The following is a 57,033-nucleotide window of genomic DNA, read 5'->3' on the forward strand; positions in this document are numbered from 1 at the left end:
TTTGCTTGATTCTCATAAAACTTGCATGGAGCCCACTTTTTCACTATAGATAAGCAAAAAAAACAATCCATCTCCCAAACAAGGAAATGAATTGTTTTTCTAAAATCTATTAAGCTGCAATATCTCGCTTCACAAAGGTAAAGAAGCTAATCACATGTAACAATATGAAATACACAAGGAACATAACGAGTGAGAATCCAAATGTTGTTCCTGCAACTACTGGCATCCCTTCAATAAAGGAGGTAAAGTTCGTATTGGCAAAAGGAGAATATTTTGCCCATTCGTATTTCATGCTAACTAGTACTGTGATCTGCGTTCCTGTAAAGAGTAAAAATAAAGAGATTCCGATAGCAAGTGAGTTGTTTCTGAAAACACTTGAAATCATAAATGCAATGGTAGCAAACATGATGACACCTAATGAACTTAATAACGTTTTTATTAAAATATATAAAAATGGGTGAAGCGCTAATACATTTCCGTTTATGTACAATAGTTCTGTAGTGCTATCCATGCCAAACGCAATGGCACCCACGAGAAAAGATGTAACAAAAAGGATTACATAAAAAATCACCATGAAAACAAGGACTGAGATATATTTAGCGAACAAGATTTTACTTCTACTTATAGGACGAATCATCAATAGCTTGATGGTTCCCCACGTAAACTCACTAGCAATCATACCTCCAGCGATTATGACGACAAATAATGTGATAATGCTTGTTAAGCCTAAATTCGAGTCCACATATGACCAAACCGTATTATCTTGCACTGGCTCGAGGTCATTATTGATTCGGTATTCATTAATTGCGTATTGGCGTTCAAAATAGGCTTGATCTCGACTAGAATCGCTTTCCATCGTCATTTTTAGATGTTCATTCTCTTGCACTAAGGATTCCTTCCATCCAACTTGGTTTTGATTTGGATTGTCATCCATCAATGACCCCATCATGACTGTAAACACAACACCAATAATTGATAAACCAATTAAGATAACACTCATTACGTAAAAGCTTGGGCGTCTAAACCACTTGATTAATTCGTTTTGGATTAGCTTCGTCATTCTACACACCTCGTTTCTGTGACGTTTTTTCTAAGAATTTATCTTCTAGCGTTTTCGTCACTTCTTTGACTTCATAAATTGCTATATTCTCTTCTACTAACATTTGCACCACTTCTGGTACTTTATCTTTTTCCAATTCAACATGTAATGCTTCATCGACCAACTCTATAGATAAGTCCGCCTCAACCATTATTTGTTGCGCACGATCTATTGGAGAAACAGAGAATTGATACGAGGACACACCATCCTGAATAAAGTCACGAATACTTTGTATATCAATAAGTTCACCATGCTGTATGATTCCGACACGGTCACACATAAGCTCCATTTCCGATAAAAGATGACTAGAAACTACGATAGCCATCTCCTCTTCTCTTGCCAAGCTTCGTAAATAATCACGAATTTCTCTTATACCTGCTGGATCTAATCCATTAGTTGGTTCATCAAGAATTAGTACCTTTGGTTTATGTAATAAGGCTTGCGCGATACCTAAACGCTGCCTCATTCCAAGCGAATATGTCTTCACTTTCTCTTTAATTCGATCTGTTAAGCCGACTAGCTCTATTACTTCGTTTAAACGTTCTTGTGTAATTCCAGGTGTCATTCGTGCGTATTGAAGAAGATTTTGATAACCCGTTAAAAATTTGTACATCTCAGGATTCTCTACGATTGCTCCAACATGACTTACTGCTTTTTCATATTCCGTTTTAATGCTAGCTCCATCGATATGGATATCACCGGATGTAATATTCATGAGTCCTACCATCATACGAATTGTCGTCGTTTTTCCAGCTCCGTTTGGCCCGAGAAACCCAAAGACTTCACCTTTATAAACTTCAAAGGAAACATCTTTAATTATTTGCTTTCCACTTATTTCTTTACTTACATTCGTAAGCTTTACTGCTATTTCGCTCATATTCCTTCCTCCTCTTAAAACTTTTACATTTCCATTTTCTTATTCATACACCATGATGAAAATAGCATTAAAAAGAAACTCACCAAGCCAAAGAAACCAATCAATGCGAGTGAAAACTCCCCAATTTCCATCCCAAAACTAAATACTTCATTCTCAAAAGCAGAACCAACCGTAAGGAATGGAATTTTTCCAATCGACAGAAGTTTTTCATAAAGATAAGATTTGTAAAATAGCAAATGTAAATGAAAAACTGGCCAGATTAAAATCACAGTTAGAACCTGCATGGCCACACCCATTGCACTTTTGGTGGCACTTTTAAATGAAACCCAAAATAAAATAAACCATACACCTAAATAAATACTTGCAAGGAATAATCCTATTAGAAAAATAAAGATTTCGCCTACTTTCCACTCCATACCAATAGGGATCTGAAACAATAGACTCGAAATGAACACTAGTGCTATTGTTGATAGGAGCGACACGAGACAAGTAGTAATGGAAACGATTAGTTTACTAGACAACAAAGGAAAAGCAGAGTTGGGATTATGAAGCCAAAGCATCGACTTAGCTTCCTTATTTAAACTTACGAACATATCACCAACAATATAAAGTAAGTGAATGCTTATAAGAAAAACACCTATACCAACTGTAAGTTCTGGCTCTTTCCAATAGAGAGCTGCCCCTATACTGGTCATCCATATTACAAATAATATAGCTAAATTTTGCCAAAATCCTTTCCTCGATAGTTTCCACTCTTTTTGTAGTAAGCCATTCCATACCCGCATGCTTTTCCCCTCCTATCTTTCACTAAATGAGTGAATCATCCATTCTTTGATAGACAGTCCTTCTACTTCTCTAATATGTTCTACGTTTTCATGGGCTAAAAAGTTTCCATTTTTTATCAAAAGCACTTCATCGAGCAACGGTTCGATTTCATCAATCTCATGAGTAGCAATAATAATCGTTTGTTTTCCAAAATCCACATAAGTAAGCAGACCTTTTACAATAGAATCTCTCACCATCGGATCTAATCCTGAAAATGGTTCATCTAACAGAATATAATCTGCTTCACGTGCCAGTGCTAATACAAGTTTTAAGCGACCACGATTTCCCTTGGAAAGCTGTTTTATTTTCTTATGACGATCTATTTTCATAAAAATTAATAACTCTTCTGCCTTTTCTAGGCGAAAATCAGTAAATTGAGAGGCGTAAAATGTAACCATGTCATTCACAGTAAAAGCTTCATAATAAAAATCTAGCTCTGTTAGATAGGCCACAAACTTAGCAATTTTTCTTGTTACCACTTCCCCATTTACAGTTACTCGCCCTTTGTTAGGCTTTACTAATCCTGCCATCATTTTAAGACTTGTTGATTTACCGCTACCATTGGGACCAAGTAAACCAATGATCTTTCCTGTTTCAATGGTTAAATTCCCATCCTTCACCGCCGCATCCCCACCATAGCGCTTCGTCACATTCTCAAATTTAATCATGCTTCCTTTCCCCCTTTGCCAGAAAACTTTCTACACTTTTTACAATCTCCAACTCGGTGGCACCTATTTCCTTCATACTTTGAACGAAACTTTCTACTACTTTTGCTTCCATTGCCACTTTCAACTGTGCAACCATTCCTAAGCTTTCTGCTACAAATGTTCCTTGTCCTCTTCTCGTTTCCACAATCTCCATCCTTTCCATCTCACTATAGGTTCGTTGAATGGTATTGGGATTGACTCCTGCTTGGATAGCCATTTCCCGAACTGATGGTAGCTTTTCTCCAGGTTTAAGCTCGCCACGAATTATCTCCTTACTGATGCGATCCATTATTTGCAAGTAAATTGGTTTATCCGCTTCGTATTTTGTCATTTAACTTCCACTATCCTTTCAAGAAGCCATGCAGTCATAAAAAGTAAACCTGTTGACTTCACCAAAAATATGAGAATACTTCCAATTGTCAACTGATCAGTTTCAATATCAACGGAACCCCCTTGATTATCTAAGTTAAAAGAAAGAGCATTCGATGTTTCAATCGGTAAAGGTAAGAAGCTTGTTATTGTGGTAAGTAATGTCGTACTTCCTAAATAAACAATTAAAGAATGACAAATAATCAAAAAGAGGAAAAAGCATACTACTCTATATTTTCTAAGATGGTGAAAAGCACCTATCGTGTGGTAAATTCCCCAGTAAAACATTAGGTAAAGAGCTAGTTCTAACCCATTCACTAAAATAACAAGGCCACCCAAAAACAGTAAGGATGTAAGAGCAATATCACTTCCTCCTGTAAAAGGTTCAGAGACAATAACTAACACTACTGAAAAAATACTAAAGCTAATAATGGTTAGATATAAACCTGTTACAACTTTGCTTAGTAACAAAGAAAGGGTTGATTGAGGGGTATGAAGCCAGAGTTGTGTTTTCCCCTCCATCATTAATCCTCCTAGTAAATAAATCGACAGATAAAAAACGTGAAAAAATAAAATAACGCCCACAACAACCGTACTAATTGATGGTTCATTGTAATAAATTGATAAACCTAATCCAATTAACCATAGCACTCCCAAGGTAAGAGTCATCATTAGGAACGAATGTTTAGAAACTAACCATTCCTTTCTAAGTAAGCCCCAAAAAGCTTTTTGCATAATTTCATCAACCCCCTACTAAATAAAATGCGTGTTCTAGCCACCTCATACACTGTGTTCTAGCTAAATAGTACACTAACTCATCATTTTACGTCAATAGGCATTCCATACATATTTTTCTTCTGTATATATTAACTTTTGAATTATTATGCCGATAAAATATATACTCGTTCTTTGTAATGGCAAGTCTGACAAAGATGTACATAAATTTAGTTTTTTTTACAAATTTCCACTATATGCTTAATATTTTTTTGAATATTTTGTATAATAAGGATAATAATTTCTTCATTTGTTTAGGGGTGAAGTCATGGATACAAGAGGAAGAAGGATTGTTCGCAGCAAAACGGAGGGGAAGTTTCATTATTTATTAGTAGCAAAGGATTATATAAGTTCATTCATACTTCATGCACTTTCCCTTGCCATTGTTGCAACATTCTTAATATGGGTATTGAATCAAGTATAAAAGAGAAAGAGAGGATCCAGCTAACGGATCCTCTCTTTCTTACTTCTTTTTATGTAGTGCAACCACATTTCTGGTTTCCCATTTTGCCTCTAATTCTATTACTCTGTCTTCTAGTTTACGAATAGTTTGGTTCATGCGGTAGAAAATTGGGACGTAGATGATAACAATAAACACAACTGTATATATTGTATAATAAAAAATATCCATCCTCTTCCCCCTCTAAAACATCATTAATTCTTATCTTCTATTGGTTGGTATTTACTTTTATGAAAACCGATACGATTTGCGGCATAAAATACACTAATAGTAGCCAAGACAAGCACGAATAATACTTGGATCAACTTCGATTCGATTCCAAATATCGCAGTGATCATGTATACCAATATAATTGGAATCATAATCGTGTAGAGCGAAAATAAAAAGCGATACCTTTCATCTACTTCATAAACAATTCCACAAGTCTTACACGTAATAGGTCTATATCCAAAAAAGACGGACCATAATTTAGTTTTATATTTTACATTTTCGTTGCAGTTCTCACATTGATGAAATGACATACCCCTACACCTCATAATCAATTTACTATAAACATCATAACAAATTTACAAAAAAAGAAATAGGGAATAATCTGAAATTTTACTATTGCAAGAAAAGAGTAAGGTGTTTTCACGTCTTCGACAGACTTGCCTAGGAGCAAGGAGTTGTTGATAGTTTTAGAGCTTACTAAACTTACTCTATAATAGGGAGTTTATTTGTCATTACATTGATAAAATCAGCGATGAACTCTTGATAATCTAATTCCAGCGCTATTGCTACGGTTTGTTCTTCAGGTTCCTCTTCTGCCCTTGGTCGAAAATCGGCAATGCTTACCCCTCGTAACGTTTCCTCTGTTAGTCCAATAAATACTTTCTTCTCAATATATTTAAATGCTTGGGGGTTTGTAATTGCAAATAAAGTTAGGACATCGTGGAGCGGACTACCTTGTATCCCTGGTACAAGCTTTTGATATGCCTCATAATAGTAATCAAAAATTGCTTTCATTAAAGGCTGAAAAGGATTATTTTCGGTAGCAACAATTTCATCAATTATAGTTGGGGTAACAATTGCGTCATTTGTCACATTTAATGGATAAATAACCCCCCTCTCCACTTTTGTAGTGACTATTTCAGCTGCTAATGGGTCACCGTAAAAGTTCGCTTCTGCCCCTGCTGTTACATTACCAGGAACTAAAAAGGCTCCTCCCATTAAATAAAAACCCTGTACTGTATTCATAATCTCTGGCCCTGCAAGATTAAATGCTATCGCTAAAGAAGTCATCCTTCCCACATCTACAATGAGTAATTCAGGTCCGTATTCTTCAATTAAATTAAATACCGTATCGAAATTCAGTAACTCTTCTTTTATCATTTCTGGAGGTCTTATTGGTCCGAGCCCCTCTTCGCCATGGATTTCTGGATAAAAGGGGGTAAACTCCCCAGAAAGTGGACTTTTTGCTCCTCCAATTAATACTACATTGTCTCTCTTAGCCAGTTCCAACAAATAAGCAACATTTTGTGTAGCTTGTTCTTGGTTTACGTTCCCATAACTTGTAACGATCCCTACAAGCTGAATCGCTGGATTGAGTAAGGCATAAATAATAGCCAGAGAATCATCAATTCCAGGATCACAAAACAATAAAACTTTTTGAGCCATTGCTTCTCCCTCCCCTTGATGGGCTATTTCTCTAGTATATTCAGACTTCCATATTTCTTTCCTATTCCGTTATTCCAGTTCCTATAATTCTTACGTCAGTAGAAACATCTATTTTCACATTCGGATATTGTCCTTCCCATTTCTTCATATCAAATCCCCTTTTCCTCGATTTCGCTTCATAACCAAAACCAATAGGATCAATATTATTTTTTTGAAATGAATTTATTAAAGCTAGCGAACTGTTTGTAATATTGTCTTCAAAATGCTTTTGAAATTCTTCTATCTTCTTTTGATCCACTTTCTTTCCTGAGTATTCCAATATAAGACCATCCACCTTAAGTGTAAGAAAAAAATGTGGTTCCCCATTATTCCATTCAATTCTTAACTTTCTCTTCGTCTTTATACTTAGCATCGAAACATAGTCATCTTTATTTGGAATTTTAATAGCCAGTGAGCCATCAGTATGTTCATCAACTAATAACTTAAAGTAAAATAGCTGATCATTTGGAATAACCTCGGATAGTTTTCCTTCTTTGATTACTCCAACTCCTTGAATGCCCACCTTGTTATCTACTTCTTTTATTATTGGTAAGTTGGGGTCCTTTCCTTTTTGATAATAATCAGAAAGAAAGATATGCATATTGGTAGCAGGTACATCACGAAGATCCATATTATGTTTAAATAAATTTAATAAATAACTTCCTGTCCCCTCATTGCCATAATCATTTTCTAACATGCTTTTCACTTTGCCATCCACTATTGCTAAATATAAGCCAGTCCCAATACTTGAATCTCTTTCAAGCGCATCAACTAGCTTAATGATGCCTTTTTCAGCCAACTCTTTATTAAACAGGACTACCTCTAAGCTACCATTTACGATAGGAGCTGATGATTCTTTTTGCAACATCCGTAATAGATCTTTGTTTAAATTGGCTACTCCGGAGAAAGTTTCATTCGCAATGGTTTGGTCAGCACGATAAACAGGTACTAAGAGGGTACCCATTACCATATCTCCTTCAATAAAATCATACCCTTCCACACTTTCAATATTAATGTCATCCACAATTTTCTTCTCTAAACATCCTGAAAGAAGCACACAACAACTGAATATCATCATCCATTTACGAAGTAGCATCTTCTTTTTTCCCCTTTCGCCAATTTGTAAAACTAACGATTAGAAATAAAAACGGTATATACACATACCCCATATAGAATCCGATATTACCTAAATGATTATTTAATTCATTTATCAGCTTTCGGTCCTCCAAAAGTTGCATAATAATGAACACGATAATAGTAAGACCAATTAACGTCGTTTTATGTTTTACATGAACTACTCTTTTCGCTAAACGACTAGCACACCATAAAAAAATACATACATTCGGCAGAATAATAAGACACCAGTTTGCAATTCCTATATACTCCACTCGCTCTACAAACGGAAGTTCAATAATTTTCCAGATAGATAAAGTGGCCCAGATGTTCTTTTCTAACTTGCCTTCACTAAAATAAGCAAAAGTAACGATCGCTAATGAAAGATAGAGCATAGTCGTCACAAATACACCAATATGGGCCCATCTTTTTGATTTATCTGGATTATTTATAAAGGGATAGAAGATAAGTAACGTTTCAAATCCGAGCATACTTAATGTCATATCTTTGCCTGAAAGCATAATTTCCTTGACAGAATGGTCAAAGATAGGGAGTAAGTTACGGAAATTTGCGTATTCTAGCGGAATAATCATGGTAAATACTAAATAAGCAGGGAGTACTGTGCCTAAAAAAGCAATTCCAGTGATGATCCTAAAACCACCTGAAATGATATAAAAAACTAAGAGTAGAAAAAATAGCGAAAATAGCCATGTCCTGAAATCCGGAAATAACCAAACTTGAATTACTTCGATATAAGTTCTCAGTACAGTTACAGTCGTAAAAACAAAATAAATGATAAACAGCATAGTAAAAATATTACCTAGCCATTTTCCATAAGCAAATCGATGTGCATTAGCAAGATCTCCACCGCCTTTTTCACAAATCTTATACATAAAATAAATGATAATGTTAGTGAAGAAACCGAATAGAATAATTCCCATCCAAGCATCATATCCGGCAGACATTGCAATTATTCGTTGATAGCCTAATGCCCCAACACCAAATTGTGTACCATGTATTAGGAAAAATACTAAAAAAGGGGAAATTTGAAATTTCTTTGGCTCTTTTTGCAATGTACTGCCTCCTTTCTATTTGCTACTCTACATCAATATCCTTTTTCTTCCTATTGTTTTTCTTAACCATTCTATGTGGTTTCTGTGTTCGCAATTGACTAGGACGTTGTGTTTGAAAGGAAAAAGGAAAACGAAAGATTGCATCTTTCATATCCTGAACCCTTGGTGGATAAATTGGTTCTAAATACGGCCTATTTAAAGAGGTTAATCTAAGTAAATGGGCTGCTAATACACAAAAGCAAAATACAATCCCTAGTAGCCCCCAAAGCTCTGCGAATAATAGAAACGGAAATCGTAGTAAACGAATCGTATTACCCATCTTATATACTGGGGTTGTAAAGGAAGCAAGTGCTGCTAGCGCGACAATAATCAACAATACATTACTTGTTAAACCAGCCTCCACAGAAGCTGTTCCGATTACAATCCCGCCCACGATACCGATTGTTTGACCTACTTTAGTCGGAAGACGTGCTCCAGCCTCTCTAAGTAACTCAATTGTCAGTTCAAGAAAGACAGCTTCCAATATAGGCGGAAGTGGTACCTCTCTTCTCGAAGAAATTAATGTGCTTAATAAATCCTTTGGAATTAGTTCATAGTGATAGGTTAAAACCGCCACATAAACCGGTGTGACCAAGATAGAAAATGCAACCCCGAATAAACGGATTATCCGAAAAAAAGATGATAACCAATAACTTAAATAATAATCCTCAAAGGAAGAGAAAAATTCCACAAGTGTTGTGGGTCCAATGAGGCCGTGGGGAGAACCGTCAACCATGATGACGACTTTTCCCTCTGTTAAAGCAGACGCGACTCGATCGGGTCTTTCTGTATCTAAAAGTAACGGAAAGACTGTATGTTCATTATCAGAAATTAATTGTGAAATATAAGAACTATCATTGATATGATCAAATTGTACTTCGTCCAGTCTTTCCCTCACGGTAGCTACATTATCTTTATTGACAATCCCCTCCATATACAAGATTGCAATTCTTGTCCTAGAAATGGTACCCAATTCTTTTTGCTCTACGGTCAACATTGGTGTTTTTAGCCTTCTTCTTATTAAATTCATATTTGAATCGACGTTTTCTACAAAGGATTCTTTAGGACCAATAACACTGAATTCTACTTCTGGTAGAGAAACTGAACGAGTTTGAACAAATTCAGAACGTACTAGTATTCCTTTATGATCATTTCCATGAATTTGAATAAACAAGAATCCTGAAAGTAGCTTCTCTCTAATTTCATTTGGATCTGAAGAGATGGTTAACACTTCTATAGGCAGAATATCTTTTAAATCTTCTAATGTATTCCATGGCCTAGTCGAGATTGTATGTAAGATATCTCTATGCAAGAGATTCGTATCAATTAGCGTGTAATAGTAGTTCACCCAAACTTTTTTGCTACCATCATCTGTCCGATTTACAAATCTCAAAAAATCCGCTGACTTTTCCATTTGCATTAAAAGCTCAAGAACCGTTAAACTTTCTACTTTACCCGAATCAGATTTAGATTTTGAATTAGATTTAAATAAACTCTTCAAGAAATTTTTCAATCCAAATCCTCCTCCATCGATTCTGAAGATATTTCCGCTTCTTTATTTTTCCTAGAATATTGATGAATATACAATTAGTTCCTTAATACTAATCAAATAAGACAAATGTTTGAAAAAAAACATCGCCTGAACTTAATACAAAACATCATCTTCAACAAAAAAAGAGCCCTGTTAAGGACTCTTCAGAATAAAATCTATCTATATGGTCTTCTTATAATCTCCACTACATCAAAAATTCTAATATGATAAGTATTTTTATCTAAATCTTTTATCGTTAACTTATTTGCTTTATAACGGAAAGATTGAATGCGTCCGGTTATCTGAATGACATCTCCCTCAAACCAGATAGACATCTTTATAGTTTCCTTTGCCATATAAATATGACGAAGTAGTTTCTTTATGTACTGAATATCTGGAACATTCTCCGGAAAAAGTAAAAACCCTTGAACCGTTTGTTCCTGTTCATTTTTCCATAGATACATGGATTGATTAGTTAGCTTATCCTCTTTTTTATATTCCATGGTAATTACCCCTTTATTATAAATTCTTCCTGACTAGCTATAGGTAACCTCCATATGCCTCATAATCCAATTTGGAATATAATTCTTTCCATATTACAGAAACCAACCATAATGCGAAGTGACAAACAGATACAAACATTTTACATGCATACCGGGGAACTAAGAAAATCTAGTTTTTCTAAATGAAACAAATTCAAAAAAGATGTGAGACCAAATTACTCTAATAATTAATCATACCATTCATTTACTTCCTATGCATATTCCTGTGATCGTGGAAAATTACTAAACTCTTCAAAAAAGAAATAAAAAGAGAGACAAAATGTGACTTCAAATACCTTTGCATACTGATCATTGCCTTTTGCTACGATTTATATTCAAAAAAATCTTGAAGTCTATACTCAAAATCTTACAGAAAATCAAAGGAAATGGCTAGTAGAATGTTTTATAAATAACAAGAAAATAGAGGAAATCACGTGGGTTGTAGGTGTTATAGCTTGAACAGTGTTCTTGCAAGGCCTCGGTGTATAGTGCAAAGTCTAAAATATAACAAAAACAACGGGATTCTCTCAATCCCGCTGTTCTTTATTTATAGACTCTGTTAAACACTGCTGTACTTAAACCGAACCTAATTTTAAAGCAAGAGAACAAGTTTCAACTGCGTGCTTCTTTCATATATTGATAAATGACTTCTCCATTATGTCTGGCTACGCCTCGAAAGTGCTTAAAGTCATCTCTAGATACCAAAACTTTTCGAAATTCCATAAAGTCCTCTTTCGTTACTAAATATTGCTGCAGTTCACCATTCTTTAGTTTATCTAGAATTTCTGCTGCTAATGTCTCATTCATAAGTTACACCTCATTCCATTACTCGTCCATTCACTCTTATAATAATAGTATTACTTCAGAAATAAAGCCATTTGAAAAGAAAAAAACCCTCCTTTTTTAGAGAAGGGATTCCATGGGGGATAAGGAATAAAATGATTAGAGTAAATTTGCTTCTTGCAAATCTATACTCAATATAAGTTATGCCTAAGAGGTATAAGTTGTTACACAATAACTTATCTACTACAGTTTTGAATTAAAAGAAAATTTAGAAAAAACAACTTTAAACTATTTACGTTTTAATAAAAATAATGCAAAATGTATATAATTACTTTTTAAATTTCCATTCTTTGTATCCACCATAAATACCATTAGCTCTTATGCTTAATGGATCAATATCATTTAAGGAGAGAAAAGATGAAAAAAGCAGAAGTAGGGAATATAATTGAATTTAAAGAAGGTCTACAGGGTATAGTCGAAAAGGTAAATGAAAACTCAGTCATAGTGGATTTGACGTATATGAATAATTATCGTGATTTAGAATTAGAACAGAGAACTGTCGTCAACCATAAGAACTATAAAGTAGTTAAACATTATTAAACGGACTTAGATATACCAAGTAATAAAACAAGGGAAGCCTGCTTTGGATTTAAACAGCTTCCCTATTCCTGAATTCTATATTCTTTTTGCCCCACTTAACCCAATTCCTCCTCCAAAATATCAAGCACAACTGCACAACTATCTTTATCTAGCTTAACGCTAAAATGAGTTTCTTCACTAATATTTAAATTTCTTCTGATTTCAACAGGGATATTTACCTTCCCATTGTTTGATACGACAGATTCATTATAGACATGGTCATCGTCTATTGGCTTCATCACTAATCCAAGAGGTTTTTCCATTATCATTAAGACATCGCCATCGGAAATTTCTAGTTGCTCTCTAATTATTTTGGGAATGGTTAAATGTCCAGATTTTCGAATTCGCCTAAGTTCATTATAATGACACATAGTGGACACTCCTATTTTTTTAAATATATTCCCTTTAACTACAAAAAGAAAACGATATTTACCAAAACAAAAAATCACTCCTAAATACTCCCTATTTTCTGAATTAGGTTTGACTCTACAATATGGACACCAGATCTACTTTTTTTCATAAAGGCTATCATCGCCTTTGCAACTGTCTTACCTTCTATTGATTGATACTTTTCCAGTCTTCCTTTCAATAGAGGTTGTATCATTTTCCCTAGCAATTCTCCCACTTTTTCACCTGTTCGAACTTCTTCACGTTCTCCAAGTAATAAGGAAGGTCGAAATAAATATGTAGCAGATATATCGACTTCAGCAACAGCTTCTTCCATTTTCCCCTTTACTTGATTATAAAAAAACCTTGATTTCGAATTGGACCCTATTGCAGATACAACAGCTAGTTTCTTCACTCCTTGTTCCTTTGCTATGTGTGTTGCTTCTACTCCATAATCATAATCAACTTTTTTAAAATTAGCTTTTGATCCAGCTTTTTTCCTCGTCGTTCCTAAACAGATATACATTTCGTCTACTTGAAAATACTCACGAAAATTAACTAGATCATCAAAATCCACAACTACTTCCTGCAACTTTAAATGCTCCTTGTTTGTTGGTTTCCTTACCAGAACAGTTATCCTTTTGTAATCTGGATTTTTCAGAAGTTGTTCTGTTAGGTGGCTGCCTATTAATCCAGACGATCCCAAAATTAGTGCGGTTCTCCCATTATCCATCCTAGTCTCTCCTCTTCTCTTTGTTACTATCTTTATATCAAATCTTTGTCTCTTCTACAAATAATATTATTTATCTGATAAACGATTCCTGTCTGCTGTGGTAGGTGGCTTTTCCAACCAACGATGCTTAACCATTAAATCCGCACCTTCTTTTGCAAGTAATGCTGTTTCTGCTGATAATTTCTCATATTTAATTACAAGATCACTTCTTTGACTTGCTGCAGCTGATGTTGCATAGTTACCTATCCCTGCTGCTGTCATTACACTAATATGAAGCATCATTAATTTATCAGAAAAAGGAGCAATGGTGGAAGCAGAAATTGAAAAATCAGATGACATTGGAGCTTGTACATCCTCTTTTATCAACGCATTAAAAAAAGTGCCAATATGATTCTTTGCTAATTGTTTTCCTTTTTTCATGAATTCCCTAACTTCTTCATCCATTGCAGTTTGTGAAAAAGCGGTGCACAGCATCATCCCTATTTGATTTGTTTCAATATTCATACTTAAATGTGCCACTTCAATTGTATTTAACGTTCTTTTATAAACAAATGGATTGATTCCGCTAAAATATTTTGTGCTATCAATCATTTCAGTCTTATGAGATATAGCAGTGAATGGCTTTTTGATAAATAATCCTTTTTCTAACATTAGATCTGTTGCATCTTGGAAAATATCCATCGTTCTCTTTAAAAATCCATAATACATATTTCGGATATCTTTTCTAGATACAGAGGCCAAGCAACCACCGTATGTAACTAAACCAATTCTGGCCATTTGTAAAACATACGATAATTTGAATGTATCAGAAAATAGTCTAGGTGCCTGTAAATTCACATCGTTTTCTGAAAAGCCAATAGGTAATGAAACTTGTTCCTTCCAGAAAACATGTTTTAATTCTTCTTCATTATTAGATGCAATTTCATATGCTTGTACAATCAGCTTCCTTATTTCAGTATCTTCCACGTATTCTAAAAAAAATCTTAATACATATACAGACATTGAATTATTTATGTATAACGTCCAGAGCGTGCTAATTTCCGCACATGATAATTTCATCGATTCATTAGACATTAAGTCTCCTCCTTCTTTTCCCTATGTATTATTTTCAACTTCGGGATTTTTTAGTAAAAAAAAGACACAACTTTACGTTGTGTCCAAAAATTATCTATTATCAATAGTCTCGGGGTATAGGTCATGATTCATTAGACGATATTGCGCCATTTCCTCATATTTTGTTCCTGGTTTTCCATAATTCGTGTAAGGATCAATGGAAATTCCACCACGTGGCGTAAATTTACCCCAGACTTCAATATAGCGAGGGTCCATTAATTTGATTAAATCGTTCATAATGATGTTCATACAGTCTTCATGAAAATCACCATGATTACGGAAGCTAAATAAGTATAGCTTTAGCGATTTGCTTTCTACCATAAGCTCGCCCGGGATATAACTAATGTAAATGGTTGCAAAATCTGGTTGGTTTGTCTTTGGGCATAGACTTGTAAATTCTGGGCAATTGAACTTTACAAAGTAATCTCTGTTTGGATGTTTATTCTCGAATGTTTCTAACACATCTGGAGAATAATTAAATAGGTAGCTTGTACCTTGGTTGCCAAGTAAAGTTACCCCTTCTAGTTCATGATCTTTTCTTCCTGACATTTATAACACTCCTTTAAGAATAATAGGTTAAACTCCTCTTTTATTTCCCCAGACTAACGTGTGAAGTTGTGGCAAAACCCGTACATTGTTCAGCTCACAATCTTTCATTACCTCATCTATTAGCCATTCATATTGAGTAAGTAGTTTACTTACAAGGTTATCGTTGTTCGCTGTTACTGTATCCTCATTCCCAACCTGAACATAGAATGCGATATGCGGATAGCGCTGATGTACTTTTTTTGCATAGGCTAAATCTTCTTTGTTAAACACTACAACTTTCAAAGATACTTTCGATTGGTTTACTTTTTGTAAAAGATTATCTAGAATCACAAAATCTGTTTGCATTAATGAACTTGGAGGTTTTGGGGAAATAGTTAAATCATCAATATCTACTAGCCATTCCTGCCATTTGCTTCCTTGCGTTTCTAGTGCAACTTTTATGCCATTTTCGTGTAGAAGTGTTACGAGCTGTCCCATATTTTTTAATAACGCTGGATTTCCACCAGATATGGTTACATGGTTAAAAGCATTTCCACCAGTTTCCTTTAGTTGACTCCAAACCTCCTCAGGAGACAAGAGCTGTATATCATCTTTCGCACTTCCATCCCAAGTAAAAGCAGAATCACACCAAGAACATTGATAATCACATCCTGCAGTACGTACGAACATCGTTTTTTGCCCAATGACCATCCCTTCTCCTTGAATGGTTGGTCCGAAAATTTCTAACACTGGAAGTTTTGTACTCATTTTAATTCTTATTCCCCTTCTTCGGACGATACACGACATAACTAGTTGGTGTTTCTCTCACAAACAGTTGCAGACATGTCGGCTTATTAGGAAGGGTTCTTAAATGATTTTCAATGGATTCCCACATTATTCTTGCAACTACCTCAGTGGTAGGGAAAAAATTGGGATTTGTCGCATCAAATACATCCTCATGATCATTTAAAATAGTATGATCAAATTTATCATGTAAAATTGTCTTTAACACTTTAAAATTCACTAGAAAACCTGCCTCATCAAGGTCATCACCCGCAACCGTTACATTGACAAAGTACGTATGACCATGTACTTGTTTGCATTTTCCAGCAGCATCAGATGGGATATAGTGAGCAGCAGCAATATGCATATCTTTATTTAATTCATATTGATAATCATGTGAAACTTGGGGATACATTTGTTGCATCATTTTGATACAACTCCTTTTTCTTTCATTAATAAGTAGTCATCTAGTCCTCGTTTTCTTAATTTACATGCAGGGCATTCTCCACAACCATCAGCGATTATCCCGTTATAACAGGTTAACGTTTTCGTTCTCACAAAATCTAAGGCCTCTAACTTATCAGCCATCTGCCATGTTTCCGCTTTGTTTAGCCACATTAGTGGCGTATGGATAACAAAAGGATAGTCCATAGAAAGATTAAGTGTTACATTCATAGATTTAATAAATATATCTCGGCAATCTGGGTAGCCACTAAAATCAGTCTCGCATACACCTGTTACGATATGTTTTGCTCCCATTTGCTTAGCAGCCACTGCTACAAATGATAAAAACAACAAGTTTCTCCCATCTACAAAGGTGCTTGGAAGCTCTCCTTCCTTTTCTTCAATCTCAATATCTGAGCGTGTAAGAGCATTAGGAGTCAGCTGACTTAACAATGACATATCTAATATTCGATGCTTTACTCCAAGTTCTGTAGCAATATTTTTGGCACATTCGATTTCTAATTCATGGCGCTGTCCATAGTGAAAAGTCACTACTTCCACTTCTGCAAATTCACGTAACGCCCAAAGCAAACAAGTCGTGCTATCTTGACCACCGCTGAATACCACCACTGCTTTTTCTTGTTTCATCATTTCAAATCTCTCCTTACAAACTTTTCATATATAATAGAAAAAACGCCACCTTACTTACTGAGGCTAGCGCAATACGTAGAAAAATAAAAAAAACTATATCCTAAGGAATATAGTTTGCGTTTTTATCCTTAGTTTTTTATAGAGGGTATTAGCTAGAACCTCTCCTATGACCATAGTCTGGACGTAGAATTTATTAAATTTAACTTTGTTACTATATCATATTTCATAGAAACAAGCTACTATCTTTTGCTTTCAATTTAGCAGAAATTCATTTCTCGAAGCATCTTACTATTTTCATAATAGTATCACCTCTCTAATACCCCTACCCCTAATGCTAAGTTTTTCCATAGTACACTTTCAATTTTCTCCAGTTTTGTTTTAGTACAATAAATCATCAGTACAAAGTCTGCAACAGCTTCTCTTTTTCTCATGTTTTTTTCACTTTTTTTGGTTAAATAATAATCAATTAAGAAACCAGCAATCAAACCAAAAACCAAACCGAAAAGCCCCCAAAGGACAGGACCTAAGTAGAATATAAAACCATAAATTACTCCTAATAACATAAAAATGATACCAAATATCGCAGATAAATCCATTAAACTTCTTCCATCCGATCGATGCATCGAGTCAATCAATTTCGTTGGATATTTTACTTTATTTAATGGAATCACTAGAATTTGGTCCTTTTCAAGACCTAGATCTTCTAATTCACGTAATGTAAGTTCCATTTCCATATTGCATTTAAAAGTGGCGAAAATGTACATTACTTCCATCCCTTTTCTATATCGGCATTTTAAACTCCAATGCCTGATACTTTTTCTTTAACTCCCGAGTCATATATCTGTCAATTAATTTATTGATTTCTACTGCACTAATATAGGAATCATAAGCAGCAAAACAATAAACAGAAGGTATAAACAAAAGCCATTGAGGTACTAGAACATCTCTTGCCTCTTGGAAATCTCCTATTAATGTATAATGAATAGCTGGAAAAACATTTGCCTGATAGGTAATGATGAGCCAACACGTTAAAATAAAGGCAACAGATAATATCCTTGTAACATAAAGGCTCCCAAGCCCTGGGGTTAGGAGAGACCAAAAAAGCGCCAATATTGGTCTTTTCTTTTCTAGCAAGTTTATTTCAAGTGAATTAGTGTTTTTTATTAAAATGGGGAAATCCTCTCGATTTGCCATCATAAAATACTTATTCATTTCTATTGTAAGTCTGTAACTATCCCAAATTGAAAATACGTACATGCATACATAAAGTATAATCCAACGTTGGTCCAAGACTTCACTCGCCTGACTAAATTGACCAATCATGGTTAAATAAATCGCTTCATTTAAATGAGCAGCATTATTCATTACAACTTCCCAAGTAATCAATATAAAGGCGGTTATATACTTAGATAACATAAAATGACCAAATCCTGGGAAAGCAGCCGCCCACCATGCCACCACAAAGGGTTTTCGATAATGAAGAATGCTTGTAGTTATTGGACTAATAATGGCAGTATACCGCTTTTTTTCATATGGCTTTTCCAACAAGCATTCTCCTCTTTCTCTGTAATATCTTCCCATAGTATGCTTTGAAAAAGCTTTATATATGCAAAAAGCAAGGGGTTTCCTCTAAAAAGATTTATTTAAAATACATCTATAAAAAATAAGAAAAACACTTTCCTGTTTGTTGGAAAGTGCTTAATGCAAACTTATAATTCGTCATAATACCTATTCTTTATTTTTACCAGCTTCTTCAGCTAATTGATCAAAACTCTTCACTTTACCATGTTCATTTTGAGATTGTTTTCTTACTTTTCTTTGTCTTTCTTGCTGACTCTTTGATTGTGTCATCTATATACTCCTTTCAACTAAACTTATCTTTATCTTTTGTTAATCCAACAGGTATTATTCGTTTTTCCTAGTATCAATCTGCTACAATTATCATAAAGCTTTTAGTTTGAAGACTTTGTGAAAATGTCAAAAAGGAACGTGTTTAAATGAAAATGAAACAGCTAAGTAAAATGCTATGTGTATGGCTTCTTGCCAATTTGATGATTGGAGTTAGCTTTCAATTTTCTTTATATTTCTGGATACTCTTCCCCCTATCATTAAGTATCCTTATCTACATTAGTATAAAAAGTAACTGTCTAAAAGTAGCCGACCACTCCTTAAAAACAATACATATTTTTTACGGTTTACTTTCTGGTTCCTTACTTTATTGTGTATTTCTTGTTGCCTATCTTTTACTGAAGCTTTTAAACCTACCACTTCTTGAACAGGTTCAAGAGTTATATAGCATCGTTGGACCAACTCAGTGGTGGCACTACTTATTAATCCTGATCATCATCATTCCCGGTGAAGAAATATTTTGGAGAGGCTATATCCAATCTCAAATGGTGCACGTTTTTCATGGAGCAAAGGGGATCGTTCTTGCAGCTTGCTTTTACGCCATTGCTCATATTTGGACTGGAAATCTCATGTTAGTGGCGGCGGCAGCAACAGCGGGAATGGTTTGGGGGGCGTTATATGAGTGGAAGAAATCTTTACCTTTAGTAATTATTTCTCACTTAGCCTTCGATCTTTGGTTACTTATGCTATTTCCACTCAACTTTTAAACTTTATTTTGCTTCCATTAAGACTCTTTATATTTAGAGGTTCTAGTAAGATAAGGGAAGAGGAGTTATGCCCCTTCCCTTCTATTTTTACCAATTAATAAGTATAGACCTACCACAATTAAAATTAATGGCCATAGATGTTGTATTGGAAAAGCGATAAATTGTTCTATTATAAAGAATACTCCAAGTACCGTTAAGATCAATACTGGGATTAATAAACCAACTTCTCTCGTACCAAAAAACCAAAGTTCAAATAAACCAAATGCGACAGCAAACAAATAAATCGGCCATGTTGCGTGGCTATACGACCAACTAGTTGCAATTTCAAAAAAGAATAAAAGTCCAATAATAACAAGGATTCCACCAGGTACAAGTAGACCAGCCATACTTTTTTGGGCTCCACTTAAAAAGAAAGATAAATGAAAAATAATACCTGGAACTAAAATGAATAATGGCCAAAAATGGCCCCACGAAATGACAAACACACCTAATGTCTGTAACAAAAAGACAATTCCCATGAAAATTAATAACAACCCACTAAATACCTTTCCTTTTTCCATATAGCCACCTCAACTTTTTTGCTTAGCTTTTACTCGTGTTTTATTTTCTCACAATTAAGAGTATTAAGAAAGCAATACTTACATAACCAAACAATGGATATAAGTGCTCGATAAGACTACCATAGCCAATTTGGCTGATCATATAAATTATTGTGATAAGAACAATCGTAATTAGATACCGAGGTACATTCCACATGCTTTCAAGCTGTCTTTGCAACCCGAAAATATCACTAACAACGGATGTAAATATTTCTCCGTATATCACAAATACATAAATACCAAAAAAAGAGATCATACTTAGCTTTACGACCTCCGCCATTGGTATTTCAAACGACTGAAAGTTCGGAAGTGATGCGATAGAGATGTGGCATGTTAATAAAATAAAACATAAAATCAGACCACCAATAAGGCCACCTCGTTTTATGACCCAATCATCCTTTATCTCTGTAGCTAAAGGAACTAACACTGGCTGAGCCATGGCTAAATTAAATGCCACGTAAGTAATCGGAGATATCCATCCTTTCCACGCATCTTGTTGAGGAGATAAAGCTAAAAAGCTTAAACCATGATCGACTAAAGCATTCCCTGCAATAATCATACTAAAGACAACCATAACAGGGACCACTATAACATTTATACCCACCAACCCTTTAACTCCAAAAAACACTACGAGAACTGCTAATCCAATCGTTAAAATCAGACCTAGCTGAAAGGGCCATCCTAACTGTTCTTCAAAAACCGCACCTGCACCTGAAAGCATCACTGCTCCAACGCAGATTAAAATAACTAACATAAATAAATTAACAACTGTGCCTGTTGCTACTCCAAATAAATATTCATTAAACTCCTTATAAGAGGTTGCTTGAATTCGTTTAGCTACTAACATCATTTTCGTCCCAAGCCAAATAAATAAAAATCCACTAATTAGAATAGAAAAAAAACCTATCCAACCATATTGAGTAAAAAACTGGACTATTTCTTTTCCGGTTGCAAAACCTGCACCTACTATTGTTCCTACGTAAACTGCACCTATTTGACACGCCCCGAGCCAGCTCCTATTCAATCGCGCCCCACCCTTTACCCGTCTTATTAAGCGCTCATCTTCAATAAAACATAAAATGAAAAAACCTGCTTGTCACATGTATATGAGACAAGCAGGAAGGAAAGACGAGTTTTTTAGAACAAAAGCGCCAGCGCCTCGTTCAGCTTACGGCTTGCATAAGGCAGTTTCTGGTGGAGGAATGCCTAGAATGAAATCATTTTCCTATAATTCGGATAATCATACTGATACTGTAGCAACTTTGGATTCATATGGTCCTTTTAAAGCGTAATATTCTATATCTGGATAGGCAGATTGAAAGGACGCAATAACCTCATCCTTACTCTCCACAACTACCGCCTTTTTATGGATGCGATCAACAACATGGATCGTTTCTTGAAATGCAACTAACTGATACGTGTCGCAAAATAGCACCCATTTTGCAGAAGTTTCACTACTATCTGTCCATTCTTTAAAACTTGGTTCTACTATTGATGTTCGATTTAATTGAATTAAATCTTCTAGCACCGCACTTGCAGTAGGAAACATTCCTGCCCCAGGTCCTTGCAATTGGATATTTCCAAGCAAATCCGTTGCAATGGAAACACTATTCTGAACGCCTTCTACTTGATAAAAAGGATGCTCTTCAGTAACTAGAACAGGTTCAACTTTACAATGCACCTCTTCGCCCTGTTTAAAGAGAGAAACAATATGCTTGAATCTTAAACCAGCTGATTCGGCAATTTCTATTTGCATAGCAAGTATGTTTGTTATCCCCTTTCTTTTTACCTCCTCAACAGAAGGTTGCTTTTGAAAAATTAATTGGCTTAATACCATCCCTTTATAAAAAGCATCGTATCCTTGAATATCATTCGTCGGATCTGCCTCAGCATATCCGTGCTCTTTCGCTAATTGGAGTGTTTCTTCAAACGAAGTACCTTCTATCCTCATGTTAGATAAGATAAAATTGGATGTACCGTTGAGAATCGCCTCCACTTTCAAAATATGATTTACTTGAAGCAGCTGTTTTATGGTTTGAATTACAGGTACGCCACCAGCAACGGTTGCTTCAAATCCAATCGAGACGCCTTTTTTCTTTGCCTGGCTTTGAAGCTCACTACCGTGAAAAGCAAACATTTCTTTATTAGCAGTAATGACATGACAGCCCTTTTCGATCGCTATTTTCAAATAAGAGAAGCCAGGTTCTTTTCCCACAATGGCATCAATCACAATATGGAGATTAGGAATACGTGTAATCTCATCAAAATTAGTTGTGAATAATACTTCTTTACTAGGAATTATATGTTTTGTTTTATCTTGAACAAGGATTGCTACCACTTTTACTGGCTTTCCTAAGAGCTGCTGCAAACGCTCCTGATGTGATTCGATGGTTTTATATACACCTTTCCCAACTGTTCCATATCCCAAAAGGGCAATGTTTATGCTAGACATATGTTTGCTTCCTTTCTTTCATTCTTTTCTATCAAATCCTTCACCTCATGAGCCCATTTTTCAAATTCTACTAAAAACCCATCATGGCCAAATTCCGTTATGACCTCTAAGTAAGTGGCTTTTTTGCTTTTCATTCTTAATTCATTAACTGTTTCACGAATCATGTTAGGAGGATAGAGCAAATCCTTTGAAAAACCAATCATACAAATCTCTGCCTCTATTTTTTGTAATGCTTGTTGCCAGCCATCCCGCTTCCAGCCAATATCAAATTGATCCATTGCTTGTAGTAAACAAAGATAGCTGTTAGCATCAAAACGACGAGTGAACTTCTCTCCTTGATATTTCATATAAGAATCTACTTGATACTCAATTGTTGGATTAGTGGTGAGTTGCTCTTTCCTCTCTCTGCAAAACCGGCGATTAAATAGTGTTTCAGATCGGTAGGTGACCAAACCTACCATTCGCGCTATTTCAAGTCCTTTTATCTCTGTACTATCCTGATAATAGCCATTCTTCCAATGAGGATCTGATGTTATTGCTTTCCTCCCAATACAATTAAACGCAAGCGCATAGTCGGTAAAATAAGGAGTAACGGCCATAGGTACAAGCATATCAGCGAAAGAAGGATAAAGAATACCCCATTCCAATACCTGCATTCCTCCAAGTGAGCCACCGATAATCGCTTTTGCCTTATTAATTTTTAACTTCCTTAATGCTTGGTAGTGAGAATGTACGATATCTCTTATGGTTACAGTTGGAAAATCCCCACGGTATTTCTCTCCAGTTAAAGGATTAATAGTGGTGGGACCAGTTGACCCCGCACATCCACCAAGAACATTCATGGTAAAAACTTGGTATTTGTTTGTATCAATGTATAAATCAGGCCCAATAAAAGAGCTCCACCACCCCTTTAATTCCTCCGTACCTACTGCAAACTGATTACCTGTTAACGCATGACAGACGATGATGGTTTCTCCTTCTAGGTTCCCTACTCGCTCGTAAGCTATTTCAACATCTTCCAGTACTTCCCCATTTTCTAGTGGAAACCTTCCAATGGAAACTTTATCAGCTTTTCGTTTATATAAGTTTTCACTCACTAGCTTTCAGCTCTCTTCTATAAATTTCAAAGACTAAACACTTCCGACTTTCAAAGACTTCCCTGTTGCAGTAAAAAGTGCTTGATCCAGTTCATTTTTCAAATCATTTATTGATTCAATTCCAACAGATAATCGAATCAAGTCTTCCGTTACTCCTGTTTTCTTCAAAGCTTCACTCGTTAATTGTTGGTGAGTGGTTGATGCAGGGTGGATAATTAAAGACTTAGCATCTCCAACATTTGCAACATGTGACCAAAGCTTTATGTTATCAATTAGCTTTCTACCAGCATCTTTTCCACCCTTTATGCCAAAATTAACGATTGATCCATAACCGTCTCTAAGATATTTTTTCGCTAAATTGTGCGCTGGGTGACTCGGAAGACTTGGATGAGAAACCCATTCTACCGCAGGATGATCCTGTAAGAATTCTGCTAACTCGATGGCATTTTCATTATGTTTCTCCACTCTTAAATGAAGCGTTTCTAATCCTTGCAGAAGTAAGAAGGCACTTTGCGGACTTAGGCAAGCTCCAAAATCTCTAAGTAACTGTACTCTTAGCTTTATGGCATACGCAAGATTACCAAAAGTATCTGCGTAGTTAATCCCGTTATAGCTCTCATCAGGTTCGGTTAATCCCGGAAATTTCGGATTCTTCCAATTGAATGTTCCCCCATCCACGACAATCCCTCCAATCGTGGTCCCGTGTCCACCAATCCATTTTGTTGCTGAATGAACTACAATGTCTGCCCCCCACTTGATCGGATTACTTAAGTAAGGAGAAGCAAAAGTGTTATCGATAATTAAAGGAATATCGTTATCATGAGCTACCTTAGCAACAGCTTCTACATCTAATACATGTAAGCTTGGATTCCCAATAATTTCTCCAAATAATGCCTTTGTTTTTGGAGTAATTGCTGCCCTGAAATTTTCGGGATCCGTTCCATCTACAAATTTCACATTAATCCCATACTTAGGTAGAGTGACGGCAAACAGGTTATAGGTACCACCATACAACTTACTATCTGCAATAATCTCATCCCCTGCATGGGCAATATTTAGTATTGCAAAAACAATTGCTGCCATGCCAGAACTAGTAGCAACCGCTGCTACACCACCCTCCAACAGAGCTATTCTTTTTTCTAGCACATCCACCGTCGGGTTCATAATTCGAGTATAGATATTTCCAAACTCATTTAATCCAAACAAGTTTTGCGCATGCTCTGTATTGTCAAAAACATAAGAAGTAGTTTGATAAATCGGAACCGCACGACACCCAGTAGTTGGATCTGGACTCTGTCCTCCATGTAATAATAGCGTTTCTAAACCATAGGATTCATTTACATTTGTCATGTTTATTTCCTCCATTTTTTTATTTTCAACAACAAAAATCCCCCTTCATAAGAAGAGGGATATCTACCTCCTCTTATCTCCCAGGCTGCTTTCACCTGCAGGAATTAGCACCTTTTCAAGCAAAATACTTGATGGTTGCCGGACTTCATAGGGCCTGATCCCTCGGTCACTCTCGATAAGAGATATTCAATTTGTTGTGATTCATTAAACATACATTTGAAGAAGATATACTTCACCTTATTAATTCTTAAAAGCGATTATTCCTATAAAAAATAATCCTCCTTTACAAAAAGAGCAAAAATCAACTTTAACTAAGTCAAATATAAAAAGCCCCTTCGATAAGAAGAGGCGATAGAATCGTTTTCCTCTTCTTATCTCTCAGATTAAAAAATCTGCAGAAATTAGCACCTTTTCAAAACATTGAAGGTTGCCGGGCTTCTTAGGGTCTGTCCCTCCGCCACTCTAAATAAGAAGTACTGCTATTCTGTTAAAGTCAGGTTGATGCTTTTTGTCATTATGCAACACAAAATTGAAGAAGTCAATGGATATTTCGGAATATACAGAATCATTTTATCGAATTCCAAAAATTACATCTAAGCAAAGTACTTGAAAGTCAAAAAAGGTCAAAGTATACTAAAAGCAAACCTTAAAGGTCAAAGATAGTCAAAGTTGATTTTTATTAAGTTGCTCTTCCCTTTAGATTGTAGTTGAAGGTATGAGACTCCTGCAACGGAGATCATCAGGGAGTTTAACAGGCAACCTACCTATTTTCAGAGTAGCCAAAATATTAAGGAGGTAGCAAAGTATGAAATGTCAAAAATGCGAGCAAAACCAAGCGACCATTCACGTTAAATTCCAATTTAATTCTGAACAAAAACAACTTATCCTATGCTCTTCCTGTTTCGAAGAAGAAAGAGCAAAATTACAAACACCAAACAGTTTCTTCCCGAACTTTTCTAATCATATTCCTTTTGAAGGAACAGGTCATCCTTTTACAAACAATGAACAAACAAGTCCACTTCAAACTTCTCGTAAGGGCGGTGGAATCCTAGATGAGTTAGCAAAGAATGTAACAAACATTGCCAAAGCTGGCTTGATTGATCCTGTCATTGGAAGAGAAAAAGAAATTAAAAGAGTCATTGAAATTTTAAATAGACGCAACAAAAACAATCCAGTACTGATTGGCGAACCTGGAGTAGGAAAGACTGCTATTGTAGAAGGCCTTGCATTAAAGATTACAGAAGGCGATGTTCCAGCAAAATTACGCAATAAAGAAATTTACTTGCTCGATGTCGCATCGCTCGTTGCCAACACTGGAATCCGTGGGCAATTTGAAGAGAGATTAAAACAAATAATAGCAGAATTACAAGCTAGAAAAAATGTTATTTTGTTCGTAGATGAACTACATTTAATCGTCGGCGCTGGATCTGCAGAAGGCTCCATGGACGCAGGAAACATTTTAAAACCAGCTTTAGCACGAGGAGAATTACAACTTGTAGGTGCAACTACCTTAAAAGAATATCGACAAATAGAAAAAGATGCTGCTTTAGAGCGACGCTTCCAACCTGTCATGGTAAAAGAACCAACACCGGAAAAAGCACTGGAAATCATAAAAGGGATCCAATCAAAATACGAGGATTTCCATCAAGTTGCCTACACAAAGGAAGCAATCCAAGCTTGTGTTCAGTTATCTCATCGCTATATTCAAGATCGTTTCTTACCAGACAAAGCCATTGATCTTTTAGATGAAGCTGGTTCAAAAAAGAATCTACTTATCGATGCAGTCGATTTAGAGACTATTAACGTTCGATTAGCTGAGATCGAACGAGAAAAACAAACTGCACTAAAAGAAGAAAAATATGAAATTGCTGCAAAATTACGTGATGAAGAAGTAAATTTAGAAGCCAAACGCAATAATCAAACACAAGAAAAAGCTACGGTTACTTTGGAAGATATTCAAGCAATTATGGAAGAAAAAACAGGAATTCCTGTCGGAAAGCTTCAACAGGATGAACAAGAAAAGCTTCGTAACTTAGAAGAAAATTTGAATAAACAAGTTATCGGTCAAAAGGAAGCAGTTAAAAAAATAGCTAAGGCAATTCGAAGAAGTAGAGCAGGTTTAAAAAGAAAAGAACGACCTATAGGTTCCTTCTTATTTGTAGGACCGACTGGGGTTGGGAAAACCGAGCTTACTAAATCTTTAGCAGAAGAATTATTTGGTACCAAGGATTCCTTCATCCGCTTTGACATGAGTGAATATATGGAGAAGCATTCAATCTCCAAGCTTATCGGCTCCCCTCCAGGTTATGTTGGTCATGAAGAAGCAGGACAGTTAACCGAAAAAGTACGCAGAAATCCTTATAGCATCATATTACTTGATGAGATGGAGAAAGCCCATCCTGATGTTCTTCACCTCTTCCTGCAAGTGATGGAAGACGGTCGCTTGACAGATAGCCAGGGGAGAACCGTAAGCTTTAAGGACACTGTTATTATCATGACTAGTAATGCTGGAGTAACAGATAAGAAAATCACGGTAGGTTTCGAAAAACAAGAGGATCGTTCACAAAGCTCCATTCTGGAGTCTCTATCCTCATACTTCAAACCAGAATTCTTGAATCGCTTTGATACCATTATTGAATTTGAAAAACTAGAGAAGGAACATTTATTGTTAATTGTTGATAATATGCTTAATGAACTTTCTGAAATGTTACAGGATGAACGAAATCTTACGTTAAAGATAACTACAGAAGCAAAAGAAAAATTAGCAGAACTCGGCTATCATCCGGCTTTTGGAGCAAGACCTTTACGACGGGTTATCCAAGAACAGGTGGAAGATCTTATTACTGACCTATTACTTGAACACAACAATCCTATATCCATCTTGATAGATGTAGAAAAGGACGTTATTATTGTAAAAGTTCAATAATTCATTCCAAGGGTTTGGCATCTCAAAGTATGCAAAAGATAGTTCTTTTGTTTACTTTGTAGGTGACAAACCTCTATTTTTTCATCTGAATAATTCGAAATCCACGGCTCTTAAACTCTGGCACACGGACCTTTATACTTTTTACTGGTTTTCGATAGGAATGCTGTTGATGTAGAATAATTACAGCTCCTGCTTTTGAATGTAGTAAGGTTTCTCTAATATATTGATGCATTTCCACTGTTTTTAGCCGAGTTTGTAAGAATAAATTCCCCTTTTTCTCTTCCATCACTTTATTTATTTTCTTATCTTTTTTTAAAGAAATTTTAAGTTCAGGATTTTTTTCTGAAAGTTTGTCTATCTTTTGTTGTTGTACTATTGCTTTATTTATGTTTTCTGCTGCTTCCTTTCCGTTCACCGCAAGTGATAGTTCATGAAGATTATTACTACTTGCTTGCTTCTTTGTTTCTTTAGTGAACAAATTGGAGGTTATTGACATGTACGAACCTTCACTTCGCCATACACCTTTTGAGTTTATTGAGAAAGGAAAATTCTCTTGATTTTCTTTCATGTAAATAATTCGATTTTGCTCCTCCTCCTTTTTCGTTCTTGCCTCTTCCCCATCTAATGTAATCGCAATCACACGATTTTTTTTATCGGAACGAGCAGTTACTTGGGTGATCTTTTTTTCCCAATTGTGAGGAAGTTTATATGTTTCAATGAGATACTTCCTTAATTCATATTCAGATTCAATCTGCTGCCGATTATTGAGATCCAATAGATGATCTAGCTTAATTGGTTTTGTTAACGGCTCGCTGACAATAGGGTCTGTCATATTCACTTTTGCTTTTTCTATTTTAGTTTTTGCCTGACAAGCGGAAACGTTAAATAATAATACAATCGAAAATAAAAGATGAAAAAAACAGGTCACGATACATCCCTCCCACAGTTATCGTGACCTGCATTAATACAAATATGTATATGTAACTAAACTGTAATGTAAGAATCCTATTCCAATTCGTATTCGTGTAAATGAACAAAACTGAATCCTTGTTCCAATAGAGTTAAGATGGCTGACTTAACTCCTTCTGCAGTCTCGCTGTTAGGCTGATTCATATGAAGAATAATAATGGATCCTGCGGTTGCTAGAAGCATCGATTCCTCCACTTGTTCTTTAGTGAAAGTAGCTCCGCCATCTCCAATTACATCAAAATTCACAATCTCTACCCCTAAATCTTCTGCCATTTGGACGGATACATCATCGTAAAAAGCAGTGCCTGATCTAAAAAAACGAGGTTGTTTCCCTGTCAATGTTAATATCTTTTCTTGATTATCAGTTATTTCGTCTACAATTTCGCTTTTAGTAGAAGTGCTTGCTATCCCCCAAGCAGACTTAGGAACAGTAGATAACGGTCGATGCTCTGTACCATGATTTTCTATTTCAAATAAAGGATTACTTGCTAATTCCATAAATGCTTCCTTCTGCACTTCAATCCAACGAGCATTTATAAAAAGGTTTGCTTTAATTTTATTTTCAAGTAAAAAATCCATTAAAGCATAATCATATCCACTTCCATTTTCTCCGCCACACGCATCTAAAGTAAGTGCTATTACTTTATCATTTGTTTTCATTCTTGTTTTAACCCCAGAAACATATTCACCAAATTCAACTGATTCGCCATAATCCTGATTTAAAACGGTATCTTTTCGCATGTTTAAATCTTCCAATATAATATTTTTCTTTTCCTCTTCCGGTGAAATAAGAGGTGCATCTTGCTCTGTTTGTATAATTGTTTGCCCCTCTTTATCTAGTACATTTTCTTCAGTTGTGGCTACTTCTTGATTCATACAACCAGCCAATACGAATAATAAAAATAAAACGATCCCTATCCTTTTCCCCATTAATTGGACATCCTTTTCATGTTTCGACATTTTTCTTCTCAATAAAAGAAGTGATTTTTTATACAAAAAAAACTGATCTAAGTGCACCATAACTTCAAAATAAGAAGTCGTTAAACACACGTAGATCAGCCTTATTCATTATCATCTATGTTGTAGGAATACTTTCTGTAAGTGGATAAGCTTTCACTGCACGTATTGCAACTTCTCCATCATTAAATGGCACAGATTCTGTTCCGATTAATTGATAATCCTCATGTCCTTTACCAGCAATTAAGATTACATCTTCTTCACCAGCTAATTGGATTGCTCGGAATATTGCTTGCTCGCGATCACCGATACATTCAAAATTTTCATGAACGGCTCCCGAAGCCAAACCTTGGACGATTTCATCAAATGGTTCATCTAAAGGATTATCTGTTGTGAAAATCACATAATCTGACTTCTCTGTTGCAACTCTTCCCATTTTTGGTCGTTTATCTTTATCTCTATTCCCACCTGTACCTATAATAGAAATTACCCTATTTTTAGAAAACATTCTAATACTATCAAGGACTTTACCAATAGCATCTTCGGTATGTGCATAATCAATTATCACATTTCTCTTATCTCCTGTTTGCAAGGTTTCCATGCGACCGCTTGGTGGTGTTGTTTCACTCAAGTGTTGTAAAATTCGTTCAAACGGCATTCCTTTATCCCAAAGAACACAAATGACAGAAAGAATATTGTACACATTAAATTCCCCTACAAACGGTACCTCTAATTCATAAACGCCAAAATTAGTATGTAAGGTAAATGCGGTCTTGTTTTCAAAAAACTGCAGATTTGTTGCTCTGAAATCGGCATCATTTTTTATCCCATAAGAAATAATTCTGGCACTTGTCATACTAATATAATCATTCGATGCCTCATCATCCATATTCAAAATGGCTGCTTTATCCTTTCGGAGGTCTTGCCCTAATTGAGCAAAAAGTAATCCTTTTGCATTTTTATAGTGCTCCATTGTGCCATGGAAATCTAAATGATCCTGTGTTAAATTGGTAAATACGCCATTTTGAAACTCCACGCCTGCTAGCCTTCCAAGTAAAAGCCCATGAGAGGATACTTCCATTACGACATCTGTGACTCCTGCATCCACCATATCCTTTAACATTCTTTGCGTCGTTAATACATCACTCGTAGTATTTTTACTTTTGAACTTTTCACCATCTATGTCAATTTCAATGGTCCCACTTAGACCTGTTTTATAGCCTTCTTTTCTCATTACATTATTAATGACACTTGTTACAGTCGTCTTCCCGTTCGTACCTGTGACTCCAACGATACGTAACTTAGTTGACGGATACTCAAAAAATGCATTCGCAAGTTGACCGATAGCACGCTCCGTATCCCTGACTTGTACGTAACAAATGTCTTCATGTAATACATCAGGTAATTCCTGAACAACAATTACTTTCGCACCTCTCTCTATAGCAGAGGGGATATAGCGATGTCCATCAACCGTATAACCTTTTATACAAACAAAAACAGCGTCAACTGTTACAAGTCTGGAATCAGAAAAAATATTGGAAATGGAGATAGGGAATTCCCCGTAAATTTTTTGTGTTTGTACATTTGAAAACAATACTTTTGTATTCATAGGGTCACTTCCTTTTCTGATACTAAATTTAACTTTAAGAACGAATTTATTAGCTTTAAAAGTCGTTATTAACTAGTATCTTCAATCAATTTATTATGTATTTTACCGAATATTGTAAAATGATATTTCGGGATAAAAAAACTGTATTGATAAACTATATATCTCCTATTCTACAAAAGTAAAGGAAAAAGTGAAAGTAGAATCTTGACCGAATTTGTTACTTAAAGTTAGAAAAAGCTGTCGAATGGAATCGACAGCTCTCACTATTAAAGTACTTTATCGTTTACATTGTTTAAATATGCTTCGATTTCATCTACTACAGACTCTACACACCCTGCTTCAAAAGGAGAACGAAGATTAGCAAACTTTACTAATTCGATAAATGATTTGCTTCCACCTTGCTTGCATAGCTCTAAATAGGATTTCCATGCATTTTCTTGATTCTCTTGAGAAAGCTTCCAGTATTGAAGTGCACAAATTTGTGCCAGTGTATAGTCAATATAATAGAATGGAGAACGATAAATATGGCCTTGTCTTTGCCAGAAACCACCAGCTTCTAAATAGGTATTTCCATCATAGTCGCGCTTAGGCATGTACTTTAGTTCGATTTCTCTCCATGCTTTATTTCTTTCTGCTGGAGTTATATCTGGATTTTCATAAACGAAATGCTGGAATTCATCTACTGCCACTCCATATGGCAAGAATGAGATTGCACCACTTAAGTGAGAGAACTTATACTTCTCTGTATCTTCTTGGAAGAATAATTCCATCCAAGGCCATGTAAAGAATTCCATACTCATAGAATGAATTTCACACGCTTCATAGGTTGGCCAATTATATTCTGGAACATCAAAATCTCGGCTCATATATACTTGGAATGCATGACCTGCTTCATGTGTAAGAACATCAATATCTCCACTAGTACCGTTAAAATTCGAGAAAATATACGGTGTTTTATAGTTTGGAATGTATGTACAATACCCACCAGCTTCTTTCCCTTTTTTGGCAACAAGATCCATTAAATTTTTATCAATCATAAATTGGAAAAATTCTTTGGTCTCTGGTGAGAGCTCTTCATACATAGTTTTCCCGTTTTCAATAATCCATTCTGGTGATCCTTTTGGTGTAGCATTACCTGTTTTGAATTTAAAACCTTCATCATAATATTTTAATTCAGGAACATCAATTCGCTCCTGTTGTTTTTTCTTTAGCTTTTCAACAAGCGGTACAATATATTCTTTTACTTGATCACGGAATTTTGCCACCATTTCCGCATCATAATCAGTGCGGGTCATTCTTGCATAACCTAGTTCAACAAAGTTTTTGTATCCAAGTTTATGGGCAATCTTAGTACGTAGCTTTACTAACTGATCAAATATGTCGTCAAACTCTTCTTTATTTTCATTGAAGAATCCAAATTTCGCTTCACTTGATTGTTTACGTACATCCCTATCCGTAGATTCCGTATAGGGGTCTAACTGGGCTAGTGTTAATTCTTCACCATTAAAGTTGATTTTAGCAGAAGCTACTAATTTTGAATATTTCGTCGATAACTTATTTTCTTGCTGCAGGTCTTCAATAATGGAGTCATCAAAAGTTTTTAATTCGCAATCTGCTAGTGCAAATAGCTGACTTCCCCATTTTTCTTCTAATTGTGCACGGAATGGCGATTTTACTAGAACTTTATAATACTTCGTGTCTAAAGCTTTCGTTAAAGGCTCGATTTCATCAAGAAAATCTTGTTCTTCTTTATAAAATTCATCATTCGTATCAATCGAGTGGCGAATATAAACTAAATTAAAATCAGAGCTTAGAGTATTTCGTATCTCATTAATTTCTCTTATCGCTTGTTCTTGTTCCTCTAACGAAATCGCCGCTTCAAAATTACCCAAAGCCGCGTTATATTTACTTTCTACCTCAGCCATATTCGGTCGTGTATATGCGAAATCTTCAAATCTCATCTCAAACGTCCCCTTTACATACAATATTCAACTTATACATTTCTACACAAATTGTCATATTCCTGCCAGTGCCTGGCCCCAAAACCGCAAAAACAGAAAAAAACTGACAAATGTCAGTTTTTTTCTGTTTTTGCGGCAAAATGACCTAGTTTTTTTATAAGGTCTATTGCTTGTTTTTTTTCTTCTGTTGTTAGACCGTCTAGGAGTTGATGGATGTTTTCTTCGTGCTGTGGAAAAATATCCTGCAAGAGTTTTTTCCCTTCCTCTGTGATTTGAGCGTAGGTTACTCTGCGGTCCTTTGCACATGCTTTACGAATGAGTAATCCTTTTCCTTCTAGCTTATCTACAACGTACGTGATACTACCACTGGCAAGTAATATTTTCCCTCCAATTTGTTGGAGAGGCTGATCCCCTTTATGATAAAGCAGCTCCAATACCGCAAATTCAGTTGGATTTAAATCAAATCGCTGAATGGAATGGTTTGCTTTATCATTAATTGCACGAAATGCTCTGGAAAGTACAATAAATAATTTTAATGATGCATCTAAGTCATTTCTATTAGCCATGCTTGTCATTCCTTTTTTTATATCTTGAATTAAGACTAATGGTATAGGATATTTAAGTTTTCGTCAATGTAATTTGAAAAAATTGTAATTCTCAAACATAAGTACCAACTGCTTTCTATTACTATGTAATCTTTTTTACTGCTAGATTGGGTATATAACATAACAATCGTTACCTTGCTCTTATGGTTAAAGCAAGTAACCGTTTATAGAAAAATCCTATACCATTTGAAATATTTAGCTTGCTAAATAGGAATGCTACAAATACATATCTCCTGAGAGGAAAAATATGATGAATGAAGTGTTAACTGGAAGTATCTTAGCTGCAATGTCTACTGGTGTTGGAGCATTGCCAATACTCTTTCTAAAAAATACACTAACACATCGCTGGAAGGACATCTTATTAGCTTTTACTGCTGGTATTATGATGGCAGCAGTTACCTTAAGTTTAATTCCTGAAGCATTAAGTTATGGCGGGGTACTTCAATTATCGATTGGGTTATTATTAGGAGTTTTTACCCTTACATTGCTCGAAACAACAATTCCACATATAGATCTAGAACATACTCTAAAAGGAATTGAATTTGACCAAAAAGCGATGCTCATTATTGCCGCTATCACTTTACACAATATTCCCGAGGGTTTATCTGTAGGAGTTAGTTATGCATCTGATGCTGAAGGTACGGGTAATTTAATTGCATTTGCAATCGGTTTACAGAACGCTCCAGAAGGCTTTTTAGTAGCGCTCTTTTTAATCAATCAAAAAATCAATCGTATAAGGGCATTCTTCGTTGCTACGTTAACAGGAATAGTTGAGATACCTATGGCTTTATTAGGTTACTACCTAACGTCTATTGTCTCTACGTTAGTTCCTTATGGTTTAGCCTTTGCTGCTGGTGCCATGCTTTACATTATCTACAAAGAACTTATACCCGAAAGCCACGGAGATGGTCACGAAACCACTTCTACTTATTCGTTTATTATCGGCCTTTTGTTCATGATTTTCTTAATTCAAATCTTTTAGCCACTTCCTGAATGAAGTGGTTTTTTTAAGGTTCTTTTTTGGTAAATTATCTCTTGGTATTCGTATATAAGCTTGTCTAAGTCTTGGCTGCACTTAATTGTTTGTTCACTTATATAGCCCGTTTTGTTGGCTAAAACAATCATAGAGGCTCTTTTTTCTTTTATCAAAAGTAAAAGATTCTCTACATGCCCTTCATATGACAATATAATTCGCTCCTTTTATCTCTCAAACTCTCCATTACGAATTATCACAAAAATAACTAATAATGTAAACAGAATCGCAATATTAGACAAATTTCTCGATATTTTTTTTCCATTCGCATGAATAGTAGGAAATAACACAAAATAAATGTAATGAAAAATAAAAGTGAGCTGTAGAAAATGATCAAAAAATCAAGATCGAAGTCAAAACGAGGTATCCCCGGATTTTATGAAGCATGGACAGAAATACGTATCCTAGTTAATTTAGCCTCCGACTGGAAAAAACGGGAATATAAAGATTTATCCAGGTTCTCGATTTTCCTTATTTTTTTGACGATCCTGTATTTCTTCTTCCCTTTCGATATCATCCCGGATTTTTTATTAGGTATAGGATATCTTGACGACGCAGTGGTAGTAAGTTTTCTTTATTTCTTATTAGGAAAAGAAATAGAGAAATACAAAGCATGGAAAGAAACTCGAGTAAAGAATGAGGTGTTAAGATGAAATACTTAATTCTAGTTTTAATTGGTGTTAATGTTTTTTTTCACTCCTTGCATGCATTTGCTGAGGAAAAATCCGATAAAAAAGTCGCTATTGTCATTGATGATTTCGGAAATAATATGAAAGGAACAGAGGAAATTCTTCATCTACCAGTAAAACTAACCATTGCCGTAATGCCATTTCTTTCAACTACAAAGGAAGATGCAGTACTTGCACATAAATTAGGACATGAAGTTATTCTCCACCTTCCTATGGAACCGATAAAAGGCAAAAAAAGTTGGCTTGGTCCCGGTGCTATAACAACAGATTTATCTAATGAAGAAATTGCCAAGCGTGTAAATGATGCGATCGATGCTGTTCCGTATGCAGTTGGGATAAATAATCATATGGGGTCAAAGGCTACTGCGGATGAGCGAGTGATGAAAATAATCTTAGGTATTTGCAAAGAAAGACAGCTCTATTATCTTGATAGTAAGACTTCTAAAAAGAGTGTTGTTTCAGAAATTGCGAGTGAGCTTGGAGTCCCATTTTTAGAAAACGAACTTTTTTTTGATGAGGTTTACACAACAAACCACATTGTTAAACAAACAAATCAGCTAATTAGAAAAATCGATTTTGATGACAGTATTATTGCCATTGGGCATGTCGGAATAGCTGGTGAAAAAACAGCAAGCGTCCTCAAGCAATATATTCCCAGGTTAAAGCAAAAAGCAGAGCCTGTTACCTTGTCTACTCTTCTAGTAGAAAAAGAATTAATAACACCTTAATATCAAAAAAAGAGCATTTTCCCAAAGTTTGGAGAATGCTCTTCTTTTTTTGTTAATAAGTATATAATGAACTTCTTTTATTTTTCGACCTCAATTTGGTCCACATGAGTCACACGAAATTCTTTTTCTTCTAGCTTTTTGACTAGTTTCTTTAATTTTTCCTCAGGAAGCTCTGAAGGTAGGTTAACAATTATTCTGCGCAAATACTTTTCACCATTATCTAACGTTAACATACCATCTATATTAATATCCTTTAACATAGATACTAAATCTTTAATTGCCCCTTTATGCTCTATCGTAGCAATAGTTAATGTGTAACCACCCGTTTTCATCCCGAAAGAATCTGCTAATACATCCATCACATTTGCATGTGTGAGGATGCCTAAGAATTCCTCTTCTTCATTTAAAACCGCGATAAAAGGAAGACGCTTAATCGTAAAAAACGCTTTGAAAAATGAATCTTCTTCATAAATATACGCATCTTTATTCTTGATTAAGTTTTCAACGGAATCTTCTTCTGACCCTTTACCTTCATATAAATAATCAAGTAAATGTACTTTATAAACTAAACCAACAAAGGTGCGTCCATTGTTTATTAAAATCGGGATACATCGATAACCTGTTTCTTTAATTTTCTCATAAGCTTGTTTAACCGTATAGGTCGGTTCACAATATTGAACATCTTGTTTCGACACAAAATTATAGCGTACTTTCATCTTCTCACTCCTCCATTAATCCTCGGTGTTTATGTATAAAACTATTATTACAGTATCATATCCACTAAACAAGGTAAAGAAAATTCGCAATATTTACACATCGTTATTTTGCCGCATTTGCTGCTATTTGAACGGCGTCCCATACCGTCGCATATGGAGGTGCATAGCATAAATCAAGCATCCCCAATTGCTCTGTTGTTAATCCACATGTTATAGCTGTAGCATAGATATCAATCCGTTTTGCAACTGTCTCATCTAATCCAACTATCTGTGCACTTAGTATTTTTTTTGTATCAGGTTCATAAACCAGCTTAATTTGAATTGGCTTGGCATCAGGGTAGTATGAGGCATGACTTTTTGTTTCCACCAACACCGTTTTCACCGTAAAATTTTCTTCCTTCGCTTCTTTTTCAGTAAGGCCGGTCATAGCTACTGTCCATTCCAATATTTTCACGACATTTGTTCCTAGGATCCCCGGAAATGAGCTCTCTTCACCCGCAATGTTGGCTGCTGCGATCCTTCCATGCTTATTGGCAGTCGTCCCAAGACCGATATTGACTGGTTTATTTAGTAGTAAATGATTACTTGTTGCACAGTCACCTACTGCATAAATAAAAGGAATAGTAGATTGTTGCTGCTGATTCACTATGATTGCACCATTATCTAACATTTCCAATCCTATATCCTTAAGGAATCCAGTATTCGGTTTATTTCCAATATTAACAATGACTGCATCTACCTCATAGCTTTCTTTATCTGTGATGACACTTGTCACTTTTCCTCCTGAAACTCTTAACTCTTTTACTTCTTCCTTAGTTAAAATATTCGCTCGTCCCTCAAGTGAATCTTCAATAATGCTAGCTATATCCCTATCATAATTTGGGAGAATATGAGGTTGTAATTCAATAACTGTTACTTCCTTTTCAAGCTCAATCATCGTTTCCACTAACTCCATTCCAATATAGCCGCCTCCAATTATGACTACTTTTCGGACAGATTTATCTTGGAAAAATTTTCGCATCTCCATTCCATCTCTAAGGGTTTTTAACGTAAATACATTGCTTGCTACTTTCGGAACAAATGGCGGAATAATGGGAGTAGAACCTGTTGCAATTACAAGTTTGTCGAAGCTAACATCTTGTTCTTCTTCTGTTTTAAGGTTCTTTACTTCTAGTTGCTTTTTATTAAGATTAACTCCCTTTACTTCATGATTGATATTAACTTGTATATTCCTTTTTTCAAAATCCTCTACTGTTCTTGCCAATAGATCTTCATGAGACGCAGTAACTCCTGATATGTAATACGGCAATCCACAAGCACCGTATGAAATATGTTCATCTTTTTCATAAACCGTAATCTTGATATCTTCCTTTAAACGTCGAAGCTTTGAAGCGGTACTCATCCCACCAGCTATTCCCCCAACAATCACAACATGTTCCATCAATATCCTCCTATATACACTATCTGTCATCTTTCATTATATTCCCTAATGGACTTAGAATTACTCATAAAAATGCGCAAGAAAAAAGGCATAATCCTCACGAAAAATGAGATTATGCCTCTTCATATTTTTTAAGCTCTATTAAACAACGCTGTACCTTAATAGAGTCGTGTGTCGTTGGTTCCTACTTAAGATATAATTAGAAATCGAAATTATCTGGATCTGGTCCAACGCGGTGATTTTGATTTAGGTTGTTAATTCGACTCATTTCTTCGTCTGTTAATTCAAAATCAAAGATCGAGGCATTTTCGACAATTCTATGTTCTTTTGTAGATTTAGGAATGGTAACCACTCCATTTTGGAGGTCCCATCTCAAAATAATTTGGGCAACAGATTTACCATAATTTTTGGCTATCTCCTGAAGCTCAAGGTTATCTAATAACTGCCCTTGCATTAATGGCGACCATGCTTCGAGCTGAATACCCTGTTCTTTGCAGAAAGACTGGAGTTCTCTTTGCGACAAGCGTGGGTGGTATTCCACTTGGTTTACCATTGGTTTTATTTCTGCATCCATCATCAATTCCTCTAGATGATGGATATGAAAATTGCTTACACCGATTGCTTTAACCCGCCCTTCTTTATATAGTGTTTCTAATGCTCTCCAAGCCTCTTTATATTTTCCTTCAACAGGCCAGTGAATTAAATATAGGTCAAGATACTCCAATCCAAGTTTTTCTAAGCTAGTTTCATAAGCATTGATAGTAGATTCATACCCAAGATCGGCATTCCATACCTTGGAAGTTACAAATAAGTCCTCTCTCAATATCCCTGCACTTTCTAACCCCGCTTGGATTCCTTTTCCAACTCCTTCTTCATTTTCATAAATCGCTGCTGTGTCGACACTACGATAGCCATGACGAATTGCTATTTTCACTGCATTTTCTAACTCCGGCCCTTCCTCTACTTTAAATACGCCAATTCCCATCCAAGGCATTTTCACACCATTATGCAAAGTTGTTGTTGCTTGTAAATGTTTTGTCATTTTCTTTCATCCTCCAAATAGTAAATTTAAAATAAGATTTATGATACGTTTTCTACACTTTTTTGGCTTGTTTTATATTGTGTGGTATGTGATTGATCCTTTCTTTCCAGAGCTCGACTCCATCCTGTGAGCAAGACCGCTCCAAACACCATTATCCCACCAATCCAGGCTGTATGAATTAACCCGATTGAGTCAGTAATCACACCACCTAAATAGGCACCGATTGCGATTCCGGCATTAAAGGCTGCAATATTAATGGCAGAAGCTACATCCACTGCACTAGGAACAAAACGCTCTGCAAGTATTACAACATATACTTGCAGACCAGGTACATTCATAAATGCAAAGAATCCCATTAGAAAAATAGTAATAAGTCCAGCTATTTTAAATGGTGCTGTAAATGTTAAAGTAAATAACACGATTGCCTGTACTGCAAACATATAAAATAGGGCCACAATCGGCTTGTGATTCGCAACCTTTCCACCAATAATGTTTCCTATTGCGATGGCAATACCATAAAAAAGCAAAATAATTACTACCGTTTCTGCCTTAAAGCCTGTTATATCTTGAAGTAATGGAGCTAAATAGGTAAAGACAACAAACGTTCCTCCATATCCTAATGCTGTGATCATAAATACTAAAAGTAAACGGCCATTCTTTAGCAGTTTCGCTTGATCACGAAAGGTTGTACGAACACCTTTTGGTAAGTCTGATGGGATAAGTATACTAATTGCAAGAAAAGCAATAATACCTATAGCAACAATTGCCCAAAAGGCAAGTCTCCAACCATATTGCTGCCCGATAAAAGTTCCAAATGGTACACCTGTTACTGTAGCAACAGTAAGTCCTGTAAACATAATGGAAATAGCACTTGCTCTGCGATTTTCGGGAACTAAATTAGCGGCAATGGTTGAACCAATGGACATGAATACACCATGTGATAAAGCAGAGATTACGCGAGCAAAAAGTAAGAGACCAATACCCGTTGCACTAGCAGCAATGCTATTCCCAATAATAAAAATGACCATAATCCATAGAAGTAATGATTTTCGAGACATCCTAGAAGTCACTGAAGTTAGGATAGGAGCACCAAACATTACTCCTAAAGCATATAAAGAAACGGTTAACCCCGCTGTCGTTACAGAAATTTCTAGATCTTGAGAGATCAACGGTAACAACCCTACACTAATAAATTCTGTAGTTCCAATAGCAAATGAGCTCACCGCTAACGCTAGTAACGCTAAGATGCTTCTTTTTTTATCTAATGTCATATTTCCCCCTCCTACAATAGTTTGTGGATAATGTTGCTATCATGTAGCAAAAAACTAGCTAAAATAAAAACTAGTGAATTTCAGCCGGCAAATGTTATTATGATACATAAGGATCAATTAGAGAAGAACGCACTTTAAAGTTCCGTAGGTACCAAAAGGTTCTATAGGAACTTTTTAGTACCTATAGAGAAGGAGAATAAGCATGCAAAAGACAAAAAAGAAATATAATATATCTGTGGAAGCAACACTCGAAGTTATTGGAGGAAAATGGAAATGTGTCATTCTTTGCCATCTCACTCATGGGAAAAAGCGCACAAGTGAACTAAAACGCTTAATGCCTGCCATTACACAAAAAATGCTCACACAACAATTACGTGAACTAGAAGAGGATGGTGTAATCAACCGAATTGTCTACAATCAAGTTCCTCCAAAAGTAGAATATGAACTAAGTGAATATGGTTTGAGCTTACAAGGGATTCTCGATTCCTTATGTGCATGGGGAGAAAAACATATTACAAAAGTATATGGAGATAAATTTGCTGTTTTAGAAGAGAGTATTTTGAATGATGGACTAAAAGAATAAGACAAAAGGGGCCAGGCACCAAATGGATAAATCACCCATTTGGTGCCTGGCCCCTAACAATCTTAAAAGTTAATTTTCCACTTTTTCATTTTCATAAATTGGTACCCAACCCTCTGTTGTTACGAATATACGAATGGCTACGACTTTTCTATCGTCCATTAACGTAAAGTAATGGCGAACATTTGGTGGCACAGAAATTAGGTCTCCTGGCTCTAATTCTACATCAAAGAAGTTTCCGTCCTTGCCTTGTATCACAAAAATGCCATGACCACTAACGATATATCGTACCTCGTCATCAGTATGATGGTGTTCTTTGTTGAAGTTTTTTAATAACTGTTCCAGATTAGGGGTAGTTTCTGATAAAGAGATAACATCTTGTGCCTGATAGCCGCGGCGTAAAGAGATATCTGAAATCTCCGCTTTGTAGACCTCTAAGATTTCCTCTTTATTTTCAGCTGTCAATGCATAGTTCTCTTGAAGATTAGCAGGTAGTTTTGTAGTATCCCATTTTTCATAAATAACCTCATTATTTGTTAAAAAAGTCTCTACATTTTCTTGAACACTAATTCTTTCCCCTGTTTCATGTAAACGTATTTCTGCCATTTAATTATTCCTCCTTTAGTTTAAATAGATATAAATTTTTAATTTACTTGTAACTTGGCTGATGTATTGAATTGGTTCCTAACACTTAAGAGCTTAAGATGATATGAGAATAAAAACTCCCAGGCTTCTAAGTATTTTTTCGCCTCAAAAGCGTTCTTTCCCCAAACAGTAATTCCATGGTTTCGAATTAGGACTGCACCTGCATCACGATGAACATATTTTGAAAATTCGTTTGCAAGTGTTGGAATATCTGCATGATTTTTAATAATCGGAATTCCTATCGTTGCATCTTCTTCCCAGACTCCAAATGCTTTAATAATCTCTTGTCCCGTAAAAGTTATTTCTTTCTGATCAGCGTATAATTCTGAAATGACATTATTATCAACTGTATGAACATGGAGGGAACAGCCTGCGTTTGAATTTTCATATACCCTTAAATGCAATAGTGTTTCAGCGGATGGTTTTAAATGAGTATTTTCTACAGCTTCTGCTTTATGATCTACCAGCAAGAAATCTTCAGAGGTTCTTTTGCGTTTATCCTTGCCACTTGCAGAAACGAAAAATGTTAAGGGTTCATCCGATACTTTGATCGAAAGATTCCCACTCGTTCCATAGAACCAATCTCTACTTGCTAGTTCTTCCTTTACATCAGCTAGTTCATTCCATCTTGTTAAGAAGACACTCATATTTGCACCTCCTGTTTTTCTAAAATTTTTATCACATCAAAGAAATTTTCAAATGAATCAAATGGAATTGAGTCCTCCAGACATTTTTCAATGAGAAAATCTCTCGCAATAACTTTGTCTGCCAGCTTAGCTGCTTGAAGATCAGTAATAGAATCACCAATTACAATCTTGTACGTTTCTTCATTAGCTAGTTTTCGAATGATGGAGGGCTTACAACATCCACAATCATTCACACATGCGTCGTCACATGAATGTGGCCAAAGAATAGTGATCGTATCTTTCGAAAAATCAGATTTATTGCAATACACAACATCTTCCGAAACAAAATCTTTCAACAAAGGCTCTACGAAGAAATCAATTCCCCCTGATACAATAAATAAAGGAATCTGTTGTTTTTTTGTATAGGCGACAAACTCTGCAAAGCCTTCTCTAATTTCTGCATGTTCCAATATATAAGAGGTGATGGCCTCTTTTTGATTAGAAGGTAGTAAGGAAAACATTTTCCCTACACCTTCGCGAATAGAAATCTCTTGGGTCAATACTTGGTTCTTTAACTTATCCCATTCTGCTGGAGCATATTTTTTCATGATGGCAATAATGTTATCACTATTCGTAATTGTTCCATCAAAGTCACAAAATATCATTGGTTTGAGCCTATTCACTTTGTTACCTCCACACCACCCCATTGTTCGAGAGCAAGCTGTAGTTCCCTATTCGATTCAGCATGACTACTTAAGGATTTATCTTTTATAACTGCATCCACAGCTTGACGGAATGCTCTTCCTCCACCAACGGCCCCTAAAGCATGACCATGAATACCGCCACCCGCATTTATCACAGATTCCTTTCCTAAATCTTGATAAAGCGCAGGAACAAGCCCTGGATGAATACCTGCTGAAGGGACAGGAATCGATGCTTTTATCTTGTTGTCTTTTTGGGTAAGCGCTTGAGCTATCCCTAATGCTTCCTCTTTCGGCAATGCCACACTTCCGTACGGAGATGGGAATAAGGAGAAATCAGCACCAGCATAACGAACAAGCTTTCCAAGTAGCAATTCATTAGATATGCCATAGAATTCAGAAGGCGTAATTGCTCCACTAACAGCAGGGTGAGCCATGATTGGAATTTGAATCTCCGTATCCTCTGCTAAACTCTGCAAAACATCGAGGCCATAAGCAAATACATTAAATAATAAAATATCTGCTCCAAGCTCTACCGCTCTTTTTGCCTTAGCTTTCAAATCAAAAGTTTTGCCAGATAAATTCACTGCATATAAAGCACGATGTCCGGTTTCCTTCGACACGTTCTCTAATACACTTTTTCCAACTCTAATTCGATCTTCAAAAGGAGTTAACTTGTTCTCAAAAAGAATTTCGTCATCTTTAATAAAATCCACACCACTAAGTGCTTGATCTCTCAGTTGATTACTTAAATAAGTTAAGTCTCTACCGATGACTCCTTTAAAAATGCTCATCACATACGGGCGATCTTTTACGCCAGTAAGTTCTCGAATCCCTTCCACACCAAATTTCGGACCAGGAAAACTTCGCTTTAGTTCTTCACTAAACTCTAAATCTATCAGTTTAATCTCGCCATCTAGCGAGAGCTTTCCAAAAACCGTTGTTAAAATTGCAGGTAAGTCATTACTGAAATTTACATTTGGGTATGCAATCTCAATGATTCCCCTTGTTGTAGGGGCTCCTAAGTATTGGTTAACCCTTTCACTCGGGCTTATTTCTGTTACCCGTACCACTCTTCCTTTATGCTTTTTCAACTGCTCTTGATCTAGCTGTGGCAGGTCCGTCCATGAACCCACGGTTAAACCAAGTGCAATTCCTTCTGCTTTCTTCTCTAAGTTACCCTTTTTATCATGAACTAGATATGTAGCGATAATTTCACTCATTTTCTGTTATCATCCTTTCAAACGCTTGCCTGAAAATACAAAAAACCTCTTCGACAAGAAGAGGTTAGGTATCCTAACATCCTCTTATCTCCCAGCATAAGCTGCAAGATTTAGCACCGTGCTTAAAATGAATTAAGTCGGTTGCCGGGTATCATCGGGCTAGTCCCTCCACCTGCTCTTGATAAGAAAACGTATAATATTTATAGTTAGTTTAATCTAGTTGGAATTATGACATCGTTTCTACCTTTTGTCAACCAAATATTCAGAAAATCTTTAACGCTCTAATTCTCTGAACCGCTTCTTGTAATCGCTCAGAACTTGTTAATAGTCCGACACGAACATAGCCTTCTCCATATGACCCAAATCCTATACCTGGAGCAACCACGACATGGGCATCTTCTAATAATTTATCAGCGAATTCTGCCGAGCTGAAGCCTTTTGGAACACGAAGCCAAGCAAAAAAAGATCCTTTTGGTGCCTTAACCTCCCAACCAATCTCTTGTAGGCCCGCAATAAGAATATTTCTGCGCTCTTCATACAAATCTACTAAGTCTTCTACACACTTCTGAGATCCTAACAGAGCTGTTGTCGCTGCTTCTTGAACTGCTCCGAAAATACTCACATACATATGATCCTGTAATAAATTTATCGCCTCAATGACACTCTCATTGCCTACTGCAAAACCAACTCTCCAACCCGCCATATTAAAGGTTTTCGATAATGTATAAATTTCAATTCCAATCTCTTTGGCCCCTGGTGTTTGTAGAAAGCTAATTGGCTTTTCCCCTTCAAATCCAATGGCTCCATAAGCAAAATCATGTACCACACAAATATCATGCTCTTGTGCGATACGAACAGTCTCTTGAAAGAACTCAGGTGTAGCAATCGCACCTGTAGGATTGTTTGGATAATTCAAAAACATTAATTTTGCTTTATCCAAAACAGAGGCATCTAATTCGTCATAATTTGGTAAAAAATGATATACTTCCTTTAGTGGCATATACTCCATTTGTGCTTTAGCTAGTGCAACGCCTGACCAATAGTCTGGGTAACCTGGATCTGGCACAAGTACAGTATCCCCCTCATTTAATAAACATTGTGGGATTTCCACTAGACCAGCCTTCCCTCCAAACAGGATAGCTACTTCTGTCTTAGGGTTTAATTCAACGTTATATTCTTTTTTATAAAAACTAACAATTGCTTCTTTAAAAATTTCGTTACCCCGAAACGGCGAATATTTATGATGTATCGGGTTTTCCACAGCTTTTTGTAAGGAAGATACAATATGTGCAGGCGTGGGCTGATCTGGGTTGCCCTGCCCTAAATTAATCACATCATGACCTTCTGCAACTACTCGGCCAACCTTTTCAACAAGGGTAGCAAAAAACTGTGTCGGAAGCTTACTTAAAAGTTCAGATTGTTGGAAATTTTTCATTTTGGTCACCTACTTAAAAAATTCTTGAAATCCTAGTCACAAATCATATATTGTTAAAAACAACTTGTAAAGTAGTTTTTTATTTTTGATGGTCTTATCCTTAAGCTTACTTGATTGTTTTCAAACAATAACTAAACTACTTTCTTATATATTTTTTTGAAATTTTTTTTACACTAGTAATGTTCTAAATCTTTAATCGTGTAGGAATGCAATTAGAAAGGCAGCATAATTAACTAGGGAGGTCTAAGAAAATGAAATGGAAAATTGCTTGTATTCAATTTGATATTGCCTTTGGAAATCCAGAAGCTAATAAAGAGAAAATATGTGAGTTGGTAAAAGAAGCTAGTAAAGAAAACCCAGATATCATCGTACTTCCTGAGTTATGGTCAACTGGCTATGATTTGGAACGACTTGATAAAATTGCAGATGCTGGTGCATTTGTCACTACTAAACTCCTAAAATCGATTGCCAAGGAACACAACGTACATATCGTTGGAGGATCCATTGCCAAAAAGACAAATAAAGGCATATACAATACGATGCTCACTGTTGATAATAAAGGTCAAGTTGTAGGAGAGTATAGCAAACTCCATTTATTCCGCTTGATGGATGAGCACTTGTTTTTACAGCCAGGGAAAACGGATGGGCTGTTTGAATTAGACGGAGAGACTTGCGCTGGATTAATTTGCTATGACATACGTTTCCCAGAGTGGATTAGAGCACATACTACGACCAAAAAAGCAAAGGCTATTTTCATCGTAGCTGAGTGGCCCTTAGCACGTGTGGATCATTGGCGCACTCTCCTTATTGCACGTGCCATTGAAAATCAATGTTATGTGATTGCTTGTAATCGATCTGGAGCCGATCCGAAAAATGTCTTCGCAGGCCATTCCATGATCATTGATCCATGGGGTGATATCTTATCCGAGGCTGGAGAAGAGGCAAGTATCCTAACTGCAACCATTGACTTAACAAAGGTCGATGAAGTTAGAAGTAGAATACCAATTTTTGAGGATAGAAGACCACAATACTATTAGAGGTACTAGTGCCTAACCTACTTGACACTTTACCCATTTAAACAAGTAAAAAGGACCTCAAATTTATTGAGGTCCTTTTTTATGTGGCTAGCATTATTTTGTAACGTTAGCAGCTTGAGGTCCACGAGCACCTTCAACGATTTCGAAAGATACTTCTTGGCCTTCTTCTAAAGTTTTGAAGCCTTCGCCTTGGATAGCGGAGAAATGTACGAATACATCGTCTTGACCTTCAACTTCGATAAATCCAAAACCTTTTTCTGCATTGAACCATTTTACTTTACCTTGTAACATGTTTGTTCCTCCTTGTGGTTTACCCACGTAAGTAATATTACTATTCTTGCTCTACATACCACTTCAAGACGAAAACGTTGTTTTTGACTTTCCATCATACCGAACAAAAATAATAGTTTAATAATAACAGGATGCATATTCTTTTTCAAGGTTTTAAACAAAGAATTCATACTATTCTACTAGTTATTTTTTCTACATTTTTCTCAACCTAACTTCCAGCACTTTTTTACTGTTTCTACAAATTTAGTTTCGCTGCAAAAAAATTATCTTGACAAAATTCTTTATCCCTTGATATGATTTTCAACAAGTGATAATTTTCCAACAATTCAATACTTATCGTGAAACATGTTTCACGATCTCTTATCAAGAGCAGGTGGAGGGATTTGGCCCGATGAAACCCAGCAACCGACCATAATTCTGTCGCGAGACAGGGCGTTTACAATTACGCCGGAACATTTTTGTTCCCTAAGGCACGGTGCTAATTCCAGCAGAAATTATTTCTGGCAGATAAGAGGGGAGAAGAACAAAAAACCTTCAAGCCTCTTTCTTATGGAAAGGGGCTTTTTTACATACCGCCCCCTCTATTACCGATGTTTATTCATTTTATATTGGAGGTATTTATTCATGTCTATCACTCTTAAAACTAGCTATCAACCACTCACTGAAAAAACAGCAATCGCACTCGCTCAACAACTAGAATTCTTCCCTAGTCATACTGAACTTCACTGCAGAGAAATTGGAGATGGCAATCTGAATTTAGTGTTTCATATCCAAAATAATGATCAACATGGAATTATCATAAAGCAAGCATTACCATATGCAAAAGTTGTCGGAGAAAGCTGGCCTTTAACTCTACACCGCGCAACAATTGAAGGGAATTATCTGAAAAATTCAGTACCACTTGTGCCAGGTTTTGTTCCAAAGGTCTATCATACAGACAAGACTCAAGCTTTAACGATCATAGAGGACCTTTCTCATTTAGAGATTGTTAGAAGCGGATTTATCAGAGGGAAGGATTTCCCTTTATTGTCACTGCATATTGGAAAATATTTAGCTACCACATTGTTTTTCACTTCTGACTTTGGGTTAAATCAACAAGAGAAAAAAGTGCTACAACAAGAGTTTAGTAATCCTGAGCTATGTAAAATAACAGAGGATTTAGTATTAACAGATCCTTTTTTCAACAGTGAAACAAATAACTTTGAACCGGAACTATCAGACTCTGTAGCGGAGATTTGGAATAATAATACTCTTAAATTAGAAGTTGCAAAGCTAAAATACAAATTCCTTACTAATGGCGAAGCACTTTTACACGGAGATCTTCATACAGGCAGTATTTTTGCTAGCGATACTGAAACGAAAGTGATTGATCCAGAGTTTGCGTTCTTCGGGCCTGTAGGTTTTGATATTGGACAATTTTTTGCGAATATCCTACTTCAAGCAATCACTCGAACAGAAGTGAATAAAGATGTCATCCTCTCTCACTTACATCAAGTCTGGGAAACTTTCGAGAAAACATTTACTGAGCTCTGGATAACATCAAGCGTAGAAGCCTTTACCAAAACAGAAGGCTATCTCCAGCACGTTCTGCGAAATTTCTTTAAAGATGCTGTGGGGTATGCTGGTTGTGAAGTTATTCGGAGAACTATCGGTCTTGCCCATGTTGCTGACTTGGAAGAAATTAAACCGTATGAAAAGAAAATCGCTACAAAAAAACTCGCTTTAGCTTTTGGTCAAGAACTGATTTTACAAAGTGAGAAGGTAACGAGCACTCAAGAAATAGAGGCCTTATTAAATAAAGTAACAGAGGAGATTTAACTACCATGACTAGTCTTACACAAATTCCACTTTCCGTTGAATGGAAGGATACTTATATTCGGTTACTCGATCAACAGAAATTACCACATGAAACTATTTTTCTTGATCTGTTTACCATTAAAGATGTATTTGATGCCATTGTTACGCTAAAAGTTAGGGGAGCTCCAGCTATCGGCATTGCGGCGGCATACGGTCTTGCTCTTTCTGCTCAAAGCTATACTGCAACAACGCTAGAAGAATTTCACCTTCAGCTTAAAGCAGATCGAGACTATATTGCGACTTCCCGTCCAACTGCTGTAAATTTATTTTGGGCCATAGATCGACTTGTTCATAGTTCGAAATCTGCTTCTTCTGTAAACGAAGCCAAAACAATTCTTATTCATGAAGCAATCAACATTCAAATGGAGGATGAAGCTACTTGTCGGGAGATTGGAGAGTATGCTCTATCCTTGTTTAACAAAAAAGATAAAGTGTTGACCATTTGTAATGCAGGTTCTATCGCCACTGCTAAATACGGAACGGCTTTGGCTCCCTTTTATTTAGCAAAAGAAAAAGATTTTCCCCTACAAGTATTTGCATGTGAAACCCGCCCTGTTTTACAAGGTGCAAGACTTACTACTTGGGAGCTTCAACAAGCCAATGTTGACGTTACATTAATTACAGATAATATGGCAGCCCATACGATTAAAACAAAAGGGATAAATGCTATTATTGTAGGAGCAGATAGAATTACAGCAAATGGAGATACTGCCAATAAAATTGGTACACTCGGACTTGCGATTTTAGCAAAAGCATTTTCCATTCCTTTTTATGTAGCCGCTCCTCTCTCTACTTTTGATTTATCAAAAGAGACAGGGCAAGAAATCATTATTGAAGAAAGATCGCCAAAGGAAATTACTCATATCGGAGAACAGCTAATTGCACCGGAAGGAACCGCAGTATTCAACCCGGCTTTTGATGTCACACCACATGAATATATCTCTGCCATTATCACGGAAAAGGGAATTCTCAAGGGTGATTATAAGAAAGAAATAAAGAATCTTTTTCTCTAAATACCCCAGAACAAAAGAGGCTGAACGAGCTAAGCTGCGTTCAGTCTCTTATTTTGCCCACATTTCTTTTGGGTTTAATTCATAAATAGCATTTTCGCGGTACATATAATGATTAATTATAAATTCTCTTCTAATGGTCGCATAATCTTCATGAAATTGCTTAATATGTTCGTTTATTTCTTTTTCTGTGTATTTTCTTCCAATCTCTAAGTTCTTAGCAATATGTTCAAAAATAATCAGCTTTTTCTTTCTTTGAGCAGGAATTGTTTTGAGCATCCCATTAGGTAATAAGAAATTTTGCAGTATTTGATCTTTTTCTTTTTGTAATTCCATTGCTTCTTCCTCTTTTCTGCTCCGATTTAACACGATAAATAGCGCTTCAGTGTGTTGCTTTAAGGATTTTTCATTAAGAAAATAAAAAATTGTGTTCTTCTCTCTCCGTTCGTAAATGACACTTACTTCTTTTAATTTGGAAATATGATGAGAGATGGTTGGCGGTTTTACACCTAGTCTTTCTGCCAGCTCTTGTCCGCTCAAAGGTTGCTCAGAAGAAAGCAAGACTAACAACCTAATTCTCGTTTGATCTCCCATCACCTTATGAAAATTCACTAGTTTATTTAATTGCAGAAGAAACACCCCTTTGAATTCGATAACTATCTAATTAGATAATAATCAAATCTCCTTCAATTTTCAACTCTTTTTTGTCATTTTCTTTAATATAATTTCTTTTTCTTGTTCACTTATTACATGAAGCTTAGATAATACGTTTGTATAAAATGCTAGCTTGTTTATTCTTCCCATTGCTTTAACGCCTCCTATTTTGCACTCGCGCAACTTTTTTAGTGTTAGTAAATTATATGTTTTTTTTTGCGACTTGATACTTCTTAATCTTTATTAATACAAGATTGATGCGGATTTTTTTATAATAAGAAGTTATTTCCTAAACAATAAAAAAAAGCGACAGGTTATCCCCTATCGCTTTAGTATATAGCTCCTTCTAATTTTAACAGTTGCTCCTTCATCCCAATCTTATCCCCTGCATATCCAACTAAGGCATTATTTTTTCCAATTACACGATGACAAGGAATAATAATAGGGAAGGAATTTCGTTTGTTTGCCTGACCTATAGCTCTTACTGCTAGTGGTCTATTAATCTCTTCTGCGATATCTTTATAGCTTTTTACACTCCCATATGGAATTTTCATTAATGCATTCCATACGTCTACTTGAAAAGGCGTTCCTGCTAGTGTAATAGGAATAGAAAATTCAAATCTTTCCCCATTAAAATACTCGTTTAATTGTTGTGCCACCATCAAACAAGTTGGATGATTAGTATCAAATACGATCTCCTGGCCATTAAACTTGTTGAATAGTGCTTCTTCACTAAACTCAATGGAGATGAGACTTTCCTCCCTACACAAAATGAATAATGGTCCGATAAGTGATTCGATTTTTTTACAGCTAAGCATCTTTAACTCCTTCTTCATTAGATATTTATGGTTCGATGGATTGGTAGTTTTATATGGAAGGTTGTCCCTTTACCAAGCTCACTCTCTACTTCAATTATACCATTATGCTCTTCTACAATCTTGTAGCTTACCATAAGACCTAAGCCTGTTCCCCTGTCCTTTGTCGTATAAAAAGGCTCCCCAAGTTTTTTTATTTTATCCTCTGGTATGCCGGTACCCTCATCTTTAATTGAAATTAATAACATGTTAGTTTCAAATTGTTGAAGGATTACAGAGATTGTTCCGCCCTTTGGCATCACTTCAATTGCATTCTTCAGGATATTAATAAACACTTGCTTTAATTGATTTTGTTCACAATATATCTCTGGAAGGTCTTCTTCATAAAAACTGGCAAATTGCACATTCTCAAGTGCCGCTTGAGCACTTAACAAATCCAAGGTATCCTGCATAATTTTCACTACATTTTTTTGCTGATAGGAAATTGCTTGAGGTTTTGCCAATACTAGAAATTCTGTGATAATCGATTCAATGCGTTTTAATTCAGAGGTAATAACATCGAAGTACATCGCGTATTGCCCTTCTTTTAAACTACTTTGTAACAACTGAATAAACCCTTTCAAAGCTGTCATTGGATTTCGAATTTCATGTGCAATTCCGGCTGCTAACTCCCCCACAACTGTAAGCGTATCTGATTTTCGGAGCTGATCTTCCATTTCTCTCTTTTCTGTAATATTACGGAAAATAGTCATATGAAGCCCTTCTACTACATTTTTCTTGGCTGAGAATTCTAAAATTCGATGCCCTTTCCCATAATCATGCCAAAACTCTCCACTTAGCTCTTCATTTTCTTCACAAAGTTCCCACTGGTGTTTCATTTCTGCCAACTGACCGGCCGGGATATATTGATTTATATACTGTGCCATTAATTCTTCCTTTGATATGTCCAAAATTTTACTAGCATTAGGATTGGCATCAATAATCGTACAAGAATCATCCCACAAAATAATTCCATCCATGGCATTATTAAAAATCTTACGGAATTTTTGTTCACTCTCTCGTAAATCTTTTTCCATCTTTCTTCGTTCACTCACATTACGGAAGATAATCATGTTAAATCCATCAATAATTCCTTTGTTCGCTGTAAACTCCAACAACTTCTTTTGCCCATTCGGCATATGAAATTCTAATTCTTCCCTTATTTCTCCCCTTGCATTAAACTGCTTAATGATTGAAGATACCCTTTTATTCTCTCGGGGAACAAAATACTGTAATTTAGAGTTCTCTAACTCGTCTAATGGTAATTCAAATGCTCTACTCGCAGCTGGATTAGCCCTCATGATGTTCCCGTAATTATCCACCAAAACAATAGCATCTAGGGCATGCTGAAACATCTCACGGAATCTTTCTTCACTTTTTTGAAGTTGAAGCTCCATATTCCTTTTTTCCGTCACATCACGCATAATAGCCAAATAATAATCATCATAAATATTGGCAGTTATCGTTACTTCGAATTTTTTTCTTTCCCCATTCCGAAGAAGTACGGGAAGTTCTCCTCGTACACGACCATATTTATCAAGTAAGAGCCAGATTTTCGCTACTTTAAATTTAAAGTCTTTTTCTACAAAATCATCTAGCTTTGTTTGTAATAAATCGAATTTGGCCATAGCAAAATTCGAACAAAATGCTGGATTCACGTCAATGAAATACCCTTTTTTGTCAAATACAACAATGCCATCTACCGCCCGATTGAATACATCATGGTACATTTGCTTACTTTTATTCGATTCATTTTCTAATTTCTTTTTTGCTGTAACATCTCGAATAATACAAATATCAAGTCCACTTTCATCAGGATTACGTACTGCAGAATACTCAACAAATTTGATTTGTCCATCATCAAGTCTCAAAATCAGCTCGTTTTCTGTTTCACCTAACTTCTCAAGTTGCGCTTCTTGATAATTCACTTCTTCTTTGGACATTAAATCCAAAAATTCGTGTAAATTCCTTTTCAATAACTCTTCCTTTGGTAAATCAAAAAGCTCACATGCTTTATTGTTAACTTGAAAGAAAACTAAGTTCTTATCAAATAAGATTATTGCGTCATTGGCATGCTCAAAAGTAAGCTGTAAAAACATATTTTGTTTCTCTATGGCACAAAGCTTTTGCTTGAGAACCGCTACTTCCGCTTCCAACCGTTTGGTCTCTTCGTTCACCATGTGTTGGATCATCACTTTTACCTCACTTTTAAAAATATATTTGTTTCTCTAAACATACAACTTCTACATCTTTCATTAAAATCCTTTTCTAGTGTATAGAAAGCAATAAAAAAGTCATTTCAGAAATCATTTTGTAATATTTACAATGTTTTTGTTGATAATGGTAGATAGAAACTTGAAACGATAGGAATTATTTCTCAATGCCAATAGAAAAGAAAATCATTACTCATCAAACTAATTATGCTAAACTAGATTAGTTATACTACTTATATTTCAGTAGGATGAATAGAGAACGTGTTTTACTATTCTCGATTCAAATTTTCACTAGGAGTTTGATCTATTAATTATGAAAATAGTTGCGACAACTTTAAATGCTAAATATATCCACACCAATCTTGCCATTCGTTATCTGAAGGCTTATGCAGAGCCGGAATTCACTGTAGACCTTGTAGAATATACAATTAAAGATCCTATCATGAATATAGTTTCTGACCTTATTCAAAAAAAGCCGGATGTTATAGGATTCAGTTGTTATATATGGAATATCGAAGAAACGATAAAGGTCATAAGTATGTTAAAAAAGGTCAAACCTGAGCTAGTTATTGTACTCGGAGGACCAGAAGTAACATACGATGTATCCTATTGGTTAGAACGCTTAACTGATGTGGACTTTATTGTTATAGGGGAAGGTGAAATTACGTTCAAGCAGCTTCTTCAAGAGCTTGAGGGTGAAAAGAATTTCTCTTCTATTAGCGGACTTGCTTATCGACAGGAACAAGAAAAGAAAATATCTCCTCAACGAAACAAAGTCGATTTAAAAGTATTACCATCGCCATACCGTTTCCAGGAGGATTTAAGTCAACTTGGAAAACGAGTCACGTATTTTGAAACAAGCCGTGGCTGCCCGTTTAGCTGTCAATTTTGCCTCTCTTCTATTGAGGTTGGGGTTCGCTATTTTGACCGTGAAAAAGTAAAAGAAGACATCCGTTTCCTCATGGACAATGGGGCTAAAACAATTAAATTTGTGGATCGGACGTTCAATATTAGCCGTAGCTATGCGATGGACATGTTCCGCTTCTTAATTGATGAGCATAAACCTGGAACCGTTTTTCAGTTTGAAATCACAGCAGATATTATGCGCCCGGAAGTAATTGAGTTTTTGAATCAAGAAGCGCCACTAGGATTATTTCGTTTTGAAATTGGCGTGCAGTCAACAAATGATGCAACAAACGAACTTGTGATGCGTAAGCAAAACTTCTCCAAACTTTCAAGAACTGTGACCATGGTCAAGGAAGGTGGAAAAATAGACCAGCATCTTGATTTAATTGCAGGTCTACCAGAAGAAAATTACGATTCGTTTAAAAATACGTTTAACGATGTTTTTGCTCTGCGCCCAGAAGAATTACAATTAGGATTCTTAAAAATGTTACGTGGTACAGGGCTACGAATAAGAGCTCATGAGCACCAGTATATTTACATGGATCATGCTCCTTATGAGATTTTAGGCAATAAAATTTTAAGCTTTGACGATATCATTCGTATCAAACAAGTAGAGGATGTCTTAGAAAAGTACTGGAATGACCATCGGATGGATGCGACAGTAGAGCATTTAGTATCAAATGTTTTTGCTACACCTTTTGACTTTTTTCAAAATTTCGGTTCATTTTGGGATAAGGAAGGCTGGTCAAGAATTGGCCATCAGCTAGAGGACCTTTATAAGCGACTTTTTGCCTTTCTACAAGAATCCAAAGCAGAATCCCTTCCAGTTATTGAAAGTTTAATGAAGTATGACTATCTTCGTCATCAGAAATTCAAGCCACGTAAGCCATGGTGGCAGGATTCCTTATCTAAACAAGATCGCACAGAGTTATATAAGAATTTACTCGGTTCTCCTGACACGTTAGGTGAGAACTTTCAAAAGCTACAATTAAATGAGAAAGAATTGTATAAACATACGATGCTTGAGACTGTATCCTTTGACCTGGCACATTATTTACTAACTGGGCAAATCATACAGGAAGAATGTCATATGTTAGTCTATTTTAATCAATCAACAAATCAAACAGAGATGTTTCCAATTCCTACATCAAAAGCAAAAAATGCTAGCTAACGCTAGCATTTTTCCTTTTTATTGGTTGATTTATTTTTTGATTCTATTGCATTCTCAAAAGCCTTTATCGCATTCGGATCTCCAAGTTCCGTACCGAATTCCTCTTTTAAAATATCTTGTGGGATTGCATGGTCATGCTTGTGTGCTTGCTTTTGCTTCTTCGTTTTTGAGCCTTTAGCCAAGTAAAACCCTCCCTTAATTCCCTTGTCTACCGTGTTTCGAATTACGATTTGCTCCACGAATCGCTTCTTCTTGTTGAAACTCTGCTGCAAATTCAGTATCAGGTAAACTTTCTTTCGGTGTTTTATTATTATTTTTTGCCGCATTATGAGCCACTTTTCGTTTTACCACATCCTTCACCCCCTTGAACTATGTTTATTTTGCCCGATAGTTATTTTTTTCATAAGCAATTAACACAATCTCTTCTCCTAAATCTTCACGCATTTGATTTTCTAATATTGTAATCGCCTCTAGCTTGTCTTCCGGTATATGTGCAATGCCATAATTATTATCCACTTAATACACCCCCTTTTTCTTCGTAACTTACATACTTCTTTATTTTATTGAAATGCTAAAACTATATACATTCGGAGGTGAATCTAATG

General features: G+C 35.8%; 64 protein-coding genes and 5 riboswitches (1 of these 69 cut by a window edge). Of the genes, 13 read left to right on the forward strand and 51 right to left on the reverse strand.

The features are described 5' to 3' along the window. Nucleotides 1-109: 109 nt before the first annotated feature. The 6 genes from BK580_RS15725 to BK580_RS15750 are packed head-to-tail and all read right to left on the reverse strand — an operon-like array spanning nt 110 to nt 4,612. A complete protein-coding gene (locus tag BK580_RS15725; RefSeq protein WP_078381259.1) occupies nt 110-1,060 on the reverse strand; it encodes an ABC transporter permease in 951 nt (316 codons plus the stop codon). Between the two features lies 1 nt (nt 1,061). Beyond that, the gene (locus BK580_RS15730) at nt 1,062-1,976 is read right to left on the reverse strand and encodes an ABC transporter ATP-binding protein (protein WP_078381260.1); all 915 of its coding nucleotides are present in this window, start codon (nt 1,974-1,976) and stop codon (nt 1,062-1,064) included. Between the two features lie 23 nt (nt 1,977-1,999). Next, nucleotides 2,000-2,761, reverse strand: coding sequence for a hypothetical protein (locus BK580_RS15735; RefSeq protein ID WP_078381261.1), 762 nt, complete (start codon nt 2,759-2,761; stop codon nt 2,000-2,002). Nucleotides 2,762-2,773: 12 nt separating this feature from the next. Further along, the gene (locus BK580_RS15740) at nt 2,774-3,469 is read right to left on the reverse strand and encodes an ABC transporter ATP-binding protein (protein ID WP_078381262.1); all 696 of its coding nucleotides are present in this window, start codon (nt 3,467-3,469) and stop codon (nt 2,774-2,776) included. Then, nucleotides 3,462-3,839, reverse strand: a complete 378-nt coding sequence (locus tag BK580_RS15745) for a GntR family transcriptional regulator (RefSeq protein ID WP_078381263.1) — start codon at nt 3,837-3,839, stop codon at nt 3,462-3,464. The genes BK580_RS15740 and BK580_RS15745 overlap by 8 nt, the downstream gene beginning before the upstream one ends. Beyond that, nucleotides 3,836-4,612: a hypothetical protein gene (locus BK580_RS15750; RefSeq protein ID WP_078381264.1), complete on the reverse strand. Its 777-nt coding sequence runs from the start codon at nt 4,610-4,612 to the stop codon at nt 3,836-3,838. Before BK580_RS15750 ends, BK580_RS15745 begins: the two co-directional genes overlap by 4 nt. Nucleotides 4,613-4,919: 307 nt before the next feature. Between BK580_RS15750 and BK580_RS23655 the strand changes: the two genes are divergently transcribed. Then, nucleotides 4,920-5,075, forward strand: coding sequence for a hypothetical protein (locus tag BK580_RS23655; protein WP_169865047.1), 156 nt, complete (start codon nt 4,920-4,922; stop codon nt 5,073-5,075). 39 nt (nt 5,076-5,114) lie between these two features. Here BK580_RS23655 and BK580_RS23660 read toward each other — a convergent pair whose 3' ends face one another. From BK580_RS23660 to BK580_RS15785, 8 genes are all read right to left on the reverse strand, one after another. Beyond that, entirely contained in the window at nt 5,115-5,282 is a 168-nt protein-coding gene (locus BK580_RS23660) for a hypothetical protein (RefSeq protein ID WP_169865049.1), read from the reverse strand. A 23-nt stretch (nt 5,283-5,305) separates the two neighbouring features. Further along, nucleotides 5,306-5,632: a TIGR04104 family putative zinc finger protein gene (locus tag BK580_RS15755; protein WP_078381265.1), complete on the reverse strand. Its 327-nt coding sequence runs from the start codon at nt 5,630-5,632 to the stop codon at nt 5,306-5,308. 172 nt (nt 5,633-5,804) lie between these two features. After that, a complete protein-coding gene (locus tag BK580_RS15760) occupies nt 5,805-6,767 on the reverse strand; it encodes a nucleoside hydrolase (protein WP_078381266.1) in 963 nt (320 codons plus the stop codon). A 61-nt stretch (nt 6,768-6,828) separates the two neighbouring features. Continuing rightward, a complete protein-coding gene (locus BK580_RS15765; protein ID WP_078381267.1) occupies nt 6,829-7,902 on the reverse strand; it encodes a Ger(x)C family spore germination protein in 1,074 nt (357 codons plus the stop codon). After that, nucleotides 7,889-8,992, reverse strand: coding sequence for a GerAB/ArcD/ProY family transporter (locus tag BK580_RS15770; protein WP_078381268.1), 1,104 nt, complete (start codon nt 8,990-8,992; stop codon nt 7,889-7,891). Before BK580_RS15770 ends, BK580_RS15765 begins: the two co-directional genes overlap by 14 nt. A 22-nt stretch (nt 8,993-9,014) precedes the next feature. Then, nucleotides 9,015-10,451 carry a spore germination protein gene (locus BK580_RS15775; protein WP_078382797.1) on the reverse strand — a complete coding sequence of 479 codons (1,437 nt, stop codon included), beginning with the start codon at nt 10,449-10,451 and terminating at the stop codon, nt 9,015-9,017. Nucleotides 10,452-10,738: 287 nt separating this feature from the next. Further along, nucleotides 10,739-11,065 (reverse strand): hypothetical protein, encoded by a 327-nt coding sequence (locus BK580_RS15780; RefSeq protein WP_078381269.1) that lies wholly within the window; start codon nt 11,063-11,065, stop codon nt 10,739-10,741. Nucleotides 11,066-11,716: 651 nt separating this feature from the next. Beyond that, nucleotides 11,717-11,911 (reverse strand): hypothetical protein, encoded by a 195-nt coding sequence (locus BK580_RS15785; protein WP_078381270.1) that lies wholly within the window; start codon nt 11,909-11,911, stop codon nt 11,717-11,719. 393 nt (nt 11,912-12,304) lie between these two features. On the opposite strand from BK580_RS15785, the gene BK580_RS15790 reads away from it, so the two are divergent. Further along, nucleotides 12,305-12,487 (forward strand): YkvS family protein, encoded by a 183-nt coding sequence (locus tag BK580_RS15790; RefSeq protein ID WP_078381271.1) that lies wholly within the window; start codon nt 12,305-12,307, stop codon nt 12,485-12,487. Between the two features lie 95 nt (nt 12,488-12,582). Here BK580_RS15790 and BK580_RS15795 read toward each other — a convergent pair whose 3' ends face one another. The 10 genes from BK580_RS15795 to BK580_RS23930 form a co-directional block, all read right to left on the reverse strand. Next, complete coding sequence (locus tag BK580_RS15795) at nt 12,583-12,897, reverse strand: AbrB/MazE/SpoVT family DNA-binding domain-containing protein (protein ID WP_139364917.1); 315 nt, start codon at nt 12,895-12,897, stop codon at nt 12,583-12,585. A gap of 80 nt (nt 12,898-12,977) precedes the next feature. Next, the gene (locus BK580_RS15800) at nt 12,978-13,646 is read right to left on the reverse strand and encodes an oxidoreductase (protein WP_078381273.1); all 669 of its coding nucleotides are present in this window, start codon (nt 13,644-13,646) and stop codon (nt 12,978-12,980) included. A gap of 66 nt (nt 13,647-13,712) precedes the next feature. Then, nucleotides 13,713-14,720 carry a DUF3231 family protein gene (locus BK580_RS15805; protein WP_078381274.1) on the reverse strand — a complete coding sequence of 336 codons (1,008 nt, stop codon included), beginning with the start codon at nt 14,718-14,720 and terminating at the stop codon, nt 13,713-13,715. A gap of 90 nt (nt 14,721-14,810) precedes the next feature. Next, entirely contained in the window at nt 14,811-15,308 is a 498-nt protein-coding gene (queF, locus tag BK580_RS15810; RefSeq protein ID WP_078381275.1) for a preQ(1) synthase, read from the reverse strand. Between the two features lie 27 nt (nt 15,309-15,335). Then, a complete protein-coding gene (queE, locus tag BK580_RS15815; protein WP_078381276.1) occupies nt 15,336-16,055 on the reverse strand; it encodes a 7-carboxy-7-deazaguanine synthase QueE in 720 nt (239 codons plus the stop codon). Between the two features lies 1 nt (nt 16,056). Beyond that, the gene (gene queD, locus BK580_RS15820) at nt 16,057-16,497 is read right to left on the reverse strand and encodes a 6-carboxytetrahydropterin synthase QueD (protein WP_078381277.1); all 441 of its coding nucleotides are present in this window, start codon (nt 16,495-16,497) and stop codon (nt 16,057-16,059) included. Continuing rightward, nucleotides 16,494-17,162, reverse strand: coding sequence for a 7-cyano-7-deazaguanine synthase QueC (gene queC, locus BK580_RS15825; protein ID WP_078382798.1), 669 nt, complete (start codon nt 17,160-17,162; stop codon nt 16,494-16,496). Before queC ends, queD begins: the two co-directional genes overlap by 4 nt. Before the next feature lie 125 nt (nt 17,163-17,287). Further along, nucleotides 17,288-17,333, reverse strand: a riboswitch (PreQ1 riboswitch). A gap of 137 nt (nt 17,334-17,470) precedes the next feature. After that, nucleotides 17,471-17,929 carry a hypothetical protein gene (locus BK580_RS15830; RefSeq protein WP_078381278.1) on the reverse strand — a complete coding sequence of 153 codons (459 nt, stop codon included), beginning with the start codon at nt 17,927-17,929 and terminating at the stop codon, nt 17,471-17,473. A 16-nt stretch (nt 17,930-17,945) separates the two neighbouring features. Next, nucleotides 17,946-18,710 carry a hypothetical protein gene (locus BK580_RS15835; RefSeq protein WP_078381279.1) on the reverse strand — a complete coding sequence of 255 codons (765 nt, stop codon included), beginning with the start codon at nt 18,708-18,710 and terminating at the stop codon, nt 17,946-17,948. A gap of 183 nt (nt 18,711-18,893) precedes the next feature. After that, the gene (locus tag BK580_RS23930; RefSeq protein ID WP_235864057.1) at nt 18,894-19,016 is read right to left on the reverse strand and encodes a DUF6254 family protein; all 123 of its coding nucleotides are present in this window, start codon (nt 19,014-19,016) and stop codon (nt 18,894-18,896) included. Between the two features lie 146 nt (nt 19,017-19,162). Between BK580_RS23930 and BK580_RS15840 the strand changes: the two genes are divergently transcribed. Then, on the forward strand, nt 19,163-19,780 hold the full coding sequence (locus tag BK580_RS15840) for a CPBP family intramembrane glutamic endopeptidase (protein WP_078381280.1): 618 nt from the start codon (nt 19,163-19,165) through the stop codon (nt 19,778-19,780). Nucleotides 19,781-19,845: 65 nt separating this feature from the next. Here the strand turns inward: BK580_RS15840 and BK580_RS15845 are convergent, their stop codons facing one another. The 5 genes from BK580_RS15845 to BK580_RS15865 all read right to left on the reverse strand — a co-directional run bounded on the left by BK580_RS15845 (nt 19,846) and on the right by BK580_RS15865 (nt 25,278). Further along, complete coding sequence (locus BK580_RS15845) at nt 19,846-20,340, reverse strand: LiaI-LiaF-like domain-containing protein (protein ID WP_078381281.1); 495 nt, start codon at nt 20,338-20,340, stop codon at nt 19,846-19,848. Between the two features lie 40 nt (nt 20,341-20,380). Continuing rightward, nucleotides 20,381-21,403, reverse strand: coding sequence for a YkvI family membrane protein (locus tag BK580_RS15850; RefSeq protein WP_078381282.1), 1,023 nt, complete (start codon nt 21,401-21,403; stop codon nt 20,381-20,383). A 216-nt stretch (nt 21,404-21,619) separates the two neighbouring features. After that, a complete protein-coding gene (locus tag BK580_RS15855; protein ID WP_078381283.1) occupies nt 21,620-22,831 on the reverse strand; it encodes a homoserine dehydrogenase in 1,212 nt (403 codons plus the stop codon). Beyond that, nucleotides 22,819-23,928 (reverse strand): homoserine O-acetyltransferase MetX, encoded by a 1,110-nt coding sequence (gene metX / locus BK580_RS15860; RefSeq protein ID WP_078381284.1) that lies wholly within the window; start codon nt 23,926-23,928, stop codon nt 22,819-22,821. The genes BK580_RS15855 and metX overlap by 13 nt, the downstream gene beginning before the upstream one ends. 33 nt (nt 23,929-23,961) lie before the next feature. Further along, entirely contained in the window at nt 23,962-25,278 is a 1,317-nt protein-coding gene (locus tag BK580_RS15865; protein ID WP_078381285.1) for an O-acetylhomoserine aminocarboxypropyltransferase/cysteine synthase family protein, read from the reverse strand. A 70-nt stretch (nt 25,279-25,348) separates the two neighbouring features. Further along, nucleotides 25,349-25,460: riboswitch (SAM riboswitch) on the reverse strand. Between the two features lie 186 nt (nt 25,461-25,646). Beyond that, nucleotides 25,647-25,751, reverse strand: a riboswitch (SAM riboswitch). Nucleotides 25,752-26,083: 332 nt separating this feature from the next. Between BK580_RS15865 and BK580_RS15870 the strand changes: the two genes are divergently transcribed. Beyond that, complete coding sequence (locus BK580_RS15870; RefSeq protein ID WP_078381286.1) at nt 26,084-28,204, forward strand: ATP-dependent Clp protease ATP-binding subunit; 2,121 nt, start codon at nt 26,084-26,086, stop codon at nt 28,202-28,204. 73 nt (nt 28,205-28,277) lie between these two features. Here BK580_RS15870 and BK580_RS15875 read toward each other — a convergent pair whose 3' ends face one another. From BK580_RS15875 to BK580_RS15895, 5 genes are all read right to left on the reverse strand, one after another. After that, complete coding sequence (locus BK580_RS15875) at nt 28,278-29,132, reverse strand: hypothetical protein (RefSeq protein ID WP_078381287.1); 855 nt, start codon at nt 29,130-29,132, stop codon at nt 28,278-28,280. A 77-nt stretch (nt 29,133-29,209) separates the two neighbouring features. Continuing rightward, on the reverse strand, nt 29,210-30,103 hold the full coding sequence (locus tag BK580_RS15880) for a polysaccharide deacetylase family protein (RefSeq protein WP_078381288.1): 894 nt from the start codon (nt 30,101-30,103) through the stop codon (nt 29,210-29,212). 145 nt (nt 30,104-30,248) lie between these two features. After that, nucleotides 30,249-31,739: a UDP-N-acetylmuramoyl-L-alanyl-D-glutamate--2,6-diaminopimelate ligase gene (locus tag BK580_RS15885; RefSeq protein WP_078381289.1), complete on the reverse strand. Its 1,491-nt coding sequence runs from the start codon at nt 31,737-31,739 to the stop codon at nt 30,249-30,251. Between the two features lie 266 nt (nt 31,740-32,005). After that, nucleotides 32,006-33,700 (reverse strand): M3 family oligoendopeptidase, encoded by a 1,695-nt coding sequence (locus tag BK580_RS15890; RefSeq protein ID WP_078381290.1) that lies wholly within the window; start codon nt 33,698-33,700, stop codon nt 32,006-32,008. A 113-nt stretch (nt 33,701-33,813) separates the two neighbouring features. Continuing rightward, complete coding sequence (locus BK580_RS15895) at nt 33,814-34,275, reverse strand: MarR family winged helix-turn-helix transcriptional regulator (protein WP_139364918.1); 462 nt, start codon at nt 34,273-34,275, stop codon at nt 33,814-33,816. Nucleotides 34,276-34,555: 280 nt separating this feature from the next. Between BK580_RS15895 and BK580_RS15900 the strand changes: the two genes are divergently transcribed. After that, entirely contained in the window at nt 34,556-35,287 is a 732-nt protein-coding gene (locus BK580_RS15900; RefSeq protein WP_078382799.1) for a ZIP family metal transporter, read from the forward strand. On the opposite strand, the gene BK580_RS15905 is transcribed toward BK580_RS15900, so the two are convergent. Next, nucleotides 35,284-35,490: an aspartyl-phosphate phosphatase Spo0E family protein gene (locus tag BK580_RS15905; protein ID WP_078381292.1), complete on the reverse strand. Its 207-nt coding sequence runs from the start codon at nt 35,488-35,490 to the stop codon at nt 35,284-35,286. The genes BK580_RS15900 and BK580_RS15905 overlap by 4 nt on opposite strands. 177 nt (nt 35,491-35,667) lie before the next feature. Between BK580_RS15905 and BK580_RS24165 the strand changes: the two genes are divergently transcribed. Together BK580_RS24165 and BK580_RS15915 are read left to right on the forward strand one after the other, a co-directional pair. After that, complete coding sequence (locus tag BK580_RS24165) at nt 35,668-35,991, forward strand: YkvA family protein (protein ID WP_078381293.1); 324 nt, start codon at nt 35,668-35,670, stop codon at nt 35,989-35,991. Further along, nucleotides 35,988-36,755, forward strand: a complete 768-nt coding sequence (locus tag BK580_RS15915) for a divergent polysaccharide deacetylase family protein (RefSeq protein ID WP_078381294.1) — start codon at nt 35,988-35,990, stop codon at nt 36,753-36,755. Before BK580_RS24165 ends, BK580_RS15915 begins: the two co-directional genes overlap by 4 nt. Nucleotides 36,756-36,832: 77 nt before the next feature. On the opposite strand, the gene cbpA is transcribed toward BK580_RS15915, so the two are convergent. The 4 genes from cbpA to BK580_RS15935 form a co-directional block, all read right to left on the reverse strand. Further along, complete coding sequence (gene cbpA, locus BK580_RS15920; RefSeq protein WP_078381295.1) at nt 36,833-37,471, reverse strand: cyclic di-AMP binding protein CbpA; 639 nt, start codon at nt 37,469-37,471, stop codon at nt 36,833-36,835. A 103-nt stretch (nt 37,472-37,574) separates the two neighbouring features. Next, the gene (locus BK580_RS15925) at nt 37,575-38,912 is read right to left on the reverse strand and encodes a CoA-disulfide reductase (protein ID WP_078381296.1); all 1,338 of its coding nucleotides are present in this window, start codon (nt 38,910-38,912) and stop codon (nt 37,575-37,577) included. A gap of 199 nt (nt 38,913-39,111) precedes the next feature. Then, nucleotides 39,112-39,954 carry an aldo/keto reductase gene (locus tag BK580_RS15930; RefSeq protein ID WP_078381297.1) on the reverse strand — a complete coding sequence of 281 codons (843 nt, stop codon included), beginning with the start codon at nt 39,952-39,954 and terminating at the stop codon, nt 39,112-39,114. 38 nt (nt 39,955-39,992) lie between these two features. Further along, a complete protein-coding gene (locus BK580_RS15935) occupies nt 39,993-41,225 on the reverse strand; it encodes an MFS transporter (protein ID WP_078381298.1) in 1,233 nt (410 codons plus the stop codon). Nucleotides 41,226-41,427: 202 nt separating this feature from the next. Here BK580_RS15935 and BK580_RS15940 point away from each other — a divergent pair, with 202 nt between their 5' ends. Continuing rightward, complete coding sequence (locus tag BK580_RS15940; RefSeq protein ID WP_078381299.1) at nt 41,428-41,808, forward strand: winged helix-turn-helix transcriptional regulator; 381 nt, start codon at nt 41,428-41,430, stop codon at nt 41,806-41,808. Nucleotides 41,809-41,877: 69 nt separating this feature from the next. On the opposite strand, the gene BK580_RS15945 is transcribed toward BK580_RS15940, so the two are convergent. The 5 genes from BK580_RS15945 to BK580_RS15965 all read right to left on the reverse strand — a co-directional run bounded on the left by BK580_RS15945 (nt 41,878) and on the right by BK580_RS15965 (nt 46,435). After that, nucleotides 41,878-42,411, reverse strand: a complete 534-nt coding sequence (locus BK580_RS15945) for a 1,2-dihydroxy-3-keto-5-methylthiopentene dioxygenase (RefSeq protein WP_078381300.1) — start codon at nt 42,409-42,411, stop codon at nt 41,878-41,880. 38 nt (nt 42,412-42,449) lie between these two features. After that, complete coding sequence (locus BK580_RS15950) at nt 42,450-43,097, reverse strand: methylthioribulose 1-phosphate dehydratase (RefSeq protein ID WP_078381301.1); 648 nt, start codon at nt 43,095-43,097, stop codon at nt 42,450-42,452. Continuing rightward, nucleotides 43,094-43,741: a 2-hydroxy-3-keto-5-methylthiopentenyl-1-phosphate phosphatase gene (locus tag BK580_RS15955; RefSeq protein ID WP_235864126.1), complete on the reverse strand. Its 648-nt coding sequence runs from the start codon at nt 43,739-43,741 to the stop codon at nt 43,094-43,096. Before BK580_RS15955 ends, BK580_RS15950 begins: the two co-directional genes overlap by 4 nt. Nucleotides 43,742-43,755: 14 nt before the next feature. Next, entirely contained in the window at nt 43,756-45,000 is a 1,245-nt protein-coding gene (gene mtnW, locus BK580_RS15960; RefSeq protein WP_078381303.1) for a 2,3-diketo-5-methylthiopentyl-1-phosphate enolase, read from the reverse strand. Between the two features lie 81 nt (nt 45,001-45,081). Next, nucleotides 45,082-45,188: riboswitch (SAM riboswitch) on the reverse strand. A 74-nt stretch (nt 45,189-45,262) separates the two neighbouring features. After that, a complete protein-coding gene (locus tag BK580_RS15965; RefSeq protein WP_078381304.1) occupies nt 45,263-46,435 on the reverse strand; it encodes a pyridoxal phosphate-dependent aminotransferase in 1,173 nt (390 codons plus the stop codon). Between the two features lie 251 nt (nt 46,436-46,686). Here BK580_RS15965 and BK580_RS15970 point away from each other — a divergent pair, with 251 nt between their 5' ends. After that, nucleotides 46,687-47,472 (forward strand): carbon-nitrogen family hydrolase, encoded by a 786-nt coding sequence (locus BK580_RS15970; RefSeq protein ID WP_078381305.1) that lies wholly within the window; start codon nt 46,687-46,689, stop codon nt 47,470-47,472. Between the two features lie 93 nt (nt 47,473-47,565). On the opposite strand, the gene cspD is transcribed toward BK580_RS15970, so the two are convergent. After that, a complete protein-coding gene (gene cspD, locus BK580_RS15975; protein ID WP_010192350.1) occupies nt 47,566-47,763 on the reverse strand; it encodes a cold-shock protein CspD in 198 nt (65 codons plus the stop codon). A gap of 357 nt (nt 47,764-48,120) precedes the next feature. Then, a riboswitch (SAM riboswitch) is annotated at nt 48,121-48,277 on the forward strand. A gap of 110 nt (nt 48,278-48,387) precedes the next feature. Here cspD and mtnK point away from each other — a divergent pair. Next, the gene (gene mtnK, locus BK580_RS15980) at nt 48,388-49,581 is read left to right on the forward strand and encodes an S-methyl-5-thioribose kinase (protein ID WP_078381306.1); all 1,194 of its coding nucleotides are present in this window, start codon (nt 48,388-48,390) and stop codon (nt 49,579-49,581) included. A gap of 5 nt (nt 49,582-49,586) precedes the next feature. After that, nucleotides 49,587-50,633 (forward strand): S-methyl-5-thioribose-1-phosphate isomerase, encoded by a 1,047-nt coding sequence (gene mtnA / locus BK580_RS15985; protein WP_078381307.1) that lies wholly within the window; start codon nt 49,587-49,589, stop codon nt 50,631-50,633. Nucleotides 50,634-50,681: 48 nt separating this feature from the next. On the opposite strand, the gene BK580_RS15990 is transcribed toward mtnA, so the two are convergent. From BK580_RS15990 to BK580_RS16000, 3 genes are all read right to left on the reverse strand, one after another. Then, nucleotides 50,682-51,260: a DUF2087 domain-containing protein gene (locus tag BK580_RS15990; RefSeq protein ID WP_078382800.1), complete on the reverse strand. Its 579-nt coding sequence runs from the start codon at nt 51,258-51,260 to the stop codon at nt 50,682-50,684. 353 nt (nt 51,261-51,613) lie between these two features. Next, nucleotides 51,614-52,102: a methylated-DNA--[protein]-cysteine S-methyltransferase gene (locus BK580_RS15995; RefSeq protein WP_078381308.1), complete on the reverse strand. Its 489-nt coding sequence runs from the start codon at nt 52,100-52,102 to the stop codon at nt 51,614-51,616. Nucleotides 52,103-52,119: 17 nt separating this feature from the next. Continuing rightward, on the reverse strand, nt 52,120-54,330 hold the full coding sequence (locus BK580_RS16000; RefSeq protein ID WP_078381309.1) for a PAS domain-containing sensor histidine kinase: 2,211 nt from the start codon (nt 54,328-54,330) through the stop codon (nt 52,120-52,122). A gap of 334 nt (nt 54,331-54,664) precedes the next feature. On the opposite strand from BK580_RS16000, the gene BK580_RS16005 reads away from it, so the two are divergent. Further along, complete coding sequence (locus BK580_RS16005; protein WP_078381310.1) at nt 54,665-56,428, forward strand: B12-binding domain-containing radical SAM protein; 1,764 nt, start codon at nt 54,665-54,667, stop codon at nt 56,426-56,428. Between the two features lie 2 nt (nt 56,429-56,430). Here BK580_RS16005 and BK580_RS16010 read toward each other — a convergent pair whose 3' ends face one another. The 3 genes from BK580_RS16010 to BK580_RS23670 are packed head-to-tail and all read right to left on the reverse strand — an operon-like array spanning nt 56,431 to nt 56,944. Further along, nucleotides 56,431-56,610, reverse strand: a complete 180-nt coding sequence (locus BK580_RS16010) for a hypothetical protein (RefSeq protein ID WP_078381311.1) — start codon at nt 56,608-56,610, stop codon at nt 56,431-56,433. A 13-nt stretch (nt 56,611-56,623) separates the two neighbouring features. Continuing rightward, nucleotides 56,624-56,779, reverse strand: coding sequence for a hypothetical protein (locus BK580_RS23665; protein WP_169865052.1), 156 nt, complete (start codon nt 56,777-56,779; stop codon nt 56,624-56,626). Nucleotides 56,780-56,803: 24 nt separating this feature from the next. Continuing rightward, nucleotides 56,804-56,944, reverse strand: a complete 141-nt coding sequence (locus tag BK580_RS23670; RefSeq protein ID WP_169865055.1) for a hypothetical protein — start codon at nt 56,942-56,944, stop codon at nt 56,804-56,806. 86 nt (nt 56,945-57,030) lie between these two features. On the opposite strand from BK580_RS23670, the gene BK580_RS16015 reads away from it, so the two are divergent. Further along, nucleotides 57,031-57,033, forward strand: partial view of a DUF3905 domain-containing protein gene (locus tag BK580_RS16015; protein ID WP_078381312.1) — the 5' end (the start) only. 345 nt of this gene lie beyond the right edge of the window; the window shows 3 of its 348 coding nt (coding positions 1-3); the start codon lies at nt 57,031-57,033; its stop codon lies off the right edge, out of view.

The sequence above is a fragment of the Sutcliffiella halmapala genome (genome assembly GCF_002019665.1).
GTDB lineage: Bacteria > Bacillota > Bacilli > Bacillales > Bacillaceae_I > Sutcliffiella_A > Sutcliffiella_A halmapala.

Coding starts and splice junctions, on each gene's coding strand:
- BK580_RS15725 (WP_078381259.1), bottom strand. CDS start 1,060: ATGACGAAGCTAATCCAAAACGAATTAATCAAGTGGTTTAGACGCCCA.
- BK580_RS15730 (WP_078381260.1), bottom strand. CDS start 1,976: ATGAGCGAAATAGCAGTAAAGCTTACGAATGTAAGTAAAGAAATAAGT.
- BK580_RS15735 (WP_078381261.1), bottom strand. CDS start 2,761: ATGCGGGTATGGAATGGCTTACTACAAAAAGAGTGGAAACTATCGAGG.
- BK580_RS15740 (WP_078381262.1), bottom strand. CDS start 3,469: ATGATTAAATTTGAGAATGTGACGAAGCGCTATGGTGGGGATGCGGCG.
- BK580_RS15745 (WP_078381263.1), bottom strand. CDS start 3,839: ATGACAAAATACGAAGCGGATAAACCAATTTACTTGCAAATAATGGAT.
- BK580_RS15750 (WP_078381264.1), bottom strand. CDS start 4,612: ATGCAAAAAGCTTTTTGGGGCTTACTTAGAAAGGAATGGTTAGTTTCT.
- BK580_RS23655 (WP_169865047.1), top strand. CDS start 4,920: ATGGATACAAGAGGAAGAAGGATTGTTCGCAGCAAAACGGAGGGGAAG.
- BK580_RS23660 (WP_169865049.1), bottom strand. CDS start 5,282: ATGGATATTTTTTATTATACAATATATACAGTTGTGTTTATTGTTATC.
- BK580_RS15755 (WP_078381265.1), bottom strand. CDS start 5,632: ATGTCATTTCATCAATGTGAGAACTGCAACGAAAATGTAAAATATAAA.
- BK580_RS15760 (WP_078381266.1), bottom strand. CDS start 6,767: ATGGCTCAAAAAGTTTTATTGTTTTGTGATCCTGGAATTGATGATTCT.
- BK580_RS15765 (WP_078381267.1), bottom strand. CDS start 7,902: ATGCTACTTCGTAAATGGATGATGATATTCAGTTGTTGTGTGCTTCTT.
- BK580_RS15775 (WP_078382797.1), bottom strand. CDS start 10,451: ATGCAAATGGAAAAGTCAGCGGATTTTTTGAGATTTGTAAATCGGACA.
- BK580_RS15780 (WP_078381269.1), bottom strand. CDS start 11,065: ATGGAATATAAAAAAGAGGATAAGCTAACTAATCAATCCATGTATCTA.
- BK580_RS15785 (WP_078381270.1), bottom strand. CDS start 11,911: ATGAATGAGACATTAGCAGCAGAAATTCTAGATAAACTAAAGAATGGT.
- BK580_RS15790 (WP_078381271.1), top strand. CDS start 12,305: ATGAAAAAAGCAGAAGTAGGGAATATAATTGAATTTAAAGAAGGTCTA.
- BK580_RS15795 (WP_139364917.1), bottom strand. CDS start 12,897: ATGTGTCATTATAATGAACTTAGGCGAATTCGAAAATCTGGACATTTA.
- BK580_RS15800 (WP_078381273.1), bottom strand. CDS start 13,646: ATGGATAATGGGAGAACCGCACTAATTTTGGGATCGTCTGGATTAATA.
- BK580_RS15805 (WP_078381274.1), bottom strand. CDS start 14,720: ATGTCTAATGAATCGATGAAATTATCATGTGCGGAAATTAGCACGCTC.
- queF (WP_078381275.1), bottom strand. CDS start 15,308: ATGTCAGGAAGAAAAGATCATGAACTAGAAGGGGTAACTTTACTTGGC.
- queE (WP_078381276.1), bottom strand. CDS start 16,055: ATGAGTACAAAACTTCCAGTGTTAGAAATTTTCGGACCAACCATTCAA.
- queD (WP_078381277.1), bottom strand. CDS start 16,497: ATGATGCAACAAATGTATCCCCAAGTTTCACATGATTATCAATATGAA.
- queC (WP_078382798.1), bottom strand. CDS start 17,162: ATGAAACAAGAAAAAGCAGTGGTGGTATTCAGCGGTGGTCAAGATAGC.
- BK580_RS15830 (WP_078381278.1), bottom strand. CDS start 17,929: ATGTACATTTTCGCCACTTTTAAATGCAATATGGAAATGGAACTTACA.
- BK580_RS23930 (WP_235864057.1), bottom strand. CDS start 19,016: ATGACACAATCAAAGAGTCAGCAAGAAAGACAAAGAAAAGTAAGAAAA.
- BK580_RS15840 (WP_078381280.1), top strand. CDS start 19,163: ATGAAAATGAAACAGCTAAGTAAAATGCTATGTGTATGGCTTCTTGCC.
- BK580_RS15845 (WP_078381281.1), bottom strand. CDS start 20,340: ATGGAAAAAGGAAAGGTATTTAGTGGGTTGTTATTAATTTTCATGGGA.
- BK580_RS15855 (WP_078381283.1), bottom strand. CDS start 22,831: ATGTCTAGCATAAACATTGCCCTTTTGGGATATGGAACAGTTGGGAAA.
- BK580_RS15865 (WP_078381285.1), bottom strand. CDS start 25,278: ATGACAAATGTAAATGAATCCTATGGTTTAGAAACGCTATTATTACAT.
- BK580_RS15870 (WP_078381286.1), top strand. CDS start 26,084: ATGAAATGTCAAAAATGCGAGCAAAACCAAGCGACCATTCACGTTAAA.
- BK580_RS15880 (WP_078381288.1), bottom strand. CDS start 30,103: ATGGGGAAAAGGATAGGGATCGTTTTATTTTTATTATTCGTATTGGCT.
- BK580_RS15885 (WP_078381289.1), bottom strand. CDS start 31,739: ATGAATACAAAAGTATTGTTTTCAAATGTACAAACACAAAAAATTTAC.
- BK580_RS15890 (WP_078381290.1), bottom strand. CDS start 33,700: ATGAGATTTGAAGATTTCGCATATACACGACCGAATATGGCTGAGGTA.
- BK580_RS15895 (WP_139364918.1), bottom strand. CDS start 34,275: ATGACAAGCATGGCTAATAGAAATGACTTAGATGCATCATTAAAATTA.
- BK580_RS15900 (WP_078382799.1), top strand. CDS start 34,556: ATGAATGAAGTGTTAACTGGAAGTATCTTAGCTGCAATGTCTACTGGT.
- BK580_RS24165 (WP_078381293.1), top strand. CDS start 35,668: ATGATCAAAAAATCAAGATCGAAGTCAAAACGAGGTATCCCCGGATTT.
- BK580_RS15915 (WP_078381294.1), top strand. CDS start 35,988: ATGAAATACTTAATTCTAGTTTTAATTGGTGTTAATGTTTTTTTTCAC.
- cbpA (WP_078381295.1), bottom strand. CDS start 37,471: ATGAAAGTACGCTATAATTTTGTGTCGAAACAAGATGTTCAATATTGT.
- BK580_RS15925 (WP_078381296.1), bottom strand. CDS start 38,912: ATGGAACATGTTGTGATTGTTGGGGGAATAGCTGGTGGGATGAGTACC.
- BK580_RS15930 (WP_078381297.1), bottom strand. CDS start 39,954: ATGACAAAACATTTACAAGCAACAACAACTTTGCATAATGGTGTGAAA.
- BK580_RS15935 (WP_078381298.1), bottom strand. CDS start 41,225: ATGACATTAGATAAAAAAAGAAGCATCTTAGCGTTACTAGCGTTAGCG.
- BK580_RS15940 (WP_078381299.1), top strand. CDS start 41,428: ATGCAAAAGACAAAAAAGAAATATAATATATCTGTGGAAGCAACACTC.
- BK580_RS15945 (WP_078381300.1), bottom strand. CDS start 42,411: ATGGCAGAAATACGTTTACATGAAACAGGGGAAAGAATTAGTGTTCAA.
- BK580_RS15950 (WP_078381301.1), bottom strand. CDS start 43,097: ATGAGTGTCTTCTTAACAAGATGGAATGAACTAGCTGATGTAAAGGAA.
- BK580_RS15955 (WP_235864126.1), bottom strand. CDS start 43,741: ATGATATTTTGTGACTTTGATGGAACAATTACGAATAGTGATAACATT.
- mtnW (WP_078381303.1), bottom strand. CDS start 45,000: ATGAGTGAAATTATCGCTACATATCTAGTTCATGATAAAAAGGGTAAC.
- BK580_RS15965 (WP_078381304.1), bottom strand. CDS start 46,435: ATGAAAAATTTCCAACAATCTGAACTTTTAAGTAAGCTTCCGACACAG.
- BK580_RS15970 (WP_078381305.1), top strand. CDS start 46,687: ATGAAATGGAAAATTGCTTGTATTCAATTTGATATTGCCTTTGGAAAT.
- cspD (WP_010192350.1), bottom strand. CDS start 47,763: ATGTTACAAGGTAAAGTAAAATGGTTCAATGCAGAAAAAGGTTTTGGA.
- mtnK (WP_078381306.1), top strand. CDS start 48,388: ATGTCTATCACTCTTAAAACTAGCTATCAACCACTCACTGAAAAAACA.
- mtnA (WP_078381307.1), top strand. CDS start 49,587: ATGACTAGTCTTACACAAATTCCACTTTCCGTTGAATGGAAGGATACT.
- BK580_RS15995 (WP_078381308.1), bottom strand. CDS start 52,102: ATGCTTAGCTGTAAAAAAATCGAATCACTTATCGGACCATTATTCATT.
- BK580_RS16000 (WP_078381309.1), bottom strand. CDS start 54,330: ATGATCCAACACATGGTGAACGAAGAGACCAAACGGTTGGAAGCGGAA.
- BK580_RS16005 (WP_078381310.1), top strand. CDS start 54,665: ATGAAAATAGTTGCGACAACTTTAAATGCTAAATATATCCACACCAAT.